The sequence below is a fragment of the Citrobacter sp. wls615 genome (assembly GCF_005281355.1).
Classification (GTDB): Bacteria; Pseudomonadota; Gammaproteobacteria; order Enterobacterales; family Enterobacteriaceae; genus Citrobacter; species Citrobacter werkmanii.
In genome coordinates this window covers 1-53,496 of record NZ_SZXM01000017.1, presented here as the reverse complement: position 1 = coordinate 53,496, position 53,496 = coordinate 1, and the positions used below count along the sequence as shown (strand labels likewise).

Genomic DNA, 53,496 nt, shown 5'->3' with positions numbered 1-53,496 from the left:
AAGAAATGACCTGCTTATTCGCACCTTCCCTAAAATAGAGGCACCAGAAGTACTGACAGATGTTGCACTGCTGTGTAGAAATAAAATATCGACCCAACGGGGTGAAAATATCAAAATAAATGGACTTCAACTGTTTTCAATCTAGCTATTACAAATCTTAAAGCAAGTGTTAAACATGTTACATAATGTAAATTTATATATTAAAATGTGATTTTGGGGTTTTAATTGAGTTTAGATTTGATAGTAAAGTTGTACATTTTAGGTTTATTGCATAGATTTAAAAAATCATACAAATTATAATATCCCATTGATTTAAAATAAAAAAATTAAAATTTTTCGGCTTTGAATTCCTGATGAATTCAGGTTGTCTCGCCTGAATTTAAGTTGGACAATTTTAGATTGAAAAAAATGACGCTTGTCACGACTTGTATCGATGTCTATCGCAGCACTATGCTACGAAGCCCGGAAATGGAGGGGGATGCGCTTTTTCTGCCACTGCATAGAAATTCACTTTTAAGGCTTTAAAAGAAATTAAGTTCAAGGTGGTAACGGTATTGTTTGTTGTTAATTAATACTTTGGGGTGAATCCAAATATAAAAATACCACTGGCGGGTGAGTTATTTAAAATGTTTCAGCGGACATACTCTTCATCGTAACGTGGCGTTAACAAATGTAAGTCATGTTAACAACAATTTGAGTGGTAACTAATTTAACTTCATGTACGACCAGGTCCAGGGTGACAACATGAAAAACAAGTTGTTATTTATGATGTTTACAATACTGGGTGTGCCTGGGATTGCATCCGCAGCAAGTTATGATTTAGCTAATTCAGAATATAACTTTGCGGTAAATGAATTAAGTAAGTCTTCATTTAATCAGGCAGCCATTATTGGTCAGGTCGGCACTGCGAACAGTGCAAATATTCGTCAGGGCGGCTCGAAGCTACTGTCGGTCATTTCGCAAGAAGGTTCTGGTAACCGGGCGAAAACGGACCAGACGGGATCATATAACTTTGCATATATTGATCAGGTGGGTAGTTCCAATGACGCGAGTATTAAACAAGGTTCTTATGGTAATACAGCGGTAATTATCCAGAAAGGCTCTGGTAATAAAGCAAATATTACCCAGTATGGTACACAAAAAACAGCAGTTGTGGTGCAGAGACAGTCGCATATGGCAATTCGCGTAACTCAACGCTAATCCATTAACGACTTTTAAATCAATCCGATGGGGGTTTACCATGAAACTTTTAAAAGTGGCAGCATTCGCAGCAATCGTAGTTTCTGGCAGTGCTCTGGCTGGTGTTGTTCCGCAATGGGGCGGCAATCATCATGGCGGCGGTAATAACTATGGCCCTGATTCTTCAATGAGCATCTACCAATATGGGACAGGCAACGTAGCGAATGCTCTGCAAAGTGATGCGCGTAAATCAGATGTCACCATCACACAACACGGGCGTGGAAACGGGGCTGTTGTAGGTCAAGGTGCTGATGACAGTACCATTAACCTGAAACAGACCGGCTTCCAGAACAGCGCCACTATCGATCAGTGGAATGCAAAAAATGCTGATATTAGCGTGACCCAGTTCGGTGGCCGTAACGGTGCGTTGGTTAATCAGACCGCTTCTGATTCCAATGTGCTGATTCGTCAAGTTGGCTTTGGCAACAACGCCACAGCTAACCAACACTAATTCAGTTTTCTGACTGATAATAAACAGGGCGTGAGCCCTGTTTTTTTTCGGGAGAATATGATGCATACGTTATTACTCATTGCCGCGCTGGCAAATCAAATAACATTCAATACGACCCAGCAAGGCGATATGTACACCATTATTCCACAGGTGACGTTAACTCAACCTTGCGTATGTGAGGTACAAGTTCTTGCCGTTCGTAAGGGGGAGGGGGGACAAAGCCAATCGCAGCAGAAAACAAGCCTTTCGGTCCCCGCTAATCGGCCGATTGAACTAACCAAACTGAGCTTTAATATTTCACCTGGGGATTCGGTCAAAATTATCGTTACCGTTTCGGATGGGCAGTCTCTGCATCTGTCACAACAATGGCCTGACTCAACCAGTCAGCCATAATTTTTGCCGTATTTGCATTAAGGGTGTGGCTGGGAATGCGGTGCTGTTCTATGAATATAGAAACGTACAACGTTTTATTTGATCGTAGCTCGCAGCGGTGAAGGATCATTCAGATCCCTCAAGGATGACTAATCATTGAGGAACCCTTATGTGTACATTTTTTAAACGTATTTTTAGCGCCAGTTTTTGTACGTTATCTTTTTTTACTCTCCCCGCAGTGGCACAGCAAATCTCGTCTGGCGGGGTTATTCATTTTCGCGGTGCAATAGTTGAAGCGCCCTGCGACGTTAGCACTCGACAACAACAGATCGAATTGTCTTGTATACGTAATGGCTCTACCCGTAATACCCTCTACAATCATCAACAGGTCACGACAGCCCCTCAGAATGTGCAGCAAATTGCCACTGTGAAAATGCATTACCTCAATGAACAGAAAAACATGGCGATTCTGAACATTGAATATAAATGAACCATTCTGGCTTAGACATGCAAACTTGTGGTTAAAAAGTGAGATTTCAAGGAAAACCCTGCTGTACACTTAACGAATCGTGTTTTGTCAGGGGGAATTTATGCAATCTCGCGTGCATGTGTTACACGGCGATATTACGACGATCGCAGTTGATGTGATTGTCAACGCGGCGAATTCAACGCTACTGGGAGGCGGTGGTGTTGATGGCGCGATCCACCGCGCTGCCGGACCTGCATTGTTGGAGGCCTGTAAACAGGTTATTCAGCAACAGGGACAATGCCCGACCGGGCATGCCGTTATCACGCTGGCGGGGGCACTTCCTGCAAAAGCGGTTATTCATACCGTAGGACCCGTCTGGCAAGGTGGAGAGCATCATGAGGCTGAACGTCTCGAAGAGGCCTATCTGAATACGCTGCAACTGGCCCTGGCCAATGGGTATCAATCCATTGCATTTCCGGCAATCAGTACCGGAGCCTACGGATATCCCCGCGCAGCAGCGGCAGAAATAGCGGTAAACACGGTGTTGAAATTTATTACCCGTCGTACGCTTCCTGATCAAATATACTTTGTTTGTTTTGACGAAGAAAACGCTCAACTCTACAAGAGACTACTTGCCCAGCAAGGTGACAATAACGACTGATATGACACGACTTGAGCGGGCTATCACGCCACTTTGCGCTAACCACTCTGGAGACTGTGGCATTCTTACGTTGGATGACAGCCTGGATGCCTTTGCTGCTCGTTATCGGCTAACAGAAATGGCGGAACGTACACTGGATGTGCAGTACTACATCTGGGAGAACGATATGTCCGGGCTATTGTTGTTTTCTGTCCTGTTGGCTGCGGCGAAACGTGGAGTGAAGGTCCGCTTGCTGTTGGATGACAACAACACGCCGGGTCTTGATGACACGCTGCGGCTACTGGACAGCCATCCTAATATACAAGTTCGTCTGTTTAATCCCTTTTCCTTTCGTATCCTGCGCGCCCTCGGCTATTTGACCGATTTTGCCCGGCTTAATCGGCGTATGCACAATAAAAGTTATACCGCTGACGGTGTGGTGACCATCGTGGGCGGGCGTAATATTGGTGATGCCTATTTTGGGGCGGGTGAGCAACCGCTGTTTTCCGATCTGGACGTCATGGCTATTGGGCCAGTTGTCAAAGATGTTGCGGATGATTTTGAGCGTTACTGGCACTGCCGTTCTGTTTCAACGTTACAAAACGTACTTGAGATGTCGGAGTCAGATTCCTTGCAGCGTATCGAACTGCCTGAATCCTGGTATAACGATGATATTACTCGCCGCTATCTGCACAAGCTGGAGACCAGCCAGTTTATGACCAGTCTTGATCAACAGTCGCTGCCGCTGATTTGGGCGAAAACGCGTTTGCTGAGTGATGATCCTGCCAAAGGTGAAGGGAAAGCGCCGCGCCATTCGTTATTACCACAGCGTTTGTTTGATGTGATGGGGTCGCCTGGCGAGCGAATTGATATTATTTCCGCCTACTTTGTGCCAACTCGCGCCGGGGTAGCACAGCTTTTGAGAATGGTAAGGAAAGGCGTCAAGATTGCTATTTTAACCAATTCGCTGGCGGCGAATGATGTGGCTATTGTTCATGCGGGCTATGCGCGATGGCGAAAGAAACTGCTGCGCTACGGCGTAGAATTATACGAACTTAAACCTACCCGCGAACACGTTTCAGTGGTCCACGACCGCGGATTAACCGGTAATTCAGGGTCCAGCCTGCATGCAAAAACCTTCAGTATTGACGGCCGAAAAGTATTTATCGGCTCGCTTAATTTTGATCCCCGTTCAACGCTGCTTAATACGGAAATGGGGTTTGTGATTGAGAGTGAAGTGCTGGCTGAAGTGATCCATAAACGTTTTATGCAGAGCCAGCGTGACATGGCCTGGCAACTACGCCTCGACCGCTGGGGCAGAATTAATTGGGTGGATCGCGCTTCCGGCAGCGAACAGGTACTAAAAAAAGAACCCGCCACAGGATTCTGGAAGCGGGTTCTGGTGAAGCTTGCATCCGTGTTACCCATTGAGTGGCTGCTCTGAACCACACAATGAGAGAAAAATTAGCCAGCCACAGCTTTATTTTTATCTTGCTTAACGAGCGGTTTACCCGAGAAGAGAAACTTCAGCACCGGTATGCGTAAATGGATTTCGTACAGTATCACCGCAATCCCCACCACAAACAGCAGGCCGCAGAAAAAGCCCAGCAGATTCGATGAGATATGCGGTGTGATATACGCGCCAAAAAACAGCGTCAAAGGGTGGTGCACTAAATAGATAAACAGCGACGCGTTGACAAAATAGGTTACGCGGGCCGACTGGAAATTCAGCAAACGGTGGCCAAGTGAAAAGACGACGTTCACCATCCACAGTCCCATGACCATGGTGATGACATATTCGGTTTCATACATCCACGCGTCGCCACTGCCATAACGTTGATTGAGCAGGTAGGCGACAAACGCCAATGCGGCGCCTATCGTACAGCCGCGCGATGGCGTGGTGAACAGCGCTTTCAGATTAGGATTGATAAACGCCAGTGCGCCGAGCATAAAGAAAGGCACATAGAACAGCGTCTGCATAACAATAAAATTAAACATGCCATCGCTGAGAATTGAAGGGTAGAGGATGAAAATCGCCCTCCTGACGGCGGCATAACCGACACCCAATAAAATAAAAATCAGCGTTAATTTGCTCATCGACACAGAAGAGGGGTTAGCACCTTCTCTACGCATTGTCTTATTTTTCATCTGGGTAAATACCCACATGCTTACGGTCGTTAAAACCACCAGAACCAGTAAAAACCACAGATGAGAAATAAGCTCCCAGGCCAGCGTGTTGTACTTTTCGTACCCGCTGAGAGTATGCCAGCTGTCTGCTTTGCCCTTCACGTATTGCAGCATGATAAATTGCGGCAGCGTCAGCAATGGAATCGCCGTCAGCATGGGGATTCCCACGCGTTCTACACGTACTTTCCACCACCGCTTTAGCGGATAGCGCAAAAATAACATGTACGAAAAGTAACCCGAAATAACAAAGAAGACCTGCATGCGAAACGCATGGATAAAATCGTTAAAAAGGGTCAACCACCACGACGGCTCTGCGCTGTTCACGTGCCAGGTATGGGTGGAATAGATCAGAGAAATATGGAAGGGGATCCCTAACAACATTAGCCAGGCACGGATGGAGTCAAGAAAATATTCACGTGGTGGTGATACAGAGCTCATAGACAGTTACGTATTCTCAGACTTTTCGTCTTATCCCTAAGACGAATAATGGTTACATTCGAGGCCAACCCTACACGAAGTCCAACAACCTGTCTCCAGGATAAGCACGCAAAGTGAAAACAGCAGACAAAGCTGCTTAAAGCATGAGCCAGCGCGCGAACAATACAGGGATTCAGTTGTCGGAATGCCCGATTATCCATTAAAATGGATCGGATCAATATAAGCACACAAAGGGGGAAGTGCTTACTAATTATGAAACATAAACTACAAATGATGAAAATGCGTTGGTTGGGTGCAGCAGTCATGTTAACGCTGTACACATCATCGAGCTGGGCGTTCAGCATTGATGATGTTGCAAAACAAGCTCAATCCTTAGCCGGTAAAGGCTATGAGGCGCCAAAAAGTAACTTGCCCTCCGTTTTCCGCGACATGAAATATGCGGATTATCAGCAGATCCAGTTTAATCGCGATAAAGCTTACTGGAGCAATCTCAAGACCCCATTTAAGCTCGAGTTCTACCACCAGGGTATGTACTTCGACACGCCGGTCAAAATCAACGAAGTTACCGCCACTGCGGTGAAAAGAATCAAATATAGCCCGGATTACTTTAATTTTGGCGATGTTCAGCATGATAAAGACACGGTAAAAGATCTCGGTTTCGCCGGGTTCAAGGTGCTGTATCCGATCAACAGCAAAGATAAAAACGATGAAATCGTCAGCATGCTCGGTGCCAGCTATTTCCGTGTTCTCGGCGCAGGCCAGGTCTACGGTCTTTCTGCGCGCGGTCTCGCGATCGATACCGCTCTGCCTTCTGGTGAAGAATTTCCCCGCTTCCGTGAGTTTTGGATCGAACGTCCGAAACCGACTGACAAACGTTTAACCATCTACGCCTTGCTGGATTCTCCGCGCGCAACCGGAGCGTATCGCTTTGTCATTATTCCGGGGCGTGACACGGTTGTTGATGTTCAGTCCAAAGTTTACCTGCGCGACAAAGTGGGCAAGCTGGGCGTGGCGCCGTTAACCAGTATGTTCCTGTTCGGCCCAAACCAGCCATCTCCGGCAACGAACTATCGTCCGGAACTGCATGACTCTAACGGTTTGTCTATCCACGCTGGCAACGGCGAGTGGATTTGGCGTCCGCTGAACAACCCGAAACATCTCGCGGTGAGCAGCTTTGCCATGGAAAACCCGCAAGGTTTCGGTCTGTTGCAGCGTGGTCGTCAGTTCTCGCGTTTTGAAGATATTGACGATCGTTACGACCTGCGTCCGAGCGCCTGGATCACGCCAAAAGGTGACTGGGGCAAAGGTAAGATTGAGTTAGTTGAAATTCCGACTAACGATGAAACGAACGATAATATCGTCGCGTACTGGACGCCGGATCAACTGCCTGAAGCGGGCAAAGAGATGAACTTCAAGTACTCCCTGACGTTCACGCGTGATGAAGACAAGCTTCATGCGCCGGAAAATGCCTGGGTACAGCAGACTCGTCGTTCTACGGGTGATGTTAAACAATCCAATCTGATTCGTCAGCCAGACGGTACTATCGCGTTTGTGGTGGATTTTACCGGCGCAGACATGAAAAAGCTGCCGCAGGATACCCCGGTTACCGCACAAACCAGCATTGGCGACAACGGCGAGATCGTTGAAAACACCGTGCGTTACAACCCGGTCACTAAAGGTTGGCGTTTGATGCTGCGCGTGAAGGTGAAAGACGTGAAGAAAACCACTGAAATGCGAGCAGCTCTGGTCAATGCCGATCAGACGTTGAGTGAAACCTGGAGCTACCAGTTACCTGCCAATGAATAAGACAACTGAGTATATTGACGCAATGCCGCTTTCGGATATCGAAAAAGCGGCACTGCCGAAAACTGACATCCGCGCCGTTCATCAGGCGCTGGATGCCGAGCATCGTACTTACTCGCGCGAAGATGATTCACCGCAGGGTTCAGTGAAAGCTCGCCTTGAGCAAGCATGGCCAGATTCTCTGGCGAAAGAGCAGTTGGTTAAGGACGATGAAGGACGCGATCAGCTTCAGGCGATGCCAAAAGCAACGCGTACTTCGATGTTCCCCGATCCCTGGCGTACCAACCCGGTTGGTCGTTTTTGGGATCGTCTGCGTGGACGTGATGTGACTCCGCGTTATCTTTCGCGTTTGACGAAAGAAGAACAAGAGAGCGAGCAAAAATGGCGTACCGTTGGCACAATCCGCCGCTATACGCTGTTGATCTTAACGCTGGCGCAAACGGTCGTAGCAACCTGGTATATGAAGACGATCCTTCCGTACCAGGGTTGGGCATTCATAAATCCGGTCGACATGATGGGGCAGGACCTGTGGGTGTCCTTTATGCAACTGCTGCCCTACATGCTACAGACCGGCATTCTGATTTTGTTTGCCGTACTTTTCTGTTGGGTCTCTGCGGGGTTCTGGACCGCGCTGATGGGCTTCCTGCAACTGCTGATTGGGCGAGATAAGTACAGTATCTCCGCCTCAACGGTAGGGGATGAACCACTGAATCCTGAACACCGTACCGCACTGATTATGCCTATCTGTAACGAGGACGTTGACCGCGTATTCGCGGGGCTGCGCGCCACGTGGGAGTCGGTTAAAGCAACGGGCAACGCTGAGCATTTTGATGTTTACATCCTGAGCGACAGCTACAACCCAGATATCTGCGTAGCGGAACAAAAAGCGTGGATGGAACTGATTGCTGAAGTGCAGGGCGAAGGGCAGATTTTCTACCGTCGTCGTCGTCGTCGTGTGAAGCGCAAAAGCGGCAACATCGATGACTTCTGCCGCCGTTGGGGGAATCAGTACAGCTATATGGTAGTGCTCGACGCTGACTCCGTGATGAGCGGAGACTGTCTCAGCGGTCTGGTACGTCTGATGGAAGCAAATCCGAACGCCGGGATTATCCAGTCTTCGCCGAAGGCTTCCGGTATGGATACGCTGTATGCGCGTTGCCAGCAGTTCGCGACCCGTGTTTATGGCCCGTTGTTTACCGCCGGACTTCACTTCTGGCAGTTGGGTGAATCGCACTACTGGGGTCATAACGCCATCATTCGCGTGAAGCCGTTTATTGAACACTGTGCGCTGGCGCCGTTACCAGGTGAAGGCTCATTTGCCGGTTCGATCCTCTCCCATGACTTCGTGGAAGCGGCATTAATGCGTCGTGCCGGCTGGGGCGTGTGGATCGCTTACGATCTGCCGGGTTCTTATGAAGAGCTGCCGCCAAACCTGTTGGATGAACTCAAGCGTGACCGTCGCTGGTGCCACGGTAACCTGATGAACTTCCGTCTGTTCCTGGTCAAGGGGATGCACCCGGTTCACCGCGCGGTGTTCCTGACCGGTGTTATGTCCTATCTGTCAGCGCCGTTGTGGTTCATGTTCCTCGCGCTGTCTACCGCCTTGCAGGTAGTCCATGCGTTGACGGAGCCGCAGTATTTCCTGCAACCGCGGCAGCTATTCCCGGTCTGGCCGCAGTGGCGTCCTGAACTGGCGATCGCGCTGTTTGCCTCCACCATGGTGCTGCTGTTCCTGCCGAAGCTGCTGAGCATTTTGCTTATCTGGTGTAAAGGGACGAAAGAGTACGGTGGATTTATTCGCGTCACGCTGTCGCTGCTGCTGGAGGTTCTGTTCTCTGTGCTGCTGGCGCCGGTGCGTATGCTGTTCCATACCGTTTTCGTGGTGAGCGCATTCCTCGGTTGGGAAGTGGTGTGGAATTCGCCGCAGCGTGATGACGATTCAACCCCGTGGGGGGAAGCGTTTATGCGTCACGGTTCTCAGCTACTGCTGGGGCTGGTGTGGGCTGTGGGTATGGCCTGGCTGGATCTGCGTTTTCTGTTCTGGCTGGCGCCGATTGTCTTCTCGCTGATCCTCTCGCCGTTTGTTTCCGTAATTTCCAGTCGTTCTACGGTTGGGTTACGAACCAAACGTTGGAAGCTGTTCCTGATCCCGGAAGAGTACTCTCCGCCACAGGTGTTGGTGGATACAGATAACTACCTGGTGATGAACCGTAATCGTACGCTGGACGACGGCTTTATGCATGCGGTGTTTAACCCGTCGTTTAACGCGCTGGCGACGGCAATGGCGACTGCGCGCCACCGCGCCAGTAACGTTCTTGAGATTGCACGCGACCGTCATGTGGAGCAGGCGCTGAACGAAACGCCGGAGAAACTGAATCGCGATCGTCGCCTTGTGCTGTTAAGCGATCCGGTGACCATGGCGCGTTTACATTATCGCGTCTGGAATTCACCTGATAAGTATTCTTCGTGGGTGAATTACTATCAGGGTCTGACCCTGAATCCGTTAGCGCTCAGGAAAAAATAAGCGTTCTGTAATGTGAAAATACCGGCCTGGTGCCGGTATTTTTTTATACTTAATAAAAAGAGTCATGGGGTACCAGATGCGAATAGTGGCAGTGGCGATAATGGTCTTGTTCCTGAGCGGATGCGGCAGCATTATTAGCCGGACCATCCCAGGACAAGGGCACGGCAACCAATACTATCCAGGCGTACAATGGGATGTCCGCGATTCAGCATGGCGCTACGTTACTATCCTCGATCTGCCTTTTTCGCTGGTGTTTGATACGTTGCTGCTCCCTCTGGACATCCACCATGGGCCTTATGAGTAATTATCGTTCATCCCACTCGTCGGCGGCCGTCTGACCTTCTTCGGTATCCAGAGGCGGCTCAAGCTGGAATTCGCCTTCATCCCATTCGTGGAGGGTGTTTTCCTCCAGCCATTCCTGGCGAATTTCAATCTCATCATAATCACCATCAAAAACGCTTTGCGCCGCTTCACCGCTTAGTATTGGCAGACATTCACCATCGACATCATCCTCATCGGCAAAGAATTCTGCTTGCCACATAATGTCGCCATCCTGTAGCACGTATTTTTGTACGCTTAGCTGCTGAACACTGGCATCGTCAGCCTCCAGACCCGGGTTATCTGCCAGAAACACTTCACGAGCAGCATCAATAGCCTCTTCCAGCGTGGCATAAAAATACATGTCATTCTTTGCCATAATCTTCTCCTAAGGTGAACAATAAATGGTGATGATTCAATCTATAGACCTCGATCCGCGGAGCGTCAAACCCATTGACTGCAGAGCTAACCTAAATGAATGCCAGCCGTTGGTAGCGACGACAAGGTTTTATGATGACGTCTTCGATTGGTATGGAAAAATTTACAATGCGAGATACTGAAGTTGGCGTAATGGACGACCGCGAATTTGAGAAAAAAAGGTAATGTGTGTGGTTAGCTGTGACGTAATGAAAATCAAATAAATAAACGATACTGTTATATAAATGCATCTTCAGATTTAATACGTATTTATTCGAGTTTTTGATTGTGCCAATGCCCATTGTTCTGATGAGAGGATGTCTAACCTTATTAAAATAAAGGAAAAAATATTTATTAATGTGAAAAAATCACAGAGGTAATTATTGAGGGATACTGAACTCAAGAAGCGTAAAAGTAATGACTAAGTATCCGCCATGTGCAACATCTGTTAATGGCGTGAGGCGTTTTAAAAAAAGATACTTAATAATAGATGATTAATACCAGATGTTATAAATGGATAAAAAATCATTAAATAATAAATGAATAAATATCACTGAAGTTGTACGGCTATATAGATTGCAAATGCTTATGCTTTATTATATAAAATGCCAACTCAAGAATACTCCTAAGGATGTTATGGAAAACAGTAATTCAAATAACAGGAAGTTGATGGCGTTCTATATAACTTGCTTAATCAGCTATATTCTTGGTGGGTTATGTCTTACGCAGTTTAAATTAACAATACAGAGCGTTCCGCAAACAATATATTTGATTATCATAGTAGGCTTGTTCTTTTTATATGGAATTATTTTCCTTTTTATGTTGTTTCAGTATTTATGCAGGAAAGATCTAACGTGTCTTATGATCTTAGGTATGGCGTTTCTTAGCAATAATATTTTCTTTGTGGAAACTATTTATATCGTTCAGGATTTAATTAATGATCACACTTCGATAGAAAAAAGAACTAACGATATCGCTATATTCTATTATTTTCGCCAACTTAGTTTTATTGCCTTGTTATTTGTATCCTTGAAATCTTATAAAGCATCTTCGACAGTAATTGAAACTAAAGAAAGAGAACCATGCTATATAGCGGTGGCGTTTTTAATCATGTTGGCTATCGCTGTACTGGCGCATAGCCTGGCCAGTTATAATCCGGGCATGACCCTTGAGATTACGAGCTTAAAACCCGACAACGTAACCGTTCACTGGCATATTGGCTACATTTATTCACTGATTGTTGCCTGGGGGATGGTTCTGCTATATTTGGTTATTAAAACTAAAACACATAATATTTTATGGAAAAGTATCGGCTTACTGTGTTGCTCAGGAATATTAACTAATGTACTGCTATTAAGCTTAGATGAATATAGTATGTATATTTGGTATATCAGCAGAGGGATTGAGGTGATCAGTACCCTTTGTATAATATCGATATTAATGTATAACACTTTTATTATTCTAAAAAAAGAAACGGATTCGGCTATCAAAGATGCCATGACCAAAATATACAACCGAAAGCTGTTCTATAGATCGTTAAAAACATCGCTAGCGAAAGGCGTGGTTTGCGTAATGGTCCTCGATATCGACAAATTTAAACGAATTAACGATACCTATGGGCATCAGGAGGGGGATCGGGTAATAATAAGTATTGTTGATATAATCAACAAGTCAATTAGAGACTCGGATATCTTTGCACGCATCGGTGGTGAAGAGTTTGCTATTCTTCTTAAGTGCAAGGATAAGGATGAAGTTCTTGTCGTTGCAGAACGAATCAGAAGAAATGTTGAGCATGGAACGACCATACCCAATGCCTATGATTTAAAAGAAAAGATGACGATCAGCATCGGTGTATATTATAGCAAAGCTGATGATGATTCGGCGGATAAAGTTGTTTCTTATGCCGATGCTGCGTTGTATGACGCCAAAAACTCTGGCAGGAATAAGGTGTGTTACTATTATCATTAAAAGTAAAATGAATACTGCCTGAAAATGCAAAGTTTACTCTTCGGATTCAGGCAATATAGACAAATCATCCAGCGAGCTCAGCGCTCCGGCGACGGCGCAGGCTATTCCACGAATAGATCGCGTTAAATAGTACAACCCCCGCGGTCACGCAGAAAACCGCGCGAAAGCCGTAATTGGCGGATATTGCCGCCCCCATTAATGGTCCCGTTACGTTGCCGATGTCGCGAAATGACTGGTTGTAACTGAAAATACGCCCGGCAACTTGATTGGTTGAGTTATAGACCAGCAGCGTTTGCACCGCCGGGAGCAGAGCGCCGTCGGCAGCACCCAATAAAAAACGCAGAACGCCCAATTGCCAGGGCGTATGTACAAATGACATCGGAATCAGCAATAGCACGGAAATAATCAGTGCGACGATCAGGATCTTCTCCGGGCCAATCCGGTCACCGAGTTTGCCAAGCCTTGGGGCACTGATTAACGCCGCTACGCCGGGTACGGAGGCAATCATCCCACTAATGAACGCGATATTACTGACGTTTCCGGCTAATTCCCGCACGTATAACGTCAGGATTGGCGCAATGGAACCGGTCGCCACCTGAATGATTAAGGTGGTGACAAACAGGCTCAGCACCAGTTTGGGATTTTTTAACGAGGCCACGACTTCACGTATGTGCAGCATCTCTTTCTTGCTTACCGGCTGAAAACGCTCGCGGATAAAAAATAGCGTCAGGATAAAACAGACCAGCAGTACGCTGGCGGTAATGAAGAATACGGGACGCAATCCATACTGGTCAGCGAGTAGTCCACCTGCCAGCGGCCCGAGCAGTGCGCCACTGACGCCGCCGGTAGAGAGCGTTCCCAGCGCCCAGCCGCTTTTATTGCGTGGAACTTGGGTGGCGATCAACGCATTGGCGTTGGGAATGAAACCGCCGAGCAGACCCAACAGCGCGCGCAGAACCAGGAACTGCCAGATATTTTGCGCCAGCCCCATCAGCAGCATCACAATAGCCATACCCAACGCGGAACGCAGCAGCATGATTTTTCGCCCTTTGCGGTCGGCAAGGCCACCCCAGAAAGGGGAGGCGATAGCTGAAAACAAAAAGGTGATGCTGAACACCAGACCTGACCACATGTTCAGGGCGCTATGGCCCGTGACGCCGAGACTCTCAACGTACAAGGGCAAAAAGGGCATGACCAGGCTAAATGCTGCGCCGGTTAAAAAACAACCCAACCAGGCAACGGTGAGGTTGCGTTTCCAGTTTATGGGGGCATCTGAGGGTGACATAACGATCCGCAGTGTGAGGCGCTGTATGCGCTATCGATTGAATATAAGTAAGCAGACTAATTATGCGCCCGGTTGATAGTTGCTGCAATGCGGATAGCAGTTAAACCTAAAGCGAGTAAGGAGGGGGTTGCAGCCCACTGGACTGCAACCGCGTGTTAGTACAGGGAAGGGGCGCCTTCAGGACGAGTCTTGAAGCGACGATGCAGCCACATATACTGTTCTGGGGCCATCATGATGCATTGTTCAACGATCTTATTCATCCATGCAGCCGTGGTTTCCGCGTCGTCTAACGGCGGTGAACACTCTGGCGGTAGCATAATCAGTTGATACCCTTTACCGTCGGGCTTACGGCGAGGAACAAATGGCACCAGACAGGCATTCGACATGCGTGAAAGCATCCAGGTCCCGGAGGTCGTAGCGGCCTGTTCAACGGCAAACAGCGGTACAAACACGCTGGCGCGAGGGCCGTAGTCATGATCCGGTGCGTACCAGACCACTTCGCCTTTTTTCAACGCTTTAATCATTCCTTTCAGGTCTTTACGATCAAGCATTGATTTATTAGAGCGCATGCGGCCCCAGGTCTGTAACCAGTCGAGCAGTGGGTTGTCATTAGGACGATACACACCGATACCTGGCTCCTGCAAACCAAACTGACGTGCACCCAGTTCCAGGGTCAGAAAGTGTAGGCCGACTAACAGGATCCCCCGCTTTTGCGCCTGAACGTCACGGATATGTTCCATACCAATCACTTCTGTCCAGCGTGAAATGCGCTTATCGGACCAAAACCAGGCCATCCCGGTTTCCATCACGCCCATGCCGACGGACTCGAAGTTCCTGACGACCATCTGCTGGCGTTCCTGCTCACTCATCTGCGGGAAGCACAGCTCCAGATTACGTGAAACGATTTTTGCCCGGCGTTTCATCAAACGTAACGCCAGACGACCTAATGCACAGCCCAACTTATAGAGTACCGGGTAGGGTAACTGCACGATTAACCAAAGGATGCCAATACCCAGCCAGGTTAACCAATAACGTGGATGCAGTAGTGCAGCCGAAAACTTGGGTAAATTCGTCATGTCTATCCTGTCTTCAAACGACCAATTCCCTGTATTGTCGCATTTTTTCGCGCGTATCAAAAATTTGTGACGGGAGAACGGTGATTAAATCGGCAATTGTTGTTGTGTTTTTATCGTGAAGTATGAAATGTAGCGTAAAATGTGTGGATGTAAATTGGCGATGTTTGCTTTATGATGCCGCCGATTTTCATTTACTCCCTATTTGCAGGATACGTACACCATGCCAGTGTTACACAACCGCATTTCGAACGACGCGCTCAAAGCCAAAATGCTGGCCGAGACTGAGCCGCGCACGACGATCTCGTTTTATAAATATTTCACCATCGATGACCCGCAGCATACGCGTGATGCGCTGTACCAACTGTTCACTGCGTTGAATGTGTTCGGGCGTGTATATCTTGCTCATGAAGGCATTAACGCGCAAATTAGCGTGCCGCAAAGCAACGTGGATGCATTTCGCCAACAGCTGTATGCATTCAATCCTGCCCTGGATGGATTACGTCTTAATATCGCCCTGGACGATGACGGAAAATCGTTCTGGGTGCTGCGCATGAAAGTCCGCGAACGCATTGTGGCGGACGGGATTGATGATCCTGACTTTAACGCCAGCGACGTGGGTGACTACCTGAAGGCGGCTGAAGTGAACGCCATGTTGGACGATCCTGACGCGGTATTCATCGATATGCGCAACCACTATGAATATGAGGTGGGGCATTTCGAGAACGCGCTTGAGATCCCGGCAGACACATTCCGTGACCAGTTGCCGAAAGCGGTTGAAATGATGCAGGAGCATAAAGATAAAAAGATCGTTATGTACTGCACGGGCGGGATCCGCTGTGAGAAGGCCAGCGCCTGGATGAAACACAACGGATTTAGCAAAGTCTGGCACATTGAGGGGGGTATTATTGAATATGCCCGCAAGGCGCGTGAACAGGGGCTTCCGGTACGTTTCATCGGCAAGAATTTCGTTTTTGATGAGCGTATGGGAGAAAGGATCTCTGAGGATATTATCGCGCATTGTCACCAGTGCGGAACCGCATGCGACAGCCACACTAATTGTAAAAATGATGGCTGCCATTTGCTATTTATTCAGTGCCCGGCTTGCGCGCAGAAGTATAAAGGCTGCTGCAGTGAGCTGTGTTGCGAAGAGAGTGAGTTGCCAGAAGAAGAGCAACGACGTCGTCGCGCCGGGCGTGAAAATGGCAACAAAATCTTTAATAAATCCCGCGGTCGTCTGAATACCAAACTGGGTATTCCGGATCCCGCGCAATAAAATTTTGCCGGATGATGGCTGTCACCTCATCCGGCAACACGCATACGTTACTTCTGCTGCACACCTTCCACTGAGATGATTAAATCGACTTCCTGCGAAGCAGGGCCGAGATCGGTGGTGATGTTGAAGTCCTTCAGCTTAATTTTGCCTTGCGCTTCAAAACCGGCGCGCGTGCCACCCCATGGGTCGCCACCCTGACCAATCAGTTTCGCATCCAGTGTAACCGGTTTGGTGACGCCGTTCAGGGTCAGATTACCGGTGATATCGAGGTCGCTCCCCTCTTTCTTCACGCTGGTGGAGCTAAAGGTCGCCTGCGGGAATTTGGCCACGTTAAGGAACTCTGCGCTGCGCAGGTGTTTGTCACGTTCGGCGTGATTGGTGTCAACACTGTTGGTGTTGATGGTGACGTTGACCTTATCGGCAGCAGGATTTTTTTCATCAAAGGTGAATGTACCGTCGAAATCTTTAAACGTGCCATACAACCAGCTGTAACCCAGGTGCTGAATACGGAAATTAACAAAGGCATGCTGTCCCTCTTTGTCAATTTTGTAATCTGCCGCCATGGCTGAGCCGGTCGTGAATAACAGAGAGGCGAGTGTCAATCCCAGCAGGTTTTTTTTCATTTTAAGCTCCATAGTCAGATGACGATTTTCCCAACATGCGCTTCAGGGTATCGTCGTGATCGATAAAGTGATGTTTCAGGGCCATAAGCCCATGAAGAAGCGATAAAACCACCACGCTCCATGCAAGCCACAGGTGCAAGCTGCCGGCAAGGTCGGCCTGAGCGCCCGCGTTGGCAAGAGTGGCGGGAATATCGAACCAACCAAATACGCTTATCGCTTTGCCATCTGCGGTCGAGATCAGATAACCGCTGATAACAATCGAAAAGAGCAGGGCGTACAGTGTAAGGTGGCCCATTGCCGCTGCGATGCGGGTTAAACGGGAATAGCTTGTCAGCGCAGGAGGAGGAGGGGAGAACAACCGCCAGACAACGCGGATGACCAGTCCCATCATGAGCAGGATTCCGATGCTTTTATGCAGTTCAGGGGCCTGGTGATACCAGCCATCGTAATAGCTGAGCGTGACCATCCATAAACCCAACGCAAACATGCCATATACAGCAATCGCAACCAGCCAATGTAACGCGACTGACACCACGCCATAGCGCTGTGGACTATTAGTGTATTGCATAAGAACACCGCGAGATATTTCAGGAGTGAATAAAAATGGCGTGTAAAAGACATTAATGCAACTAATAAATAACAATGGTGATGATATTTATTTTTAAATCAATTAAATTGATTGAGTATGAACATAATCATCAAATGATTAGAGAGAATGTGCGAGGGGATGGCTTTATTACACGGTGCGAATGGGGTTTTTCTTGTTCAGTTTATTGCAATGAAAATTAAGTAAGCATCAGTTTTTGTCAATTAATGTCAGCGAGATACGATCAGAAAAACATAATATATATCACATCCATAATTGCCAGCAGCGACCATAAAATAATGTAGAGCATAAGATGCTCACGAATATTATTTACCAGATAATGAAAGATGCGCCGCATCAATGTTATTCCTGTCATTAAAAATGGCCTCACCATGAGGCCATTAATGCATTATTACTTAAAGCGACTCAACCTGAATGGTGTCAGGTCAAAGGCTGGCGCTTTGTCCTGCGCAAAATCTGCTGCGATTTCCCCCAGTACGGAGGTAAACTTAAAACCATGCCCGCTCAGACCGGTGATGATCAGGGTATTGTCATGCTCAGGTAGCGTATCAATGATAAAGTCTTCATCCGGCGAATTATCGTAAGTGCAGGATGCGCCGTGCAGACAACAGCCAATGCCTGGCAGAACTGTACGCAGGAATGGGAAAGCTTCGGAGCCATCGCTGGCCACAGCGGCAAACGGTTTGCGCTCTTCGGCAGCGTGAATTACCTGTCCGCCATTGTGCTTACCAATTTTCAGTTCGTCGTTTTCTGCCGGAAAACCGTAGTACTGATCGCCATTTGGCAACTCGCCGGTAAAGGCCGGGAAGTTATTTTTAACGCTATAGCGGCCATCGGCCTGATACCATGCGAACACTTTGCGCACTGGCTGTATCGGCAGTTCCGGTACTAATGCCTGCACCCATGTCCCGGCACTGACCAGGGCTTTTTTCGCGTGGTAGTCACCGTCGGCGGTTTCTACCGTGACGCCATCTTCACTATGATGAATAGCTGTGACCGGGCATTTAAACAGCTGTGCGCAGCCAGCTTCTTCAGCCAGGCGGATCCAGGTTTTAATCGCTAACTCACTACGCAAAAAGCCCGACTCAGCTTCAAACAGACCAATATAATTTTCAGGTACGCGAATCTCGGGCCAGCGAGCCATGATGGCGGCGGCATCAAGATGTTCGACGTTGAGTTGCCACTGTTTCGCGCTTTGCGCTGCGGTAGCTAAGAAGGTTGAATCAGCCGGACCGAGGTTGATCACACCGGAGCGAACAAAAATCGGTTCTTCATTTTGGGTCGAAAGTTCATCCCACAATGTTTGCGCGCGCAGCACTAGCGGAACGTATTTTTCACCTTCGCCATATGCATGACGAATTAATCGTGTGTCGCCGTGGTGGCTCCCCTGTTGATGCGGTGGCATATGCGCATCGATCATCAGAACGTTCAGACCGGCGCGAGTGGCATAGTATCCGGCTGCGGCACCCACGGAACCGCTGCCAATAATGATTAAGTCGTATTTCATCCGCTTCTCTCTGCAATCGCGATAGTAGCAGGGTAAATAACTGACCCGGAATATTCAACCTGGAAATAAGAAAGGCACCGTTAAGGTGCCTTTTGATGGTTGGATGTATCAGATTTAATGGCGCTGATACTCATTTACCTGGTAATCGCCGGATTCAATTTTGGCGATTCCTGCTTCTAATATCGAAATAAATTGCCTGGCAACATCAGTGGTTAACCAGAGCGTTTGTCCAACTTCAGTCCCATCCGGGTCCGGTCGATTCGGGGTCTGGTAGTGCAAACGCAGCATCAGCGCATCGTAGCTATCAACGGTGCTGATGTCCCATCCTACAAGCGGATGAGTCTGAATGACTTCATTATTCTTTTCCATCATGCCCCCTAATTCGTGTTACTAGACAACGGTTTTCGAGGTTCAATGCATTTTTTTCTGAAGCAACTTCAGTATATCAATAAATAAGGGTATTCATTGAAAATTTAAAGAGGGCTGCGCATAAATTTTTGGTTTTCAGCGTTATCTGACTAATAAAACAACATGTCATTCATTTTTTTTTAGCAAGTTGCACAATTATTTTGTTGTTTTGGTTAAAATATAACCAGGTAATTAATATTAAATTAACTGGCCGCCAGGTGGAATCTGCATTTGTTTTAAAAACTGCGCGTATAAAAAAGCCGGGGCGACCCGGCAAACAAACATCACTGCATATCATTATTTATTCGTTGATAAACCAGTCATCCGCGCTTTCCCAGGTCTCCTGCAGGATCTCGCTGATGCGTTCTTTATCCTCTTTGGTCGCGCCAATTACCGACAGATTGTTAGCCCCGGCATAACGGACAGTAACGTTACCTTCGTTATCCGGAAAATGATGATGAATACGACGGGAGAGTTCACCTGCCAGTGCGTCAATCGCACCGGCAGGCAAAGGTGAAGTTTTGGCAATAGTGACTTCAATACGCATAATAGCCCCCTGTTGAATATACTGTTTATTTATACAGTTATTCAAATCAGTTGGCTACACTTTTTTTAGCTTTTTACTGACCAGTGTACCGTTTCGCCACCCAGGAAAGGCACCAGTGTGTCATCTGCCAGCGCAATGCTCTCCGGGACATGGTGCTCCACGCGTTCAAGCTCAATAAAAGTCTCATTCACCGGCAGACCATAGAATTGCGGACCATTGAGTGAGCAGAAGGCTTCAAAATGGCTCAGCGCATTCATCTCTTCAAATACGGTGGCATAGCTGCCCAGCGCGGTCGGGGCGTTAAAACACCCGGCACAGCCGCAACTGGATTCTTTGCGATGACGCGCATGTGGCGCTGAGTCGGTACCAAGGAACGCACGGCTAAATCCGCTGGCGACCAGTTCACGCAGCGCCTGTTGGTGGACGTTACGTTTAAGGATTGGCAGACAATACAGGTGCGGGCGAATGCCGCCGACCAGCATGTGGTTGCGGTTAAACATTAAATGCTGTGGCGTAATAGTGGCGGCGAGAAGCTCGTTACCGTCGCGCACATATTCGGCAGCATCTTTAGTGGTGATATGTTCAAACACCACTCTCAGCGCAGTCAAACGCTGACGCAGCGGTTCCATCACCGTCTCAATAAAGCGTGCTTCGCGATCGAAAATATCGATATCCGCATGCGTCACTTCACCATGCACCAACAGCGGCATACCCAATTTTTCCATCCGTTCCAGCACCGGCATGATGGCGTCAATAGAGGTTACGCCATGCGTTGAGTTGGTGGTGGCATTAGCCGGGTAGAGTTTCGCGGCGGTGAACACGCCTTCGTTGAAACCACGCTCCAGCTCATTGGGATCCAGCGTATCCGTTAAGTAGCAGGTCATTAAAGGTGTGAAGTCGTGTCCGGCAGGTACCGCATCAAGAATGCGTTGGCGATAAGCGATAGCTGCATCTACTGTGGTGACGGGCGGTGCCAGGTTCGGCATGACAATGGCGCGGCCGTAAATTTCACTGGTATAGGGCACGACAGTTTTTAACATGTCGCCATCGCGAAAGTGAAGATGCCAGTCGTCTGGGCGGCGGATCTTTAAAACCTGGGATGGTGCAGTCATCAATATGCTCCGGCTGAGGATTGTCTTTTTTGCCGGAAACAAAGGATAAGCGGAAACGTTTTCGTTTGCACGAAAAAAAAGGGCGCATCAGCGCCCTCTGGTATATTAGTCGGTGAAGGGGATAATGATTTCACCCGGTTTCACTTCTATACCTTTCGCCAGTTTTTTCGCCAGCGCTTCACCCTGGCTGCTGTCATCCTGCAGAATGTAGGCAGGTTGTTGGTTAAAGTAATTACGCAGCGATTGGTTTAAATACGGCATCAGCGTTTGCAGTACCGACTGCATTTTTTCTGGTGTCACGGTCGCGTCCACGACTTCCATCTCTTGCAAATAAATCGCGCCTTTCTCTTTATTGAAGACCGGTAAGGCTTTGAGCTTCAGCTTCATGGTGGCTTTCTGACTGCCAAACAGGGAATTCATGTCCAGGTTGGCATCACCCGTCAGAGTCACTTTATTAGGCTCTTCACGCCCTATCTGACTGGCGAGGTTGCTCAGCACGATGTGTGCCTCAGCGACGCCGGGTAAACCGATATCTTTAGAAAAGTTGTTATGCTTCGCCAGCGCCTGATTAATCTCTTGCTCGCTAACCGTATATTGCGTGAGTTGATTACAACCAACCAACAGGCCGCCGACAATCAGTGCAGCGGCAAAAAAAAGCTTTTTCATGGGGTTCCTCAACATGATGCTTGTGGCGTAATCGTGACACAAAGCATCATCGAGTACCAGCGCCCCGGGCACCAGCAGAAAAAACTGAAAAGTGCCCGAGCGTCGGATTAGCTATCAGGCATCGGGTTCCAGCATGCCGCGCGTTGGGCGTTTATGGCTGAATTGCCAGCCCAAAGCCAGGAAGGTGATGAAGCCGATAATACCGAGCATCATCCATGGCAATTCAGGCTGCGCCAGGGTTTTGCCCATATCAAACAGCCAGCCGCCGCCGACATAACCAATTGCGCCGCCGATGGCGAGGCCCAGTCGGCTGAAGCCCATGTAACTTCCTCGAGCCCGTGCATTGGCCAGCGAGGCGCTCAGGGTCTCACGCGCCGGTTCGGCGATGATCGAGCCAATATAGAAGGTGCAGATCAGCGTGAATAGCTGCTGTAGATTGCCGACCAGACCGATGGGCATCATGCTGAGAGACATTACCAGCAGACCGGCCATCAGGCGATGTTCAAGGCGAAAACGTTTTTCACTCCAGCGGGCAATCGGGTAGAGCAGCGTTAACGAGAGGCATGCTTCGATGGCATACATCCATTTCACCGCGGCAGGCGAGCCAGCGATGTCGTTCACCATGATTGGCAGCATTAACATCACCTGTACCGCCAGCATGTAATAACCCGCCAGCGTCAGAACATAGGTGACAAAACGTTTGTCATGCATCACGTGGCCCATCCCTTCACGCACCGGAATTTTCACCGTCGACAATTTCCATGCCGGGAGTAGCCAGGCGTTAAACGCCGCGCACAGAACAAACAAAATGGCTCCTGTCGCGCAGACCAGGCGAAAATCGTACTGTAACAGCCAACTGCCAAGTAACGCGCCAACCACGGCGCCTGCGCTATCCTGCATCATCAGGATAGAGAAAAAACGCCCGCGCTTTTCCGGGCGGATCAGTTTGACCACTAGCGCCGAGCGGGGAGGGTCGAACAGCGTGCCGCCCAATCCGGAGAGAAAACAGGAAAACCATAGCAGCCAAGGCTCGTGGGCAATACCCATGGTGGCGAACCCGGCGGCGCGCATCAGCATACCGGTGACGATCATTGGTTTTGCGCCGAAACGGTCAGCAATAGCGCCGCCAAAAATACCCAGACCCTGCTGAATAAATTGACGCAATCCTAACGCGATCCCGACCATAACGGCAGCCCAGCCCATTTGGTCGACGAAGCGAATTGAGATCAGCGGGAAAACGACGAAGAAACCCAGCACGACCAGCATATTATCGATGAGAAGGAAGTATTTACCCAGGTTCCTTGCCTGCGAGACTTGCGACATTTCCCCTCCCGGGAAAAACTCGTCACTCTGGTTAGAGTTTAAAAGATAAGCACCTCCTATTCTGCGGTGTCGTCATCGCTTTTCCCACCCTTGGCGGGACAATATTTTTTTATCAAAAGTCCGTCTTGATAGAGAGTTTTCATCAAAATGTGTGAATAATTCAAAAAATGGCAATTTGCTCTTTTCAAAGGGCATATTTGCACAGGTATAGTATCGCGAATAGCGTATTGAAGACGTTACGGGAAGGAGTAGGTATAGAATGTTTGGCTATCGCAGTAACGTGCCAAAAGTGCGCTTAACCACGGACCGCCTGGTCGTGCGTTTGGTGCACGAGCGTGATGCCTGGCGTCTGGCAGATTATTACGCAGAAAATCGTCATTTCTTAAAACCCTGGGAACCTATTCGCGATGAAAGCCACTGTTATCCCTCCGGCTGGCAGGCGCGTCTGAGTATGATCTCTGAGTTTCATAAACAAGGCACCGCGTATTATTTTGCGCTGCTCGATCCGGAAGAAAAAGAGATTATCGGCGTCGCGAATTTCTCGAACGTAGTGCGGGGATCTTTCCACGCCTGTTATCTCGGCTATTCCATTGCGCAAAAGTGGCAGGGGCAGGGGCTGATGTACGAAGCCTTAACCTCGGCCATTCGTTATATGCAGCGCACGCAGCATATTCACCGCATTATGGCGAACTATATGCCACACAATAAACGTAGTGGTGACTTGCTGGCCCGACTGGGTTTTGAAAAAGAAGGGTATGCCAAAGATTACCTGTTGATTGACGGGCAGTGGCGCGATCACGTGCTGACGGCGTTGACCACATCAGAATGGACCCCTGGTCGCTAAGTTTCAGGTTAGCCTGAGTAATGGAGAAGACGATGAAATACGAATTAACCGCCACCGAAGCACGCGTGATTGGCTGTTTGTTAGAGAAACAGGTCACCACGCCGGAACAATATCCGCTTTCTGTCAATGGCGTCGTCACCGCCTGCAATCAAAAAACGAATCGTGAACCGGTGATGAATCTATCGGAATCGGAAGTGCAGGATCAGCTTGATAACCTGGTGAAGCGGCATTTTCTGCGTACGGTGAGCGGCTTTGGAAATCGCGTCACGAAATATGAGCAGCGGTTCTGCAATTCGGAGTTTGGCAATCTTAAACTCAGCGCGGGGGAAGTGGCGCTCATCACCACGCTATTGCTGCGCGGCGCCCAAACGCCGGGCGAACTGCGAAGCCGTGCATCGCGAATGTACGAATTCAGCGATATGGCTGAAGTGGAGTCGACGCTGGAAAAACTGGCGACCCGTGAAGATGGTCCTTATGTGATCCGTCTGGCGCGCGAGCCGGGTAAACGTGAAAGTCGCTATATGCACCTGTTTTGCGGTGATGTTGATGAGCCCATCGCTGCGGCAGATGAACTCCCGGTTGCGTCTGGCGATCTGCAGGCGCGCATTGAAGCCCTGGAAACAGAAGTCGCGGAACTTAAGCAGCGACTGGATTCTTTGTTGGCGCACTTGGGAGACTAACGTGAATAAATTACGTATCGGCGTTGTCGGTCTGGGGGGCATTGCACAAAAAGCCTGGCTGCCCGTACTGGGCAGTTCCGCTGACTGGACGCTGCAAGGCGCGTTTTCGCCTTCGCAGGAAAAAGCGCTGCGTGTCTGTGAGACCTGGCGCATACCCAACATTGACTCCCTGGTGAATCTGGCAAAAACCTGTGACGCGGTTTTCGTCCATTCCAGCACCGCGACGCACTTTGCGGTAGTCAGTGAACTCCTGAATGCCGGGGTCCATGTGTGTGTGGATAAACCGCTGGCGGAAAACCTGCGTGAGGCTGAACAACTGGTCGAGCTGGCCGCGCGGAAAAAACTGACGTTGATGGTCGGCTTTAACCGCCGATTTGCACCACTGTATCAGGATCTCAAAGCGCAGCTGGGCAACGCAGCGTCTGTGCGTATGGATAAGCATCGTTCGGACAGCGTTGGACCGCATGACCTGCGTTTCACCCTGCTGGACGATTATCTGCACGTGGTCGATACTGCGCTGTGGCTGGCGGGCGGGAACGCGCAGTTAAATAGCGGCACTCTGCTGACTAATGAGTCTGGCGCAATGCTTTATGCCGAGCACCATTTTTCTGTCGATCAGCTACAGATTACAACCAGCATGCATCGCCGGGCCGGTAGCCAGCGTGAGAGCGTTCAGGCGGTGACCGATGGGGGCCTGATTGACGTCACGGATATGCGGGAATGGCGGGAAGAACGCGGGCAAGGTGTTGTACACAAGCCGATAGCAGGCTGGCAAACGACCTTAGAACAGCGAGGTTTTGCCGGATGTGCGCGGCATTTCATTGAGTGTGTGCAAAATCAGACGGTTCCTCAGACGACAGGCGAGCAGGCGCTACTGGCCCAGCGTGTTGTCGAAAAGCTATGGCGGGAGGCGATGGCTGAATAACCCCCTGTAACAACTGGCGGTAGTAATTCATTGTAATCCAGGTACTATATGCCAACTCAAAATAACACCTCTTTTCAACCATAGGCTGGCTTGTAGGCCTGATAAGACGCTGCGGCGTCGCCATCAGGCACAGTGACATTGCCGGATGGTGATGTTGGTTATACGGGGATTTGCCTCAGGGTCTGGAATACAACATAGATGAATTTATTAAAGTCGCTGGCAGCCGTCAGCTCGATGACGATGTTTTCACGTGTGCTGGGTTTTGCGCGTGATGCGATTGTCGCCAGAATCTTTGGCGCAGGGATGGCGACCGATGCCTTTTTTGTGGCCTTCAAACTTCCAAACCTGCTGCGCCGAATTTTTGCTGAAGGCGCATTTTCTCAGGCGTTTGTGCCTATTCTGGCTGAATACAAAAGTAAGCAGGGTGAAGATGCTACCCGCGTGTTTGTTGCCTATGTATCCGGGCTGCTGACGCTGGCGCTGGCCGTGGTGACGGTTGCCGGGATGCTGGCTGCGCCGTGGGTGATTTTAGTCACTGCACCTGGGTTTGCCGACACCGCTGACAAATTTGCGTTGACTACCCAACTGCTGCGGATCACCTTTCCTTATATCCTGCTGATTTCACTGGCCTCGCTGGTCGGCGCAATCCTTAACACCTGGAACCGCTTTTCTATTCCGGCGTTTGCGCCGACCTTTTTGAATATCAGCATGATCGGTTTTGCGCTGTTTGCCGCGCCTTATTTTAATCCTCCAGTGCTGGCGCTGGCGTGGGCCGTGACCGTTGGTGGCGTGCTGCAGCTGGTTTATCAACTGCCACATCTGAAGAAAATTGGCATGCTGGTGCTGCCCCGCGTGAACTTCCGCGATGCGGGGGCGATGCGCGTCGTCAAGCAAATGGGGCCGGCGATACTCGGGGTTTCCGTCAGCCAGATTTCACTGATCATCAATACCATATTCGCCTCGTTTCTGGCCTCCGGCTCGGTTTCCTGGATGTACTATGCTGACCGTCTGATGGAGTTTCCGTCCGGCGTGCTTGGCGTGGCGCTGGGGACCATTCTGCTGCCATCGCTGTCCAAAAGCTTTTCCAGCGGGAATCATGATGAGTATTGTCGTCTGATGGACTGGGGGCTGCGTCTGTGTTTTCTGCTGGCATTACCCAGCGCCGTGGCGTTGGGCATTTTGGCTAAACCACTGACGGTTTCTCTGTTCCAGTACGGTAAATTTACCGCCTTTGATGCCGCCATGACCCAGCGCGCGCTGGTGGCATACTCGGTCGGTTTGATTGGTTTGATCGTGGTGAAAGTTCTGGCCCCTGGCTTTTACTCGCGCCAGGATATTAAAACGCCGGTGAAAATTGCGATAGTGACGCTGATTATGACTCAGGTGATGAACCTGGCGTTTATCGGGCCGCTGAAGCATGCCGGGCTGTCGCTGTCGATTGGTCTGGCGGCATGTCTGAACGCTTCACTGCTTTACTGGCAACTGCGTAAACAGAAAATCTTTACCCCGCAACCGGGCTGGGCCTGGTTCCTGGCGCGTCTGGTGATTTCCGTACTGGTGATGTCAGCGGTGCTGTTCGGGATGCTCAATATCATGCCGGACTGGTCGCAGGGAACGATGTTGTGGCGTTTACTGCGTCTGATGGCCGTCGTGGTGGCTGGGATTGCAGCTTACTTCGCCGCACTTGCTGTGCTGGGCTTTAAAGTGAAAGAGTTTGTGCGCCGGACGGCGTAACAGACATTGCCGGATGGCGGCGTTACGCCGTATCCGGCCTGCAGAACGCGCTGGCCTGAAAACTGTGAGCGATCAGGCTGGCATTAAATAGAGAATTTTTTCCCGCCGCGGTGCGCAGCAGAGGTTTGACCGTTTGCGCCATACAGCGCCGGTTCCTGGTGCGGTTTCAGCACTTGAATCGCTTGCTGATTACGCTCAATCTGCCCTTCCAGCAGCCAACCGTTGTGCTGGTTGAGGTCACGCAAATGCTGCGTTTTTTGGGTGATCGTCTGCCAGCGTTCAGCAATCTCATCGTTGGCGCTACGCGTGGCGTCATGCTCCAGACGGCGTTGCTGCTCCAGATAATCAAGGGTTGCCAGCAAAGAGCTTTTTTCTTCTGTAATACGCTGTAGCTGGCTACCGTTGATATATCCTGCGGAGAGCTGCTGCTGCTCAGCATCCATTACCGTTTTCAGGTCATTGAGGACGGTTGTCATCTGATCAAGTATTTCTGACAAACGAGTCATACTTTATTTACTCTGTAAGTAGCTCTGTGCCTCGCGAATAAGCGAGTCGGCAATTTTTCCGGTATCCATTTTCAACTCACCGTTACGGATCGCAGTTTTCAATGCTTCGACGCGTTCCATATTGATGTCATTGGTGCCGGGCTGCATCAGTTTGGCCTGGGCGTCGCTCAGCATGACGCTGGTGCTGTTTGTCGCGGTGGTTTTTTCCTTCCGCGCTTTTTGTACCGGCGCATCGCTGGTTTCACGTGGCTGAACGGTACTGACTGGCTTCAATGGTGAGGTACGATCAATGCTCATTTTGTTTATCCTCATCGAGGGGTTACGCTATAGCGGCCCGCTGTAATCATTGGTTGTTTATCTATCGGCACACGCTAAAAAATCTTTAACCTATTATAGGTTAATAAGAATATTCCCATCAGAATCGACGATGCCGCTCACCACCTGGCCTGAAATCATCCGCACTCGCGCATTCTGTGCGACGGCGGCATTATTCAGCGCTTTACCTTCGGCATTCACCCGAAAACCATCGCCGTTGGCGATAACCAGTACGCGTTGACCGGCTTTGATCCGCCAGGCCTGGCGCAACATTGAAAGCTGTATCGGCTGACCTGGAACGAGATCGCGTAGACTCACCGCGTCCTGCACCTGATTCAAATCTAACACGGCGCGCGGCGGCAGTTGGTCCAGCCGACCTCGCTTTAACGTCACGCTGGCCGAGGTTAGCGCGCTGCCCCGAGCGACGGGCGCGGCGGCAACCACATAGTTTCCCGTGGCCTGCACATTCACCTGCAGATAACGTTTCTCGTTGGCGCAGCGGGCCAGCACGTTCACATTGCCCCACAGTTTCGCGTTGCCTGACACGCTGAATGCGGGTTGTTCGCAGCTGGGCAGTAGGTTAGGCGACGTACGGATAGTGACGACCACCTCATCGCTAAATCCGGCCAGACGTTGGGAAAACCATGTCGTCAGCTGTGAATTCAGGTCTTGCGCCAGCGTCATAGGGCTGAACAGCAGTGCTGCCACAACTATTCCACGTTTAAACGTTTGCATCAAAACCTCGCGCTTTTTCAGGTAGTGACAGGATTTTACCTGTGTGACGCAGTCATCAACGCAACAAATAGCGACGCATTTTGCGTTTATTCCGGCGATAACGCGCGCGTAATGGGATTTAAGCTGTCGGCTGAATTTTGTCATTTGCGGAGGAGATATGCTCGATAAGCTCGACGCCGCCTTACGTTTTCAACAGGAAGCGCTGAATTTGCGCGCCCAGCGCCAGGAAATATTGGCCGCCAACATTGCCAATGCCGACACGCCGGGGTATCAGGCGCGCGACCTGGATTTCGCCAGTGAATTGAAAAAAGTCATGGTGCGTGGACGGGAACAAACCGGCGGCGTCTCGTTGACGCTGACCTCTGCACAACATATTCCGGCCCAAACCGCTTCTGCTCCCGCTACGGAATTGCTCTATCGCATTCCTGACCAGCCGTCTCTGGATGGCAATACGGTGGATATGGACCGGGAGCGTACGCAATTTGCAGACAACAGCCTCAAATATCAAATGGGGCTGACCGCGCTGGGTGGACAAATCAAAGGCATGATGAATGTGCTGCAAGGAGGGAACTAATTCGTGGCGCTGTTAAATATTTTTGATATCGCAGGCTCTGCGCTGACGGCGCAGTCTAAGCGCCTGAACGTGGCGGCCAGCAACATGGCGAATGCGGATAGCGTTACCGGACCCGACGGTCAGCCGTATCGCGCCAAGCAGGTTGTTTTTCAGGTTGATGCCGCGCCAGGTGCAGCTACAGGCGGCGTAAAAGTGGCTGACGTTATTGAAAGCCAGGCGCCGGATAAGCTGGTCTATGAGCCGGGTAACCCGCTGGCCGATGCGAACGGCTACGTAAAAATGCCGAATGTGGACGTCGTCGGCGAGATGGTTAACACCATGTCAGCCTCGCGTAGCTACCAGGCAAACGTCGAAGTGCTCAACACCGTGAAAAGCTTGATGCTCAAAACGCTTACGTTAGGCCAGTAAAGGAGACGCACATGTCTGTTGCTGTAACCATGAATGACCCGAGCAATGCAGGCGTTAAAGCCGCTACCGGGAATAGCTCCCTGACGGGCAGCAATGCTGCTGACCTGCAAAGCAGTTTTCTGACGCTGCTGGTCGCACAGTTGAAAAACCAGGACCCAACCAATCCGCTGCAAAACAACGAACTGACCACCCAACTGGCGCAAATCAGTACCGTAAGTGGGATTGAGAAACTGAACACCACGCTGGGGTCTATTTCCGGGCAGATCGATAACAGTCAGTCGCTGCAGGCCAGTACGCTGATTGGTCACGGCGTAATGATCCCCGGCACCACCATCCTGACCGGTAAAGGTACGGAAGAGGGGGCGAAAACGACCACGACGCCGTTTGGCGTTGAGCTGCAACAGCCGGCAGATAAGGTCACCGCAACGATTACCGATAAAGACGGCAAAGTGATACGCACTATTGATATCGGCGGCTTGAAAGCCGGTGTTCATACCTTTACCTGGGACGGCACCATGACCGATGGCACGGATGCGCCAGGCGGTTCTTATAACGTCTCAATTGCTGCCAGCAATGGCGGAACGCAACTGGTGGCGCAGCCGCTTCAGTTTGCGCTGGTGCAGGGTGTTATTCGCAGTAACGGCGGTAATACGCTGGACCTGGGCACCTATGGAACCACCACCCTCGACGAAGTACGGCAAATAATCTAAGCCCACACACTTATCAGGAGTAAGTCATGGCCTTTTCTCAAGCGGTCAGCGGTCTGAACGCTGCAGCGACCAACCTCGATGTCATTGGTAATAACATCGCCAACTCCGCTACCTACGGTTTTAAATCTGGTACGGCTTCTTTTGCCGATATGTTCGCCGGTTCTAAAGTGGGACTGGGGGTTAAAGTTGCGGGTATTACCCAGGATTTTACCGATGGTACTACCACCAACACCGGACGCGGACTGGATGTGGCTATCAGCCAGAACGGATTTTTCCGCATGGTAGACAGCAATGGCTCTGTATTCTACAGCCGTAACGGTCAGTTCAAACTCGATGAAAACCGCAATATCGTCAACATGCAGGGGCTGCAACTGACAGGTTATCCTGCTAGCGGTACACCGCCGACAATACAGCAAGGTGCTAACCCGGCACCGATCACTATTCCGAATACGCTGATGGCGGCGAAAACCACGACTACAGCGTCAATGCAGATCAACCTGAATTCCACTGACAAGGTGCCAACCAAAACTCCGTTTAGTCCAAGCGACGCGGACTCCTACAACAAAAAAGGCACCGTTACCGTTTTCGATAGCCAGGGTAACGCCCATGACATGAATATTTTTTATGTCAAAACAGGCCCTAACAAATGGGATGTCTACACCCAGGACGCCAGCGTTACGGGTTCAGTTGCCAGCAAGAATGCGGTGATGAACTTTAGTGCTAACGGTACGCTGACATCTGTGAATAATTATGTTGCAGGGACGGTGCCAGTCGATCCAGCAAAGCCGGATGGACCAAAAATCCCCGTTGAAGGTCCAGCTAATGCCCAACCGCAAATTCAGATCTCCACCGGTACGATCAATGGCGCAGTTCCTGCGAACTTCTCCTTGAGCTTCCTGAACTCCATGCAGCAGAACACTGGCGCCAACAACATCGTCGCCACGAATCAGAACGGCTACAAGCCGGGCGATCTGGTCAGCTATCAGATTAACAATGACGGTACCGTGGTCGGTAATTACTCCAACGAACAGCAACAGGTACTGGGGCAGATCGTGCTGGCAAACTTTGCCAACAACGAAGGGCTGGCGTCTCAGGGCGACAACGTCTGGGCTGCTACACAGGCTTCTGGCGTGGCGCTGCTGGGTACCGCAGGCGAAGGTAACTTCGGCAAACTGACCAACGGTGCGCTGGAAGCATCAAACGTGGATTTGAGTAAAGAACTGGTGAATATGATCGTCGCTCAGCGTAACTATCAGTCGAACGCGCAGACCATCAAAACCCAGGATCAGATCCTCAACACGCTGGTCAACCTGCGCTAAGCGCCTGACGGGATGGCTTAATGGATCACGCAATTTATACCGCTATGGGCGCGGCCAGTCAGACGCTGAATCAACAGGCGGTGACGGCCAGCAACCTGGCAAACGCCTCCACGCCAGGGTTTCGTGCGCAGCTCAATGCGCTGCGTGCGGTTCCTGTAGAAGGATTGTCTTTACCGACGCGTACGCTGGTAGTGGCCTCCACGCCAGGGGCCGACATGACGCCGGGCCAGATGGACTATACCTCCCGCCCGCTGGACGTGGCGCTGCAACAAGATGGCTGGTTGGCTGTGCAAACCGCGGACGGTAGCGAAGGGTATACCCGTAATGGTGCCATTCAGGTAAGTCCTACGGGTGAACTGACTATTCAGGGGCATCCGGTAATCGGTGAAGCCGGGCCGATAGCCGTACCGGAAGGTTCCGAAGTCACCATTGCGGCTGACGGGACGATCTCGGCGCTTAACCCTGGCGATCCGGCCAATACGGTTGCGCCTGTTGGGCGTTTGAAACTGGTCAAGGCGACGGGGAATGAAGTGCAACGTGGTGATGACGGTATGTTTCGTCTGACCCAGGCCGCGCAGGCTACCCGTGGTGCGACGTTACAGGCCGACCCCAGCATTCGCGTTATGTCGGGCGTGCTGGAAGGCAGTAACGTTAAGCCGGTTGCCGCGATGAGCGACATGATCGCCAACGCTCGCCGTTTCGAAATGCAAATGAAGATTATCAGTAGCGTGGATGATAACGCGGGCCGCGCTAACCAACTGCTGTCGATGAGTTAACACAGGACATTTTATGATCAGTTCATTATGGATCGCCAAAACCGGCCTGGATGCGCAGCAAACCAACATGGATGTGATTGCCAACAACCTGGCAAACGTCAGCACCAACGGATTTAAGCGCCAACGTGCGGTGTTTGAAGATCTGTTGTATCAGACGATTCGCCAGCCTGGCGCCCAGTCTTCTGAACAAACCACACTGCCTTCCGGTTTGCAGATTGGTACCGGTGTGCGTCCGGTGGCAACCGAGCGTTTACACAGCCAGGGTAACCTGTCGCAAACCAATAACAGTAAAGATGTGGCGATTAAGGGGCAGGGCTTTTTCCAGGTCATGCTGCCTGATGGTACGTCCGCCTATACCCGTGACGGTTCTTTCCAGGTGGATCAGAACGGTCAACTGGTGACCGCGGGTGGTTTTCAGGTTCAGCCGGCCATCACCATCCCGGCTAACGCGCTCAGCATCACCATTGGACGTGACGGCATTGTCAGCGTGACCCAACAGGGCCAGGCTGCGCCTGTTCAGGTCGGGCAGCTTAACCTGACCACCTTTATGAACGACACCGGCCTGGAAAGTATTGGTGAGAATCTGTACACCGAAACGCAGTCATCCGGCGCGCCGAATGAGAGCACGCCGGGGCTGAACGGCGCGGGTCTGCTGTACCAGGGGTATGTTGAAACCTCTAACGTCAACGTGGCGGAAGAGCTGGTAAACATGATCCAGGTTCAGCGCGCTTACGAAATCAACAGTAAAGCGGTATCGACTACCGATCAGATGCTGCAAAAACTGACGCAACTCTAAAGTGGGGCCCGGTGAGGTGAGAGCCTCACCGGCACACGGATTTTGAAGATGACCGCAATGCGAAAATACGCGCTTCACCCATACCCAATTTTAGCCCTGCTGGTGGTTTCACTGACAGGGTGCGCCTGGATCCCAGCCACGCCACTCGTGCAGGGCGCGACGTCTGCTCAACCCGTTCCAGGCCCGACACCGGTGGCGAATGGCTCAATCTTCCAGTCGGCGCAGCCGATTAACTACGGTTATCAGCCGCTCTTCGAAGACCGCCGTCCGCGCAATATTGGCGATACGCTGACCATCGTATTGCAGGAAAACGTCAGCGCGAGCAAAAGTTCCTCGGCAAACGCCAGCCGCGACGGCAAGACCAACTTTGGTTTTGATACCGTACCGCGCTACCTGCAAGGGCTGTTTGGTAACGAACGTGCCGACGTAGAAGCCTCCGGCGGCAACACCTTTAACGGTAAAGGCGGCGCGAACGCCAGCAATACCTTCAGCGGTACGTTGACCGTAACGGTCGATCAGGTCCTGGTGAATGGCAATTTACATGTCGTGGGTGAAAAACAGATCGCCATTAATCAGGGCACTGAGTTTATTCGCTTCTCCGGAGTCGTTAACCCGCGCACCATCAGTGGCAGCAACTCCGTACCGTCAACTCAGGTTGCGGATGCGCGTATTGAGTACGTCGGCAACGGCTACATCAATGAAGCGCAAAATATGGGCTGGTTGCAGCGTTTCTTCCTTAACTTGTCGCCGATGTAAGCGAGGTACCCGGTGTTTAAATCTCTTGTTGGAATGGTACTGGTACTGGCAACCGCCTTTGCGCATGCCGACCGTATTCGTGACCTGACCAGCGTGCAGGGCGTGCGGGAAAACTCGTTGATAGGTTACGGGCTGGTGGTCGGGCTGGATGGTACTGGTGACCAGACCACACAGACGCCGTTTACGACGCAGACGCTCAATAACATGCTGTCGCAGTTGGGGATCACCGTACCAACCGGCACCAATATGCAGTTGAAAAACGTGGCGGCGGTGATGGTCACCGCACAGTTCCCAGCCTTTGGACGCCAGGGGCAAACCATTGACGTGGTGGTCTCTTCCATGGGTAACGCCAAAAGTCTGCGCGGCGGAACGCTGCTGATGACCCCGCTGAAAGGGGTCGATAGCCAGGTATATGCCTTGGCGCAGGGGAATATTCTGGTTGGCGGTGCGGGCGCGGCTGCGGGTGGCAGTAGCGTGCAGGTTAACCAGCTTAATGGTGGACGCATTACCAACGGCGCGACCATCGAGCGTGAGTTGCCCAGCCAGTTCGGCGGTGGCAACACCATTAATCTGCAGCTCAATAATGAAGATTTTACTATGGCGCAGCAGATCACCGACACAATCAACCGCTCGCGTGGCTTTGGTAGCGCAACGGCGCTGGATGCCCGGACTATACAAGTGCGTGTGCCAAGCGGCAACAGTTCGCAGGTACGTTTCCTTGCCGACATCCAGAATATGGAGGTGAACGTCACGCCGCAGGACGCGAAAGTCATTATCAACTCGCGTACGGGATCTGTGGTCATGAACCGTGAAGTCACGCTGGATAGCTGTGCCGTGGCGCAGGGTAACTTGTCGATTACGGTAAACCGCCAGGCAAACGTCAGCCAGCCGGATACGCCGTTTGGCGGCGGACAGACCGTGGTGACGCCACAAACGCAGATCGATCTGCGCCAGAGCGGCGGCTCGCTGCAAAGCGTACGTTCCAGCGCCAATCTGAACAACGTCGTGCGCGCGTTGAATGCGCTCGGGGCGACGCCGATGGATCTGATGTCCATTCTGCAATCGATGCAGAGCGCGGGTTGCTTACGCGCCAAACTGGAAATCATCTGATGATTGGTGACAGCAAACTGCTGACCAGCGCCGCCTGGGATGCGCAAGCACTGAACGAACTGAAAGCGAAAGCGGGTCAGGATCCGGCGGCGAATATTCGCCCCGTGGCCCGTCAGGTTGAAGGGATGTTCGTGCAGATGATGCTGAAAAGCATGCGTGAAGCGTTGCCGAAAGATGGGATGTTTAGCAGCGATTCAACGCGTTTGTATACCAGCATGTATGACCAACAAATTGCGCAGCAGATGACCGCAGGTAAAGGTCTGGGACTGGCTGAAATGATGGTTAAGCAGATGACGCAAGGGCAAGCGCAACCTGCTGATGATGCGCCACAGGTGCCGATGAAGTTCCCGCTGGAAACGGTGACCAGCTATCAAAACCAGGCGCTGACGCAACTGGTGCGCAAAGCCATCCCCAGGGCGACGGAAAGTAATGATGAGCCGCTGTCGGGCGACAGTAAAGACTTCCTCGCCCAGCTGTCGCTGCCGGCAAAACTGGCGAGTCAGCAAAGCGGCGTTCCGCATCATCTGATTCTGGCGCAGGCGGCGCTGGAGTCCGGTTGGGGCCAGCGGCAAATTCGCCGGGAAAACGGCGAACCGAGTTTCAACATTTTTGGCGTGAAAGCTTCGGGAAGCTGGAAGGGACCAACGACCGAAATCACCACCACCGAATATGAAAACGGCGAAGCGAAAAAGGTGAAAGCCAAATTCCGCGTCTATAGCTCTTACCTTGAGGCGCTGTCGGATTATGTCGGGCTGATTTCCCGTAACCCGCGCTATGCGGCGGTGACCGCCGCTGCAACCGCTGAGCAGGGCGCGCAGGCCCTGCAAAGTGCTGGCTACGCAACCGATCCTAACTATGCGCGGAAATTAACCAGCATGATCCAGCAGTTGAAATCGATGAGTGAAAAGGTGAGCAAAACCTACAGCACGAACATCGATAATCTCTTTTAAATAGCTCAAGTCTACCGATCTGCTGCCGATAATAACGAGTATTGAAGGATTACAAGGAACCTCCATGTCCAGCTTGATTAATAACGCGATGAGTGGACTCAGCGCAGCGCAGGCCGCGTTGAACACTGCCAGTAATAACATCTCCAGCTATAACGTCGCCGGATATACACGGCAAACGACAATTATGGCGCAAGCGAACAGCACGCTGGGTGCGGGGGGCTGGGTAGGCAATGGCGTCTATGTTTCTGGCGTACAGCGCGAGTATGACTCGTTTATCACCAATCAGCTGCGGGCAGCGCAAAACCAGAGCAGCGGTCTGACGACGCGTTATGAGCAAATGTCGAAAATCGACAACCTGCTGTCCAGCAAAACCAGTTCGATTTCAACCTCAATGCAGGATTTTTTTACCAGTCTGCAAACTCTGGTCAGTAATGCTGAAGACCCGGCGGCACGCCAGGCGCTGATTGGTAAAGCTGATGGTTTGGTGAATCAGTTTAAAACGACCGATCAGTATCTACGCGATCAGGATAAGCAGGTTAATACCGCTATCAAAGCCAGCGTCGATCAGATCAACAACTACGCGAAACAAATCGCCAGCCTTAACGACCAGATTTCTCGTATGACTGGTGTCGGGGCTGGCGCATCCCCTAATGATTTGCTCGATCAGCGCGACCAACTGGTCAGTGAACTGAACCAGATTGTCGGCGTGGAAGTCAGCGTTCAGGACGGCGGCACTTACAACGTAACCATGGCGAATGGTTATTCACTGGTACAGGGCAGCAATGCGCGCCAACTGGCGGCAGTGCCCTCCAGTGACGATCCTTCGCGTACCACCGTTGCGTATGTAGATGGTGTTGCCGGAGCGGTTGAGATCCCTGAGAAATTGCTGAATACCGGTTCATTGGGTGGACTGCTCACCTTCCGTTCGCAGGAGCTGGATCAAACGCGTAACACGCTGGGCCAACTGGCGCTGGCATTTGCCGATGCGTTTAACACCCAGCATAAAGCAGGTTTTGATGCCAACGGCGATAAGGGCGAGAATTTCTTCGATATCGGCAGCCCGGTTGTGCTCAGCAACACGAAGAATAAAGGGACAGGTTCGCTTGATGTCAAAATGACGGACAGCTCTGCCGTGCAGGCAACAGATTATAAAATTGTGTTTGATGGCAAAGACTGGCAGGTGACTCGACTTGCCGACAACACCAGTTTTAAAGCCACCGTCACCGGTGGGAAGATGTCTTTTGACGGGATGGAGATCACCGTTAATGCTGGTGCGAAAGCGAATGACAGTTTCACCGTGAAACCGGTGAGCGACGCCATTATAGAAATGAAAGTCAAGGTGACAGACGAGTCGAAAATCGCCATGGCGTCAGAGAAAAATACGGATCCTGCTGCGGATACAGGTGCAAGCGATAACCGTAACGGTCAGAAACTGCTGGATCTGCAAACCAAAGAAACTGTTGGTAATAAAACCTTTAACGACGCTTACGCCACCCTGGTGAGCGACGTGGGCAACAAAACGGCGACGCTGAAGACCAGCAGTACCACGCAAAACAATGTGGTCAAGCAACTTTATAACCAGCAGCAGTCGATTTCCGGGGTAAACCTCGACGAAGAGTACGGTAATTTGCAGCGTTATCAGCAGTATTACCTGGCCAATGCACAGGTATTGCAAACTGCGAATGCGCTGTTTGATGCATTGATTAATATTCGCTAAGGGAGAGGGACACAATGCGTATCAGCACCCAGATGATGTACCAGCAGAATATGCGTGGCATCACTAACTCTCAGGCTGAATGGATGAAGTTCGGCGAGCAGATGTCGACTGGTAAACGTGTGATCAGCCCGTCTGACGATCCGATTGCCGCCTCGCAGGCCGTCGTGCTTTCTCAGGCTCAGGCGCAGAACAGCCAGTATACGCTGGCGCGTACATTCGCGACGCAGAAAGTCTCGCTGGAAGAGAACGTACTGAGCCAGGTAACAACGGCTATTCAGGCTGCGCAGGAGAAAATTGTTTATGCCGGGAATGGTACATTAAGTGATGATGACCGTGCATCGTTGGCCACTGATTTACAGGGGATCCGCGATCAACTGATGAACCTGGCGAACAGCACCGATGGCAATGGTCGCTATATTTTTGGTGGCTACAAAACAGAATCCGCGCCGTTTGCGCAGGCTGATGGTTCCTACAGTGGCGGTACCACAAATGTGACCCAGCAGGTTGATGCTTCCCGTACCATGGTCATTGGTCACACGGGCGACAAAATCTTCGCCAACCTGACCAGCAACGCCGTACCGGAACCACCGGGTAGCACTCAGGAAAAGAACCTGTTCAAAATGCTGGATAGCGCGATTGCAGAGCTAAAAATTCCTATTGCGGGTGATGATGTGGCAAAGGAGAAAGCCGCAGCAGCTATCGATAAAACCAATCGTGGCCTGAAAAACTCACTGAATAACGTGCTTTCCGTTCGCGCAGAATTAGGTACTCAGCTTAGTGAACTAAGCTCGCTGGATTCATTGGGAGCCGATCGTGCGTTAGGGCAAACCCAACAGATGAGCAACCTGGTGGATGTCGACTGGAATGCGGCGATTTCGTCCTACGTCATGCAGCAGGCCGCACTTCAGGCGTCTTATAAAGCATTTACCGATATGCAGGGAATGTCGTTGTTCCAGCTTAATCGGTAATAACCCTTTTTGAACATATCTTGAAACTGGGTATGTTTGTCTGCCCGCTCCCTTAACACCCCGGAGCGGGCATTTTTTTAGGCTACCGTTGTTTTACTAAGCGCCAGATTTCCCGTCAGTCTTATCACCAGCGCCAGCGCACCACTGATGGTTGCCAGCGTCACCACACCTTCCCAGTTTGCCAGCGCATAGACCTGACTCCCGAGAACCGAACCCAGCGCCATACCAATGAACACCATAGTAAACAGCAGCGCATTCAGACGACCCCGGGCCTGAGGCTCCAGGCTATAGACCAGGTTCTGGTGGGCAACGAGGCTGGATTGCAATCCGAGATCAAAACCAACCGCCGAAAGAGCAATCAGCAGCCACTGCCCCTGTACTGGCAGGGCGGGTAACAAGAACATCAGTGCGAAAGAGACGGTTACCAGCAAAGCACCTAACTGCGTCACTTTTGCTGCGCCCACTTTGTCGGCAAGATGACCCGCCAGCGGTGCCGCAAGCGCACCGGCGGCTCCCGCGATACCAAATGCGCCCGCCATAGCGCTACCCATGTGGTAATGTTCAGCTAACATCACCGCCAGCGTGGACCAGAAAGCGCTAAAGGCTATGGACAGAAAGCCCTGTGCCAGCGCCGCGCGGCGCAATGCGGGATACCGTTGCCAGAGCTGCGCCATAGAGAGCATCAATGATGGGTAGCTCAGCGTGGAATGGGCCGTAAAACGAGGCAGCACCTTCCACATAATGACGGTAATAATGGCAATACTGGCGGCGGCAAGTTGGTACATCTCACGCCAGCCAAACGCTTCACCCACCAGTCCGCTGACGGTACGCGAGAGTAAAATCCCCAACAGCAGGCCTGTCATCACCGTGCCCACCGTTTTTCCTTGTTTGCCTTCCGGCGCCAGAATAGCCGCCGCGGGAACGATATCCTGCGCCATCGTTGCCGCCATGCCCATCAACAGGCTCACTATTAGCAGTGAATGCAACTGCCCGGTAAAACTGCATGCCAGAAGCAGTACGGCAAGAGAGATACTTTTCAGCAGGATTAATGTCCGGCGGTCATAACGATCCCCCAATGGCAATAAAAACAAAATACCCAGCGCGTATCCCGCCTGGGTCAGCGTTGGAACCAGTCCCATGCCGGTGATACTTAAGTTCAGATCCTGACCCATTAAAGGCAGAAGGGGCTGGGCATAGTAGATAGCAGCGACACTGAATCCGGCACCTGATGCCAGAACGAAAATGACCCAACGAGAAAGTGCGGTGTGTGTGTTCACAAATGATTCCTCAATCACAGGATGTGCGGCTATTTTTATCCTTCTGCGGGTGGTGCGGTAGCGAGCGCAGTGGTAAAACAGTTATACGCTGGGCGTATGAAGAAACTGATAATGATAAAAACTGAACGTATAGATAGGGTGGAGCTGATGCGCACGTTTGTGCGTATCGTGGAAGCAGGATCGCTTTCCGCAGCGGCAAAACAGATGGGAACAACGCAAGCGACCGTAAGCCGACGGTTACAATCCCTGGAAACTCTGCTTGGAGTGAAACTGATCATGCGTACCACGCATGCGATGAAATTAACCGACGATGGAGAGCGTGGTTACCAGCACGCCAAAAATATCATCGATGCCTGGCTGGCGCTGGAAGATGGACTTAATGTCACGGAAGATGAACCGGTGGGGACGTTGCGCGTACGAGCGCCGCATGCGTTTGGACAGCAACAGCTCCTTGAGCCGCTTTTGCAGTTTCTTTCGCGCTATCCACAGTTATCGGTGGAGTGGATGCTTAACGACAAAACCGTTGATTTTCTCAGCGATAATATTGATTGCGCGATTCGGGTTGGCGCGGAAGTCGATCCGGCCACGGTTTCAGTTTTACTGGCTGAAGTTCCCCGTAGCATGGTGGCGAGTCCTGTATTGCTGGAGCAGTATGGTGAAATTTCGCACCCTGAGCAGTTATCCGTGCTGCCGTGGATTGCAGTAAACACGTTTTTTCAGCATAGCGTTTCGTTGCTACACCAGGCGCGCAATGAACCTGTCACGCTGACTATTTCACCCAGATTAAGTACTGACAGTATTTATGTGGCAAGAAATGCCGCGCTGGCGGGGCTGGGAGTGACGATTGTTTCAAGCTGGATGGTTGAAGAAGATATCGCCAACGGACGTTTAGTTATGCTGCTACCCGAGTGGCGGGCAGCCTCGTTGCCGGTGCATCTGGTTTATCCCTGGGCGCGTTACTATCCGACACGGTTGCGCAAATTTTTAGCGTTAATGAAGGATGTTATGCCGCAATTAACCGGGATGAAACGCGTAGAGCCGATATAAAAAAAGCCGACCCTAAGGTCGGCTTTGAGGTTGATTATGGCTTATTCAACCGGCTGCGGGCGTGTTGCTGGCGCAGTGGCCTGATGCGTGGCGCTGTGTCCACCTGCGGCGCCTTTACCTTCAAAGGCGAATGCCGGGCGCTGCCAGTCGCTATGACGCGGCGCTTCTGGCACATAATCCGGCGCGGGAGCGCGAGTCATCGGCGCAGTCGCATGGCTGTGAAGGTGTTCGGCGTCAACGCTTGTGGCGACCACTTCAGCCTTAACGACCTCAGCTTCTGCAACCGGCGCGGCAACAACTTCCTGCGGCGCAGCGACTTCTTCCACAGTCGGCGCTACTTCCGCAACTTCTTCAACCACCTCCGGCTGGGAGACGACGATTTCCACAGGCTCTTCAACCGTGACTTCAGCTACAGGTTCAGCTTCAGCGGCGATTTCTTCAGCTACAGGCGCGTCAGATTCAGCGATAATTTGCGGTTGTTCTTCAACCGGGGTCGCAATGACTTCCGGATGCGTGGTTTCAACAACGGCAATCTGAGGTTCCGCTACAACTTCCTCTGGCTGCACGGCTTCAACCTGCGCAGGAGTGTCCACAATGTGCTCAACGGCAGCCGCAGCAACCTGAGGCTCTACCGCGACAGAAGCAGTTTGCTCCTGGCGAATTTCCTGCTCGCGTTGGTCTTCAACCTGCTGCTCCTGCGGACGAGCAATAGGGTAGCTGATCCATACTTTACCGGACGCTAATTCAGGAGAAGCACAGGCGACGGTTAGCGGCATTGGAGACTGAACCGGATAACGCTCGTCACGATAACGACGACGACGCTGTCCACTTACGCGCAGATGGCGAGGGGAACGGCGGGAACGACGCGGCATACCGTTGGAGTCACGCGCTTCGCTATTGTCTTCCTGCTCAGGTGCAACAACGGCTGGCAGATCAACTTTCGCCAGTTCGGTACGCGGAGCCGGTACGGGCTGCTCAACGGGTTGAGCGACAACGACCTCAGTTGCCACCGCGGCAGTTGCCACTTCGGCTTCAACCGCCGCGCTGTCCGTGTAACGAACTTTTTGGTTCAACTGACGCTGTTTACGACGAGTCTGAGGCTGACGTACGCGCTCTTCCTGCTCGGTATCCTGCGCTGGCTGTTCAGCCAGGTTCAGCTCTTTAACTTCCTGCTGCGCCTGACGCTTGTCATCGTTGCGGCGGCGGTTGCGCTCACGACGTGGAGTCTGCTGCTCATCACCTGATTTCACTTTGTCAGCGACATCACTGGACTGCTGGCGATTATCGCGTGCTTCCGCATTTTGCTGCTGGGCCTGACGACGGTTACGGCGATTATCATCGCGGTTTTCGCCGTTTTCTGCACGTTCGTTACGGTTATCACGATCGCCACGGCTATCGCGGTTATCACGACGATCGTTACGATCGCGGCGATTATTTTGACGCGGTTTACGGCGGTCCTGCTGACGTTCCGTCTTCTCTTCAGCTTTCGGTGCGGGTTGTTCAACCGGCTTCGCTTCTTCGTTACCGCCGAAGATAGACTTCAGTGCGCTGAAGAAACGGCTAATCAAACCTGGCTGAGAGGTTGTTGCTACGGTGGCGGCAGCTTTAGGCGCGGCGGCTTTCGCTGCGGGCTCTTGCACGGTTGGTGCTGGCGGCACGTCTGGCATAGCAAAGGTCGCGAGTGCCGGTTGCTCTGGCTGCTTACGCTCGACATACTCTTGTTCTGACGGCAGCTCCATTGCTTCCTCGTGCAATTTCGGCAGCAAGTAGCTCAGGGTTGGCGTTTCTTCGCCTTTGCGGACGCGCAGCACGGAATAGTGCGGGGTTTCCATCTGATCGTTTGGCACGATCACACAACGCACGCCATTCTGACGCGTTTCTATAGCGTTGACCGCAGTACGCTTTTCGTTGAGCAGATAAGAGGCAATCGGCACAGGAACGATCGCGTGAACTTCCTGGGTATTCTCTTTCAGTGCTTCTTCTTCGATCAGACGCAGAATAGACAGCGACAGCGATTCGTTATCACGCACGGTACCGGTGCCGGAGCAGCGCGGGCAGACGTGATGGCTGGATTCACCCAGCGACGGGCTCAGACGCTGACGGGACATTTCCAGCAGGCCGAAACGAGAAATATGGCTGATCTGAATACGCGCTCGGTCCTGACGCACGGCCTCACGCAGACGGTTTTCCACCGCACGCTGGTGGCGAACCGGTGTCATATCGATAAAGTCGATAACAATCAGGCCGCCGAGGTCGCGCAGACGCAGCTGACGAGCAATTTCATCGGCGGCTTCCAGGTTGGTGTTGAATGCGGTTTCTTCGATGTCGCCGCCGCGCGTAGCACGTGCGGAGTTGATATCGATAGCGGTAAGGGCTTCAGTGCTGTCGATGACGATGGAGCCGCCGGAAGGCAGACGCACTTCGCGCTGGAACGCAGACTCAATTTGAGATTCAATTTGGTAGTGGCTGAACAGCGGGATTTCACCGGTGTACAGTTTGATTTTGCTGCTGAAATCAGGACGGCCCAGCGCGGCGATGTGCTGACGCGCCATCTCCATGACTTTCGGGTTATCGATGAGAATTTCGCCGATATCCTGACGTAAATAGTCACGGAATGCGCGAACGATAACGTTGCTTTCCTGGTGGATCAGGAATGGAGCAGGGCGGCTGTCAGCGGCTTTTTGGATGGCTTCCCAGTGTTTCAGGCGGAAGCTCAGGTCCCACTGCAGCGCTTCGGCGGATTTGCCGACGCCTGCGGTACGCACGATAAGCCCCATGCCATCAGGCAATTCCAGGCTTGCCAGCGCTTCTTTTAATTCGGTACGGTCGTCGCCTTCAATACGACGGGAGATGCCGCCCGCGCGCGGGTTGTTCGGCATCAGAACCAGATAACTACCCGCCAGGCTGATAAAGGTGGTCAGCGCAGCGCCTTTATTGCCGCGTTCTTCTTTATCGATCTGAACGATGACTTCCTGACCTTCACGCAACACGTCTTTAATGTTGGGACGACCATGGGAGTTGTAGTTAGCGGGGAAGTATTCGCGGGCAATTTCTTTTAACGGAAGGAAACCGTGACGTTCAGCGCCGTAATCAACAAAAGCAGCTTCCAGACTCGGTTCAATACGGGTAATTTTACCTTTATAGATGTTGGCTTTTTTCTGTTCGTGTCCAGGACTTTCGATATCCAGATCGTACAGACGTTGCCCATCTACAAGGGCGACACGCAACTCTTCCTGCTGAGTCGCGTTAATTAACATTCTTTTCATCGTAACTTACTCATTATTCTTACATTGACGACTAAGCTGCGGGCAGAGTAATGCCTTTCCGGGTGTGAACCGATGGCCTCGTGTCTATTCGCGTCGCCAACCTCACGGTTATCGTCAGCTCAAAGAGGCGCAGAGTGTCGGTTGCCTGTATTTCATACGGAAACACAGCGCAATTATCAGGGGAACAGTCTGGGTGTTACTCTCCAGAAAAGCTTCCTTATTACCGGTAAGGACTGCAACCCGCAGCCCGCTAACTGCCTGAAAGATCAATACGTCTTACGCCATTGCTGCGTTGATGATCGGTCGGGCAAAATTGGGTCATTCCGGAAAAGGTCTTGTTTTAACAAGATTCAACACGGAAACAACCTCATTATTCCACTGCTAACCTTGTTATAGCAAGATGACTTTTGCCATTTATCACCCGGTTACTCACAGTTTTTTCACTTCCGCGTAGTGATTGGTTTAATAACCACCAAATCGGCTATGTCAAACTTAAGTAATAGGGTATAGCAGTTAATATAAGCATAGAAAAATGTGTGGCGCGAATCTTGATGGCTATTTAAAATCGGCCCCCATGAAAACAGAGACTCCAGCCGTAAAAACAGTTGCCATTACTGCCGACGAAGCAGGGCAACGCATCGACAACTTTTTGCGTACTCAACTCAAGGGTGTGCCGAAAAGTATGATTTATCGCATTTTGCGTAAAGGCGAAGTGCGGGTGAATAAAAAACGCATTAAACCCGAGTACAAACTCGAAGATGGGGACATCGTGCGTATTCCACCTGTGCGTGTCGCCGAACGTGAAGAAGAGGCTATTTCCCCAAATCTGCAGAAGGTTGCGGCGCTGACTGATGTCATTTTGTATGAAGATGATCATATTCTGGTGCTTAACAAACCTTCAGGAACGGCCGTACATGGCGGAAGCGGATTAAGCTTTGGTGTTATTGAAGGCTTACGCGCGTTACGTCCGGAAGCGCGTTTCCTCGAACTGGTGCATCGCCTGGACCGCGATACCTCCGGTGTGCTGCTGGTGGCGAAAAAACGCTCAGCCTTACGTTCGTTGCATGAGCAGTTGCGTGAAAAAGGGATGCAGAAAGACTATCTGGCGCTGGTGAGAGGCCAGTGGCAGTCGCATGTCAAAACCGTGCAGGCGCCGCTGTTGAAGAATATTCTGCAAAGCGGCGAGCGTATCGTGCGGGTGAATCAGGAAGGCAAGCCGTCGGAAACACGCTTTAAGGTGGAGGAGCGCTATGCGTTTGCCACGCTCGTGCGCTGTAGTCCGGTGACAGGGCGTACGCACCAGATTCGTGTGCATACCCAATATGCCGGGCATCCGATCGCCTTTGACGATCGCTATGGCGACCGCGAGTTCGATAAGCAACTCGCGGATACTGGACTGAACAGGCTGTTCCTTCACGCTGCGGCGTTAAAATTCACCCATCCGGGGACGGGCGAAGTGATGCGTGTTGAAGCGCCGCTGGATAAGCAGTTGAAGCGCTGCCTTGAGGTGTTACGCAGCAAAGCCTGATGCGCGTTGCTTATCAGGCCTACAATCGCGTTATGCGCTGTAGGCCTGACAAGACGCATCGCGTCGCCATCAGGCAGATTAACTAGGCGTTCAGCGGGTTCATCTCTTCCCGGCGCAGCATTTGACACAATGCGATCAGCGGCAGGCCGATCAGCGTATTTGGATCGCGGCCCTCAAGACGCTCAAAGAGAGCAATACCTAACCCTTCACTTTTAAAACTACCGGCACAATGTAGCGGACGTTCTTTGCGCAGGTAATCATCAATTTCCGCTTCGCTTAAATGCCGAAAATGAACATCGAACGGCTCGACCTCAGTTTGTAAATGTCCGGTAGCTGAATTATAAAGCGCCAGTCCGGTGTAAAACGTCACAATATTGCCACGGGCTTTGAGTAATTGTTGGCGCGCATTTTCTTCTGTTAATGGTTTGCCGGTTATTTCACCATCAAGAACACAAATTTGATCGGAGCCAATAATCAGATGCGCTGGATAACGGTGAGCGAGAGATTGCGCTTTTTGTTGCGCCAGTCGCGAGACTAAATGGCGTGGCGCTTCGCCGGGTAACGGCGTTTCATCCACCTCGGGAGCCGCGCATTCGAACGGAATTGCCAGTTTTTCAAGTAAAGCGCGACGCCAGGGAGAGGTCGAGGCAAGTATAAGTTGAGGCATATTTTTCCCCTCGCATATAGCGTATTGATGAGAGCCATTTTAAACTATGGACTTCGTCCTACAAGCTGGCTGTATTGGCTTGTCTTGAGCGATTTTAAGTCGATGACCCGCAATGTGTGCGAATTATTGGCAAAAGGCAACCTCAGGCTGCCTTTTTCTTTGACTATATGACGTTACAAAGTTAATATGCGCGCCCTATGCAAAAGGTAAAATTACCCCTGACTCTTGATCCGGTTCGTACGGCTCAAAAACGCCTCGATTATGAAGGTATCTATACTTCTGATCTGGTTGAGCGCGTCGCCGATTCTGTAGTCAGTGTGGACAGTGATGTGGAATGCTCCATGTCGTTCGCTATCGATAACCAGCGCCTTGCCGTTATAACCGGCGATGCAAAAGTGTCGGTTACGCTCGAATGTCAGCGTTGCGGGAAACCGTTCCCACTTCATGTTCACACAACATATTGTTTTAGTCCTGTCCGTTCTGACGAGCAGGCTGAAGCACTCCCGGAAGCGTATGAGCCGATTGAGGTTAACGAGTTCGGTGAAATCGATCTGCTTGCAATGGTTGAAGATGAGATTATCCTCTCCTTGCCGGTAGTTCCGGTGCATGATTCTGAACACTGTGAAGTGTCCGAGGCGGACATGGTCTTTGGTGAATTGCCTGATGAAGCGCAAAAACCAAACCCATTTGCCGTATTAGCCAGCTTAAAGCGTAAGTAATTGAGGAGTAAGGTCCATGGCCGTACAACAGAATAAACCAACCCGTTCCAAACGTGGCATGCGTCGTTCTCATGACGCTCTGACCGCAGTCACCAGCCTGTCTGTAGACAAAACTTCTGGTGAACAACACCTGCGTCACCACATCACTGCCGACGGTTTCTACCGTGGCCGTAAGGTAATCGCTAAGTAATCACGCATGACTCAATGGATTTCCCGCTTCGGTGAGAAAGACAGAGAGCGCAAGCGTGATGAAGCTTAGTGAGGCTTTCCCCGGGTAACTGGGGAAACACCTAACCGGGCAGCGACGATACCTTGACACGTCTAACCCTGGCGTTAGATGTCATGGGGGGAGATTTTGGCCCTACCGTGACAGTGCCTGCAGCATTGCAGGCACTGAATTCTAATTCGCAACTCACACTTCTTTTAGTCGGGGATCCCGATACAATCACGCCATTACTTGCCAAAGCTGACTTCGAACAACGTTCACGTCTGCAGATTATCCCTGCTCAGTCAGTTATTGCCAGTGATGCCCGGCCCTCGCAAGCTGTTCGCGCCAGTCGTGGAAGCTCAATGCGTGTTGCCCTGGAGCTCGTGAAAGAAGGTCGAGCGCAAGCCTGTGTGAGCGCCGGTAATACGGGCGCGCTAATGGGACTTGCGAAGTTATTGCTCAAACCTCTTGAGGGTATTGAGCGTCCTGCGCTGGTGACGGTTTTACCGCATCAACAAAAGGGCAAAACGGTGGTGCTGGATTTAGGCGCTAACGTGGATTGTGATAGTACGATGTTGGTGCAATTTGCCGTCATGGGTTCCGTACTGGCAGAAGAAGTCGTTGGGATTGCTAATCCTCGCGTTGCGTTGCTCAATATCGGCGAAGAAGAAACTAAAGGTCTCGACAGTATTCGGGATGCTTCTGCAGTGCTAAAAACAATCCCTTCCATTAACTATATAGGCTATCTTGAAGCCAATGAGTTACTGACTGGCAAAACCGATGTGCTGGTCTGTGACGGTTTTACCGGCAATGTCACATTAAAGACGATGGAAGGTGTTGTCAGAATGTTCCTTTCACTGCTGAAATCTCAGGGTGAGAGCAAAAAACGGTCGTGGTGGCTGCTTTTATTAAAACGTTGGTTACAAAAAAGCCTGACAAGGCGATTTAGTCACCTCAACCCCGACCAGTATAATGGCGCCTGTCTGTTAGGATTGCGCGGCACGGTGATTAAGAGTCATGGTGCGGCTAATCAGCGAGCATTTGAGGTCGCGATTGAACAGGCAGTGCAGGCGGTGCAGCGACAAGTTCCTCAGCGAATTGCCGCTCGCCTGGAATCTGTATACCCAGCTGGATTCGAACTGCTGGACGATGGCGAAAGCGCAAACTCACGGGCGCACAGATAACAGTGCGTTTGTGAATGCTGCCAGCGTACCGGCGTTTTGCTCGTGGCGGTATATAACCAAAAAGTGACTGAGCGTACATGTATACGAAGATTATTGGTACCGGCAGCTATCTGCCTGAACAAGTGCGTACTAACGCCGATTTGGAAAAAATGGTCGAGACATCTGATGAGTGGATCGTCACTCGTACAGGTATCCGTGAACGCCACATTGCAGCGCCAAATGAAACAGTTGCGACGATGGGCTTTGCCGCCGCAAACCGTGCACTGGAAATGGCGGGCATCGACAAAGAAGAAATTGGTCTGATTGTGGTTGCCACCACATCATCCACACACGCATTTCCAAGCGCGGCATGCCAGATCCAAAGTATGCTGGGGATCAAAGGCTGTCCGGCGTTTGACGTTGCGGCCGCTTGTGCGGGTTTTACCTATGCCCTGAGTGTTGCTGACCAGTACGTTAAATCTGGCGCAGTGAAGCATGCGCTGGTCGTGGGGTCTGATGTCCTGGCTCGTACCTGTGATCCAACCGATCGTGGAACGATCATTATCTTTGGTGACGGCGCGGGCGCGGTGGTGCTGAGCGCATCCGAAGAGCCGGGTATTCTCTCCACGCATCTGCACGCTGATGGTCGCTACGGTGAGTTGTTGACGCTGCCTAACGCCGATCGCGTAAATCCGGATAACCCGATTCATCTGACGATGGCGGGTAACGAAGTATTTAAAGTCGCGGTGACCGAGCTTGCCCACATCGTTGATGAAACGCTGGAAGCCAATAATCTCGACCGTTCTGCGCTGGACTGGCTGGTGCCGCATCAGGCAAACCTGCGCATTATCAGCGCGACAGCGAAAAAGCTGGGCATGTCGATGGATAATGTCGTCGTTACACTGGACAGACATGGCAATACGTCCGCGGCTTCCGTACCGTGCGCACTGGACGAAGCCGTCCGCGACGGGCGTATCAAAGCCGGGCAGTTGATATTGCTTGAAGCCTTCGGGGGTGGATTCACCTGGGGCTCCGCGCTGGTTCGTTTCTAGTATAAGGATTTTAACATGACGCAATTTGCATTTGTGTTTCCGGGGCAGGGTTCCCAGACCGTTGGGATGTTGTCTGAAATGGCAGCAAGCTACCCAATTGTTGAAGAAACTTTTGCTGAAGCATCAGCTGCGCTGGGCTATGATCTGTGGGCGCTGACTCAGCAAGGTCCGGCAGAAGAACTGAATAAAACCTGGCAGACGCAGCCAGCGCTATTGGCTGCATCTGTCGCACTGTATCGCGTATGGCAGCAGCAGGGGGGTAAAACACCTGCGCTGATGGCAGGTCACAGCTTGGGCGAATACTCTGCGCTGGTATGTGCGGGCGTAATGGGTTTTGCCGATGCCGTCCGTCTGGTTGAACTGCGCGGCAAATTCATGCAGGAAGCCGTACCGGAAGGTACTGGCGGCATGTCTGCGATTATTGGTCTGGACGATGCATCTATCGCTAAAGCGTGTGAAGAGTCTGCCGAAGGGCAGGTCGTTTCTCCGGTTAACTTCAACTCGCCGGGCCAGGTGGTTATCGCCGGGCATAAAGAAGCCGTAGAACGTGCAGGGGCTGCCTGTAAAGCCGCTGGCGCCAAGCGTGCGCTGCCGTTGCCGGTCAGCGTGCCTTCTCACTGCGCGCTGATGAAGCCTGCCGCTGAGAAACTGGCCGTTGAATTGCAAAAAATCACTTTCAACGCGCCGACTGTTCCAGTTGTGAACAACGTCGACGTGAAGTGTGAAACTACCGCAGACGCGATTCGCGATGCGCTGGTTCGTCAACTGTACAGCCCGGTTCAGTGGACCAAAACCGTTGAATTTATGGCATCGCAGGGCGTAGAGCACCTGTATGAAGTGGGGCCAGGTAAAGTTCTCACCGGTTTGACGAAACGTATTGTTGACACCCTGACCGCTTCGGCACTGAATGAGCCGACAGCGCTGTCTGCGGCGCTAGAGCAATAAAAGAGGAAGCCCATGAATTTTGAAGGAAAAATCGCGCTGGTAACCGGTGCAAGCCGTGGAATTGGCCGCGCAATTGCTGAGACACTCGTTGCCCGTGGCGCGAAAGTTATCGGTACTGCAACCAGTGAAAACGGCGCGCAGGCCATTAGCGATTACTTAGGTGCAAATGGTAAAGGTCTGATGTTGAATGTGACCGATCCGGCATCTATCGAATCTGTTCTGGAAAATATTCGCGCAGAATTTGGTGAAGTCGATATTCTGGTCAATAATGCCGGGATTACTCGTGATAACCTGTTAATGCGCATGAAAGATGACGAGTGGAACGATATCATCGAAACCAACCTGTCATCTGTTTTCCGTCTGTCAAAAGCGGTAATGCGAGCTATGATGAAAAAGCGTCATGGGCGTATTATCACTATCGGTTCTGTGGTTGGTACCATGGGAAATGCGGGTCAGGCTAACTACGCTGCGGCGAAAGCAGGTCTGATCGGCTTCAGTAAATCACTGGCGCGCGAAGTTGCGTCCCGTGGTATTACTGTAAACGTTGTTGCTCCGGGCTTTATTGAAACGGACATGACGCGTGCGCTGTCTGACGATCAGCGTGCGGGTATCCTGGCGCAGGTTCCTGCGGGTCGCCTTGGTGGCGCTCAGGAAATCGCCAGTGCGGTTGCATTTTTAGCTTCTGACGAAGCAAGTTACATCACAGGTGAGACTTTGCACGTCAACGGCGGGATGTACATGGTTTAACCACGATTGAAAAATATTTGCGTTATTAGTGGGAATGGCCTCAAAATAACGTAAAATCGTGGTAAGACCTGCCGGGATTTAGTTGCAAATTTTTCAACATTTTATACACTACGAAAACCATCGCGAAAGCGAGTTTTGATAGGAAATTTAAGAGTATGAGCACTATCGAAGAACGCGTTAAGAAAATTATCGGCGAACAGCTGGGCGTTAAGCAGGAAGAAGTTACCAACAATGCTTCCTTCGTTGAAGACCTGGGCGCAGATTCTCTTGACACCGTTGAGCTGGTAATGGCTCTGGAAGAAGAGTTTGATACTGAGATTCCGGACGAAGAAGCTGAGAAAATCACTACCGTTCAGGCTGCCATTGATTACATCAACGGCCACCAGGCGTAAGTGAACATCTCCAGGCGGTCATTCGACCGCCTGAGTTTTATCTTTTTATCCCACTTGAATTATTTTCCCTCCCTGGAGGACAACCGTGTCTAAGCGTCGTGTAGTTGTGACCGGACTGGGCATGTTGTCTCCTGTCGGCAATACCGTAGAGTCTACCTGGAAAGCTCTCCTTGCCGGTCAGAGTGGCATCAGCCTGATCGACCATTTCGATACTAGCGCCTATGCAACGAAATTTGCTGGCTTAGTAAAGGATTTTAACTGTGAAGACATTATCTCGCGCAAAGAACAGCGCAAGATGGATGCTTTCATTCAATATGGAATTGTCGCTGGCGTTCAGGCCATGCAGGATTCTGGCCTCGAAATTACGGAAGAGAACGCCCACCGTATTGGCGCCGCTATTGGCTCCGGTATTGGCGGCCTCGGTCTGATCGAAGAAAACCATACCTCTTTGGTAAACGGTGGACCACGTAAGATCAGCCCGTTCTTCGTTCCGTCGACGATTGTTAACATGGTGGCAGGTCACCTGACCATCATGTACGGCCTGCAAGGGCCAAGCATCTCCATCGCGACTGCCTGTACTTCAGGCGTACATAACATCGGTCATGCCGCACGTATCATTGCATACGGTGATGCAGACGCGATGGTTGCGGGTGGTGCTGAAAAAGCCAGTACCCCGCTGGGCGTGGGTGGCTTTGGCGCAGCACGTGCGCTGTCTACGCGTAATGATAACCCGCAAGCGGCAAGCCGCCCATGGGATAAAGAGCGTGATGGCTTTGTGCTGGGCGACGGCGCAGGCATGGTGGTACTGGAAGAGTACGAGCATGCGAAAGCGCGCGGCGCAAAAATCTATGCTGAAGTCGTTGGCTTTGGTATGAGCAGCGATGCTTACCACATGACGTCACCACCGGAAAACGGTGCAGGCGCTGCGCTGGCAATGGTCAACGCACTGCGTGATGCGGCTATCGAAGCGGGTCAGATCGGCTATGTCAACGCGCATGGTACGTCTACTCCTGCAGGCGATAAAGCTGAAACCCAGGCAGTGAAATCTGTCTTTGGCGATGCAGCGAGCCGTGTGATGGTAAGCTCAACCAAATCCATGACCGGGCACCTGTTAGGCGCTGCGGGCGCGGTAGAGTCTATTTTCTCTATCCTGGCGCTGCGCGATCAGGCTATTCCGCCAACCATCAACCTGGATAACCCGGATGAAGGTTGTGACCTGGACTTCGTTCCTCACGAAGCGCGTCAGGTGAGTGGTTTGGAATATGCTCTGTGTAACTCCTTCGGCTTCGGTGGTACCAACGGTTCTTTGATCTTTAAAAAGATTTAAGTCCCGTCAGGTGATGCGTTAGCATCGAAATAAAACTGAAAAGGTCCGCTTGTCGCAATACCGATCAGTTAAGGATCGGTTG

The 53,496-nt window shown here is 51.3% G+C and carries 54 protein-coding genes; 35 read left to right on the top strand and 19 right to left on the bottom strand.

Translation table 11 applies throughout. The features are described from left to right. The first annotated feature begins 744 nt into the window (after window positions 1-744). From csgB to FDX04_RS05230, 5 genes are all read left to right on the top strand, one after another. On the top strand, window positions 745-1,200 hold the full coding sequence (gene csgB / locus FDX04_RS05255) for a curli minor subunit CsgB (RefSeq protein ID WP_079224689.1): 456 nt from the start codon (window positions 745-747) through the stop codon (window positions 1,198-1,200). Window positions 1,201-1,240: 40 nt separating this feature from the next. Further along, window positions 1,241-1,690, top strand: coding sequence for a curli major subunit CsgA (csgA, locus tag FDX04_RS05250; protein ID WP_042309244.1), 450 nt, complete (start codon window positions 1,241-1,243; stop codon window positions 1,688-1,690). A gap of 60 nt (window positions 1,691-1,750) precedes the next feature. Continuing rightward, window positions 1,751-2,083, top strand: a complete 333-nt coding sequence (gene csgC / locus FDX04_RS05245; protein WP_042309242.1) for a curli assembly chaperone CsgC — start codon at window positions 1,751-1,753, stop codon at window positions 2,081-2,083. Window positions 2,084-2,652: 569 nt separating this feature from the next. Continuing rightward, complete coding sequence (ymdB, locus tag FDX04_RS05235) at window positions 2,653-3,192, top strand: O-acetyl-ADP-ribose deacetylase (protein ID WP_137361007.1); 540 nt, start codon at window positions 2,653-2,655, stop codon at window positions 3,190-3,192. Then, window positions 3,128-4,615: a phospholipase D family protein gene (locus FDX04_RS05230; protein WP_137370542.1), complete on the top strand. Its 1,488-nt coding sequence runs from the start codon at window positions 3,128-3,130 to the stop codon at window positions 4,613-4,615. The genes ymdB and FDX04_RS05230 overlap by 65 nt, the downstream gene beginning before the upstream one ends. A 20-nt stretch (window positions 4,616-4,635) precedes the next feature. Here FDX04_RS05230 and mdoC read toward each other — a convergent pair whose 3' ends face one another. Continuing rightward, window positions 4,636-5,796: a glucans biosynthesis protein MdoC gene (gene mdoC / locus FDX04_RS05225; RefSeq protein WP_137361008.1), complete on the bottom strand. Its 1,161-nt coding sequence runs from the start codon at window positions 5,794-5,796 to the stop codon at window positions 4,636-4,638. Window positions 5,797-6,066: 270 nt separating this feature from the next. Here mdoC and mdoG point away from each other — a divergent pair, with 270 nt between their 5' ends. From mdoG to FDX04_RS05210, 3 genes are all read left to right on the top strand, one after another. Continuing rightward, the gene (gene mdoG / locus FDX04_RS05220) at window positions 6,067-7,602 is read left to right on the top strand and encodes a glucans biosynthesis protein MdoG (RefSeq protein WP_087857802.1); all 1,536 of its coding nucleotides are present in this window, start codon (window positions 6,067-6,069) and stop codon (window positions 7,600-7,602) included. Then, the gene (mdoH, locus tag FDX04_RS05215; protein WP_042309231.1) at window positions 7,595-10,123 is read left to right on the top strand and encodes a glucans biosynthesis glucosyltransferase MdoH; all 2,529 of its coding nucleotides are present in this window, start codon (window positions 7,595-7,597) and stop codon (window positions 10,121-10,123) included. Before mdoG ends, mdoH begins: the two co-directional genes overlap by 8 nt. 76 nt (window positions 10,124-10,199) lie before the next feature. Next, complete coding sequence (locus tag FDX04_RS05210; protein ID WP_038639644.1) at window positions 10,200-10,427, top strand: YceK/YidQ family lipoprotein; 228 nt, start codon at window positions 10,200-10,202, stop codon at window positions 10,425-10,427. Here FDX04_RS05210 and FDX04_RS05205 read toward each other — a convergent pair whose 3' ends face one another. Beyond that, entirely contained in the window at window positions 10,428-10,805 is a 378-nt protein-coding gene (locus tag FDX04_RS05205; protein ID WP_137361051.1) for a MysB family protein, read from the bottom strand. Between the two features lie 689 nt (window positions 10,806-11,494). Here FDX04_RS05205 and FDX04_RS05200 point away from each other — a divergent pair. After that, window positions 11,495-12,826 carry a sensor domain-containing diguanylate cyclase gene (locus FDX04_RS05200; protein ID WP_137370541.1) on the top strand — a complete coding sequence of 444 codons (1,332 nt, stop codon included), beginning with the start codon at window positions 11,495-11,497 and terminating at the stop codon, window positions 12,824-12,826. A gap of 64 nt (window positions 12,827-12,890) precedes the next feature. On the opposite strand, the gene mdtG is transcribed toward FDX04_RS05200, so the two are convergent. Both mdtG and FDX04_RS05190 read right to left on the bottom strand, forming a co-directional pair. Beyond that, window positions 12,891-14,111, bottom strand: a complete 1,221-nt coding sequence (gene mdtG, locus FDX04_RS05195; protein ID WP_137361010.1) for a multidrug efflux MFS transporter MdtG — start codon at window positions 14,109-14,111, stop codon at window positions 12,891-12,893. 155 nt (window positions 14,112-14,266) lie between these two features. Beyond that, entirely contained in the window at window positions 14,267-15,187 is a 921-nt protein-coding gene (locus FDX04_RS05190) for a Kdo(2)-lipid IV(A) acyltransferase (RefSeq protein WP_038639653.1), read from the bottom strand. A 220-nt stretch (window positions 15,188-15,407) separates the two neighbouring features. On the opposite strand from FDX04_RS05190, the gene FDX04_RS05185 reads away from it, so the two are divergent. Next, complete coding sequence (locus FDX04_RS05185; RefSeq protein ID WP_137361012.1) at window positions 15,408-16,460, top strand: rhodanese-related sulfurtransferase; 1,053 nt, start codon at window positions 15,408-15,410, stop codon at window positions 16,458-16,460. 47 nt (window positions 16,461-16,507) lie between these two features. Here the strand turns inward: FDX04_RS05185 and FDX04_RS05180 are convergent, their stop codons facing one another. The 9 genes from FDX04_RS05180 to mdtH all read right to left on the bottom strand — a co-directional run bounded on the left by FDX04_RS05180 (window position 16,508) and on the right by mdtH (window position 23,253). After that, window positions 16,508-17,083, bottom strand: a complete 576-nt coding sequence (locus FDX04_RS05180) for a YceI family protein (protein ID WP_137370540.1) — start codon at window positions 17,081-17,083, stop codon at window positions 16,508-16,510. Window position 17,084: 1 nt separating this feature from the next. After that, window positions 17,085-17,651: a cytochrome b gene (locus FDX04_RS05175; protein WP_137361013.1), complete on the bottom strand. Its 567-nt coding sequence runs from the start codon at window positions 17,649-17,651 to the stop codon at window positions 17,085-17,087. 262 nt (window positions 17,652-17,913) lie between these two features. After that, window positions 17,914-18,027, bottom strand: coding sequence for a YceO family protein (locus tag FDX04_RS05170; protein WP_003036148.1), 114 nt, complete (start codon window positions 18,025-18,027; stop codon window positions 17,914-17,916). A gap of 54 nt (window positions 18,028-18,081) precedes the next feature. Further along, on the bottom strand, window positions 18,082-19,197 hold the full coding sequence (solA, locus tag FDX04_RS05165; protein WP_137370539.1) for an N-methyl-L-tryptophan oxidase: 1,116 nt from the start codon (window positions 19,195-19,197) through the stop codon (window positions 18,082-18,084). 114 nt (window positions 19,198-19,311) lie between these two features. After that, window positions 19,312-19,566 (bottom strand): biofilm formation regulator BssS, encoded by a 255-nt coding sequence (gene bssS, locus FDX04_RS05160; protein ID WP_003036154.1) that lies wholly within the window; start codon window positions 19,564-19,566, stop codon window positions 19,312-19,314. A gap of 340 nt (window positions 19,567-19,906) precedes the next feature. Then, complete coding sequence (gene dinI / locus FDX04_RS05155; RefSeq protein WP_006685106.1) at window positions 19,907-20,152, bottom strand: DNA damage-inducible protein I; 246 nt, start codon at window positions 20,150-20,152, stop codon at window positions 19,907-19,909. A 65-nt stretch (window positions 20,153-20,217) separates the two neighbouring features. Next, a complete protein-coding gene (pyrC, locus tag FDX04_RS05150) occupies window positions 20,218-21,264 on the bottom strand; it encodes a dihydroorotase (RefSeq protein ID WP_137361015.1) in 1,047 nt (348 codons plus the stop codon). Window positions 21,265-21,369: 105 nt separating this feature from the next. After that, window positions 21,370-21,930 (bottom strand): lipoprotein, encoded by a 561-nt coding sequence (locus tag FDX04_RS05145; protein ID WP_079224678.1) that lies wholly within the window; start codon window positions 21,928-21,930, stop codon window positions 21,370-21,372. Between the two features lie 114 nt (window positions 21,931-22,044). Next, window positions 22,045-23,253, bottom strand: a complete 1,209-nt coding sequence (gene mdtH / locus FDX04_RS05140; RefSeq protein WP_137370538.1) for a multidrug efflux MFS transporter MdtH — start codon at window positions 23,251-23,253, stop codon at window positions 22,045-22,047. Between the two features lie 259 nt (window positions 23,254-23,512). On the opposite strand from mdtH, the gene rimJ reads away from it, so the two are divergent. The 4 genes from rimJ (at window position 23,513) to murJ (ending at window position 27,436) form a co-directional block, all read left to right on the top strand. Then, on the top strand, window positions 23,513-24,097 hold the full coding sequence (gene rimJ / locus FDX04_RS05135) for a ribosomal protein S5-alanine N-acetyltransferase (protein WP_006685101.1): 585 nt from the start codon (window positions 23,513-23,515) through the stop codon (window positions 24,095-24,097). 32 nt (window positions 24,098-24,129) lie between these two features. Beyond that, complete coding sequence (locus FDX04_RS05130) at window positions 24,130-24,777, top strand: YceH family protein (protein ID WP_137361017.1); 648 nt, start codon at window positions 24,130-24,132, stop codon at window positions 24,775-24,777. A gap of 1 nt (window position 24,778) precedes the next feature. After that, a complete protein-coding gene (locus tag FDX04_RS05125) occupies window positions 24,779-25,702 on the top strand; it encodes a Gfo/Idh/MocA family protein (RefSeq protein ID WP_137370537.1) in 924 nt (307 codons plus the stop codon). A gap of 198 nt (window positions 25,703-25,900) precedes the next feature. Then, window positions 25,901-27,436 (top strand): murein biosynthesis integral membrane protein MurJ, encoded by a 1,536-nt coding sequence (gene murJ, locus FDX04_RS05120; protein WP_061381775.1) that lies wholly within the window; start codon window positions 25,901-25,903, stop codon window positions 27,434-27,436. Window positions 27,437-27,519: 83 nt separating this feature from the next. On the opposite strand, the gene flgN is transcribed toward murJ, so the two are convergent. The 3 genes from flgN to flgA all read right to left on the bottom strand — a co-directional run bounded on the left by flgN (window position 27,520) and on the right by flgA (window position 28,992). After that, entirely contained in the window at window positions 27,520-27,942 is a 423-nt protein-coding gene (flgN, locus tag FDX04_RS05115) for a flagella biosynthesis chaperone FlgN (protein ID WP_069323314.1), read from the bottom strand. A 3-nt stretch (window positions 27,943-27,945) separates the two neighbouring features. After that, on the bottom strand, window positions 27,946-28,239 hold the full coding sequence (gene flgM / locus FDX04_RS05110) for a flagellar biosynthesis anti-sigma factor FlgM (RefSeq protein WP_042309206.1): 294 nt from the start codon (window positions 28,237-28,239) through the stop codon (window positions 27,946-27,948). Window positions 28,240-28,332: 93 nt separating this feature from the next. After that, window positions 28,333-28,992, bottom strand: a complete 660-nt coding sequence (gene flgA, locus FDX04_RS05105; RefSeq protein ID WP_137370536.1) for a flagellar basal body P-ring formation chaperone FlgA — start codon at window positions 28,990-28,992, stop codon at window positions 28,333-28,335. A 157-nt stretch (window positions 28,993-29,149) separates the two neighbouring features. Between flgA and flgB the strand changes: the two genes are divergently transcribed. From flgB to flgL, 11 genes are all read left to right on the top strand, one after another. Beyond that, window positions 29,150-29,566 (top strand): flagellar basal body rod protein FlgB, encoded by a 417-nt coding sequence (gene flgB, locus FDX04_RS05100; RefSeq protein WP_038639692.1) that lies wholly within the window; start codon window positions 29,150-29,152, stop codon window positions 29,564-29,566. Between the two features lie 3 nt (window positions 29,567-29,569). Then, the gene (flgC, locus tag FDX04_RS05095) at window positions 29,570-29,974 is read left to right on the top strand and encodes a flagellar basal body rod protein FlgC (protein ID WP_006685091.1); all 405 of its coding nucleotides are present in this window, start codon (window positions 29,570-29,572) and stop codon (window positions 29,972-29,974) included. 11 nt (window positions 29,975-29,985) lie between these two features. Then, window positions 29,986-30,684, top strand: a complete 699-nt coding sequence (gene flgD, locus FDX04_RS05090; RefSeq protein ID WP_137370535.1) for a flagellar hook assembly protein FlgD — start codon at window positions 29,986-29,988, stop codon at window positions 30,682-30,684. A 26-nt stretch (window positions 30,685-30,710) separates the two neighbouring features. Beyond that, the gene (gene flgE / locus FDX04_RS05085) at window positions 30,711-32,003 is read left to right on the top strand and encodes a flagellar hook protein FlgE (protein WP_137361021.1); all 1,293 of its coding nucleotides are present in this window, start codon (window positions 30,711-30,713) and stop codon (window positions 32,001-32,003) included. Between the two features lie 20 nt (window positions 32,004-32,023). Next, the gene (locus tag FDX04_RS05080; RefSeq protein WP_038639704.1) at window positions 32,024-32,779 is read left to right on the top strand and encodes a flagellar basal body rod protein FlgF; all 756 of its coding nucleotides are present in this window, start codon (window positions 32,024-32,026) and stop codon (window positions 32,777-32,779) included. Between the two features lie 13 nt (window positions 32,780-32,792). Then, the gene (gene flgG / locus FDX04_RS05075; RefSeq protein ID WP_006685087.1) at window positions 32,793-33,575 is read left to right on the top strand and encodes a flagellar basal-body rod protein FlgG; all 783 of its coding nucleotides are present in this window, start codon (window positions 32,793-32,795) and stop codon (window positions 33,573-33,575) included. 57 nt (window positions 33,576-33,632) lie between these two features. Continuing rightward, entirely contained in the window at window positions 33,633-34,331 is a 699-nt protein-coding gene (gene flgH, locus FDX04_RS05070) for a flagellar basal body L-ring protein FlgH (RefSeq protein WP_016152630.1), read from the top strand. A 33-nt stretch (window positions 34,332-34,364) separates the two neighbouring features. Continuing rightward, window positions 34,365-35,441 (top strand): flagellar basal body P-ring protein FlgI, encoded by a 1,077-nt coding sequence (locus FDX04_RS05065; protein WP_087857787.1) that lies wholly within the window; start codon window positions 34,365-34,367, stop codon window positions 35,439-35,441. Continuing rightward, window positions 35,441-36,391: a flagellar assembly peptidoglycan hydrolase FlgJ gene (gene flgJ / locus FDX04_RS05060; RefSeq protein ID WP_137361022.1), complete on the top strand. Its 951-nt coding sequence runs from the start codon at window positions 35,441-35,443 to the stop codon at window positions 36,389-36,391. The genes FDX04_RS05065 and flgJ overlap by 1 nt, the downstream gene beginning before the upstream one ends. Before the next feature lie 64 nt (window positions 36,392-36,455). Then, entirely contained in the window at window positions 36,456-38,108 is a 1,653-nt protein-coding gene (flgK, locus tag FDX04_RS05055; RefSeq protein WP_137361023.1) for a flagellar hook-associated protein FlgK, read from the top strand. 14 nt (window positions 38,109-38,122) lie between these two features. After that, the gene (flgL, locus tag FDX04_RS05050; protein ID WP_042309196.1) at window positions 38,123-39,076 is read left to right on the top strand and encodes a flagellar hook-associated protein FlgL; all 954 of its coding nucleotides are present in this window, start codon (window positions 38,123-38,125) and stop codon (window positions 39,074-39,076) included. Between the two features lie 77 nt (window positions 39,077-39,153). Here the strand turns inward: flgL and FDX04_RS05045 are convergent, their stop codons facing one another. Then, window positions 39,154-40,353, bottom strand: coding sequence for an MFS transporter (locus FDX04_RS05045; protein ID WP_137361025.1), 1,200 nt, complete (start codon window positions 40,351-40,353; stop codon window positions 39,154-39,156). Window positions 40,354-40,374: 21 nt separating this feature from the next. On the opposite strand from FDX04_RS05045, the gene FDX04_RS05040 reads away from it, so the two are divergent. Continuing rightward, window positions 40,375-41,400 carry a LysR family transcriptional regulator gene (locus FDX04_RS05040; RefSeq protein WP_137361026.1) on the top strand — a complete coding sequence of 342 codons (1,026 nt, stop codon included), beginning with the start codon at window positions 40,375-40,377 and terminating at the stop codon, window positions 41,398-41,400. 41 nt (window positions 41,401-41,441) lie between these two features. Here FDX04_RS05040 and rne read toward each other — a convergent pair whose 3' ends face one another. Beyond that, window positions 41,442-44,666, bottom strand: a complete 3,225-nt coding sequence (gene rne, locus FDX04_RS05035; protein ID WP_137361027.1) for a ribonuclease E — start codon at window positions 44,664-44,666, stop codon at window positions 41,442-41,444. Window positions 44,667-45,240: 574 nt separating this feature from the next. On the opposite strand from rne, the gene rluC reads away from it, so the two are divergent. After that, window positions 45,241-46,194, top strand: a complete 954-nt coding sequence (gene rluC / locus FDX04_RS05030) for a 23S rRNA pseudouridine(955/2504/2580) synthase RluC (protein WP_169742015.1) — start codon at window positions 45,241-45,243, stop codon at window positions 46,192-46,194. Between the two features lie 82 nt (window positions 46,195-46,276). On the opposite strand, the gene FDX04_RS05025 is transcribed toward rluC, so the two are convergent. Continuing rightward, window positions 46,277-46,861, bottom strand: coding sequence for a nucleoside triphosphate pyrophosphatase (locus FDX04_RS05025; protein ID WP_042309189.1), 585 nt, complete (start codon window positions 46,859-46,861; stop codon window positions 46,277-46,279). A gap of 197 nt (window positions 46,862-47,058) precedes the next feature. Here FDX04_RS05025 and yceD point away from each other — a divergent pair, with 197 nt between their 5' ends. The 8 genes from yceD to fabF all read left to right on the top strand — a co-directional run bounded on the left by yceD (window position 47,059) and on the right by fabF (window position 53,414). Next, window positions 47,059-47,580, top strand: a complete 522-nt coding sequence (gene yceD / locus FDX04_RS05020; RefSeq protein WP_003036239.1) for a 23S rRNA accumulation protein YceD — start codon at window positions 47,059-47,061, stop codon at window positions 47,578-47,580. A 16-nt stretch (window positions 47,581-47,596) separates the two neighbouring features. Then, complete coding sequence (gene rpmF, locus FDX04_RS05015) at window positions 47,597-47,770, top strand: 50S ribosomal protein L32 (RefSeq protein WP_003036242.1); 174 nt, start codon at window positions 47,597-47,599, stop codon at window positions 47,768-47,770. 122 nt (window positions 47,771-47,892) lie between these two features. Further along, entirely contained in the window at window positions 47,893-48,972 is a 1,080-nt protein-coding gene (gene plsX / locus FDX04_RS05010; RefSeq protein ID WP_137361028.1) for a phosphate acyltransferase PlsX, read from the top strand. 77 nt (window positions 48,973-49,049) lie between these two features. Beyond that, the gene (locus FDX04_RS05005) at window positions 49,050-50,003 is read left to right on the top strand and encodes a beta-ketoacyl-ACP synthase III (protein ID WP_006685075.1); all 954 of its coding nucleotides are present in this window, start codon (window positions 49,050-49,052) and stop codon (window positions 50,001-50,003) included. Between the two features lie 15 nt (window positions 50,004-50,018). Then, the gene (gene fabD, locus FDX04_RS05000; RefSeq protein WP_042309182.1) at window positions 50,019-50,948 is read left to right on the top strand and encodes an ACP S-malonyltransferase; all 930 of its coding nucleotides are present in this window, start codon (window positions 50,019-50,021) and stop codon (window positions 50,946-50,948) included. A 12-nt stretch (window positions 50,949-50,960) separates the two neighbouring features. Next, window positions 50,961-51,695, top strand: coding sequence for a 3-oxoacyl-ACP reductase FabG (gene fabG, locus FDX04_RS04995; RefSeq protein ID WP_042309180.1), 735 nt, complete (start codon window positions 50,961-50,963; stop codon window positions 51,693-51,695). A 155-nt stretch (window positions 51,696-51,850) separates the two neighbouring features. Beyond that, complete coding sequence (acpP, locus tag FDX04_RS04990) at window positions 51,851-52,087, top strand: acyl carrier protein (RefSeq protein ID WP_000103754.1); 237 nt, start codon at window positions 51,851-51,853, stop codon at window positions 52,085-52,087. Between the two features lie 85 nt (window positions 52,088-52,172). Next, window positions 52,173-53,414, top strand: a complete 1,242-nt coding sequence (gene fabF / locus FDX04_RS04985; RefSeq protein WP_003036260.1) for a beta-ketoacyl-ACP synthase II — start codon at window positions 52,173-52,175, stop codon at window positions 53,412-53,414. The last annotated feature ends 82 nt before the right edge of the window (window positions 53,415-53,496 follow it).

Coding starts and splice junctions, on each gene's coding strand:
- flgK (WP_137361023.1), top strand. CDS start 36,456: ATGTCCAGCTTGATTAATAACGCGATGAGTGGACTCAGCGCAGCGCAG.
- flgL (WP_042309196.1), top strand. CDS start 38,123: ATGCGTATCAGCACCCAGATGATGTACCAGCAGAATATGCGTGGCATC.
- acpP (WP_000103754.1), top strand. CDS start 51,851: ATGAGCACTATCGAAGAACGCGTTAAGAAAATTATCGGCGAACAGCTG.
- murJ (WP_061381775.1), top strand. CDS start 25,901: ATGAATTTATTAAAGTCGCTGGCAGCCGTCAGCTCGATGACGATGTTT.
- FDX04_RS05185 (WP_137361012.1), top strand. CDS start 15,408: ATGCCAGTGTTACACAACCGCATTTCGAACGACGCGCTCAAAGCCAAA.
- fabG (WP_042309180.1), top strand. CDS start 50,961: ATGAATTTTGAAGGAAAAATCGCGCTGGTAACCGGTGCAAGCCGTGGA.
- dinI (WP_006685106.1), bottom strand. CDS start 20,152: ATGCGTATTGAAGTCACTATTGCCAAAACTTCACCTTTGCCTGCCGGT.
- flgD (WP_137370535.1), top strand. CDS start 29,986: ATGTCTGTTGCTGTAACCATGAATGACCCGAGCAATGCAGGCGTTAAA.
- flgB (WP_038639692.1), top strand. CDS start 29,150: ATGCTCGATAAGCTCGACGCCGCCTTACGTTTTCAACAGGAAGCGCTG.
- FDX04_RS05190 (WP_038639653.1), bottom strand. CDS start 15,187: ATGACGAATTTACCCAAGTTTTCGGCTGCACTACTGCATCCACGTTAT.
- FDX04_RS05200 (WP_137370541.1), top strand. CDS start 11,495: ATGGAAAACAGTAATTCAAATAACAGGAAGTTGATGGCGTTCTATATA.
- flgG (WP_006685087.1), top strand. CDS start 32,793: ATGATCAGTTCATTATGGATCGCCAAAACCGGCCTGGATGCGCAGCAA.
- FDX04_RS05080 (WP_038639704.1), top strand. CDS start 32,024: ATGGATCACGCAATTTATACCGCTATGGGCGCGGCCAGTCAGACGCTG.
- FDX04_RS05005 (WP_006685075.1), top strand. CDS start 49,050: ATGTATACGAAGATTATTGGTACCGGCAGCTATCTGCCTGAACAAGTG.
- flgH (WP_016152630.1), top strand. CDS start 33,633: ATGCGAAAATACGCGCTTCACCCATACCCAATTTTAGCCCTGCTGGTG.
- mdoC (WP_137361008.1), bottom strand. CDS start 5,796: ATGAGCTCTGTATCACCACCACGTGAATATTTTCTTGACTCCATCCGT.
- csgA (WP_042309244.1), top strand. CDS start 1,241: ATGAAACTTTTAAAAGTGGCAGCATTCGCAGCAATCGTAGTTTCTGGC.
- FDX04_RS05175 (WP_137361013.1), bottom strand. CDS start 17,651: ATGCAATACACTAATAGTCCACAGCGCTATGGCGTGGTGTCAGTCGCG.
- flgA (WP_137370536.1), bottom strand. CDS start 28,992: ATGCAAACGTTTAAACGTGGAATAGTTGTGGCAGCACTGCTGTTCAGC.
- FDX04_RS05170 (WP_003036148.1), bottom strand. CDS start 18,027: ATGCGGCGCATCTTTCATTATCTGGTAAATAATATTCGTGAGCATCTT.
- csgC (WP_042309242.1), top strand. CDS start 1,751: ATGCATACGTTATTACTCATTGCCGCGCTGGCAAATCAAATAACATTC.
- FDX04_RS05180 (WP_137370540.1), bottom strand. CDS start 17,083: ATGAAAAAAAACCTGCTGGGATTGACACTCGCCTCTCTGTTATTCACG.
- yceD (WP_003036239.1), top strand. CDS start 47,059: ATGCAAAAGGTAAAATTACCCCTGACTCTTGATCCGGTTCGTACGGCT.
- fabD (WP_042309182.1), top strand. CDS start 50,019: ATGACGCAATTTGCATTTGTGTTTCCGGGGCAGGGTTCCCAGACCGTT.
- rluC (WP_169742015.1), top strand. CDS start 45,241: ATGAAAACAGAGACTCCAGCCGTAAAAACAGTTGCCATTACTGCCGAC.
- FDX04_RS05065 (WP_087857787.1), top strand. CDS start 34,365: ATGGTACTGGTACTGGCAACCGCCTTTGCGCATGCCGACCGTATTCGT.
- mdtH (WP_137370538.1), bottom strand. CDS start 23,253: ATGTCGCAAGTCTCGCAGGCAAGGAACCTGGGTAAATACTTCCTTCTC.
- flgN (WP_069323314.1), bottom strand. CDS start 27,942: ATGACTCGTTTGTCAGAAATACTTGATCAGATGACAACCGTCCTCAAT.
- flgJ (WP_137361022.1), top strand. CDS start 35,441: ATGATTGGTGACAGCAAACTGCTGACCAGCGCCGCCTGGGATGCGCAA.
- FDX04_RS05025 (WP_042309189.1), bottom strand. CDS start 46,861: ATGCCTCAACTTATACTTGCCTCGACCTCTCCCTGGCGTCGCGCTTTA.
- FDX04_RS05145 (WP_079224678.1), bottom strand. CDS start 21,930: ATGAAAAAGCTTTTTTTTGCCGCTGCACTGATTGTCGGCGGCCTGTTG.
- bssS (WP_003036154.1), bottom strand. CDS start 19,566: ATGGAAAAGAATAATGAAGTCATTCAGACTCATCCGCTTGTAGGATGG.
- ymdB (WP_137361007.1), top strand. CDS start 2,653: ATGCAATCTCGCGTGCATGTGTTACACGGCGATATTACGACGATCGCA.
- mdoG (WP_087857802.1), top strand. CDS start 6,067: ATGATGAAAATGCGTTGGTTGGGTGCAGCAGTCATGTTAACGCTGTAC.
- FDX04_RS05205 (WP_137361051.1), bottom strand. CDS start 10,805: ATGTATTTTTATGCCACGCTGGAAGAGGCTATTGATGCTGCTCGTGAA.
- csgB (WP_079224689.1), top strand. CDS start 745: ATGAAAAACAAGTTGTTATTTATGATGTTTACAATACTGGGTGTGCCT.
- mdoH (WP_042309231.1), top strand. CDS start 7,595: ATGAATAAGACAACTGAGTATATTGACGCAATGCCGCTTTCGGATATC.
- flgE (WP_137361021.1), top strand. CDS start 30,711: ATGGCCTTTTCTCAAGCGGTCAGCGGTCTGAACGCTGCAGCGACCAAC.
- rne (WP_137361027.1), bottom strand. CDS start 44,666: ATGAAAAGAATGTTAATTAACGCGACTCAGCAGGAAGAGTTGCGTGTC.
- pyrC (WP_137361015.1), bottom strand. CDS start 21,264: ATGACTGCACCATCCCAGGTTTTAAAGATCCGCCGCCCAGACGACTGG.
- FDX04_RS05040 (WP_137361026.1), top strand. CDS start 40,375: ATGTGCGGCTATTTTTATCCTTCTGCGGGTGGTGCGGTAGCGAGCGCA.
- mdtG (WP_137361010.1), bottom strand. CDS start 14,111: ATGTCACCCTCAGATGCCCCCATAAACTGGAAACGCAACCTCACCGTT.
- flgM (WP_042309206.1), bottom strand. CDS start 28,239: ATGAGCATTGATCGTACCTCACCATTGAAGCCAGTCAGTACCGTTCAG.
- FDX04_RS05210 (WP_038639644.1), top strand. CDS start 10,200: ATGCGAATAGTGGCAGTGGCGATAATGGTCTTGTTCCTGAGCGGATGC.
- rpmF (WP_003036242.1), top strand. CDS start 47,597: ATGGCCGTACAACAGAATAAACCAACCCGTTCCAAACGTGGCATGCGT.
- solA (WP_137370539.1), bottom strand. CDS start 19,197: ATGAAATACGACTTAATCATTATTGGCAGCGGTTCCGTGGGTGCCGCA.
- rimJ (WP_006685101.1), top strand. CDS start 23,513: ATGTTTGGCTATCGCAGTAACGTGCCAAAAGTGCGCTTAACCACGGAC.
- FDX04_RS05130 (WP_137361017.1), top strand. CDS start 24,130: ATGAAATACGAATTAACCGCCACCGAAGCACGCGTGATTGGCTGTTTG.